This window comes from Pseudomonas sp. Irchel 3E13 (assembly GCF_900187455.1).
Taxonomy (GTDB): domain Bacteria; phylum Pseudomonadota; class Gammaproteobacteria; order Pseudomonadales; family Pseudomonadaceae; genus Aquipseudomonas.
On sequence record NZ_FYDX01000029.1, the window covers coordinates 1 to 43,117 of the forward strand.

Sequence of the window (43,117 nt, forward strand, 5' to 3'; positions counted from 1 at the left end):
CTTTCTCGGTCACTTGCTTGACCGCTTCGATCTTGAATTCTTCGGGGTAACGCTGACGACTCATGGCTCCTCCTATTTGGGCCTCATTATGAGGCTTGGAGGTGTCTACGAAACTAGGGGCGATTCACTTTGTCTGGAAAATCATAATATATAGCCTTTTGTTCTACCTAATTAGAATATTAGGAATAACAAAGACTACATATCTAATCGTATATTAATCGCTCAGTTTTTTGGATAGTTCACGATGTTGCTTGGGGGTAAGTGCGCGCCTACGACGCTTTGGCTCTAGGGGCGCGAGGGGCGTGGCAGCAGATGCTGCCTTTTGGACTTCGAGAGCAGATGGGAGGCTTAGGAGCCAAATTCGACGCGCGTCCACTCGGGCTAAAGGAGAGCGCTGATTGAACCCTATGCGCAGGCCAGCAAGAAAGCCGAGGCAGGTATCGCGGCACGCGCGGCTCAATTCATTGATTTGCCGATCACAGAAATCCGCAATACGGATGGATTAACCTGGTCGAAGCCGCGAGCGCGGCAGATGAAAAAATCCCAGGCCGAAGCGAAGGTGGCAGTTGATGCGTCTCAGGGGCAGCTCCAGGCAGCACTTAGCTGCTGGGCACCATTAGAAGGAGCTTCCAGGTCCGCGCCATACCTGTAGGAGCCGCGCTTGCCGGCGATTGGCCGCAAAGCGGCTCCGACATCATAGGCGTTCGCCATGGCTCGATTGCAGCCTGTAGGGCGGGCGTGGCTTAAGCTGGTTAAATGAACGTCCACAATGGGTCGAATGCAGCCATCCAGGACGCAACACTTTCGACGACGGTTTCACATCCGCATCCTCAGTCGCTTTTCTCTGCCGAGTCGCGATCAATCCTCGGTAACGGGGCATCAAGCACGCTTTGAGAGAAGCCATGTTTTAGGGCGTTGTACTGCCATCGAACGAAACGCTCCAGCAGGTGATTATTCTCAGCCTTCAGTCGCTGGTTCTCACTTTCGAGACGCTGGATACGCTGCTCCGCGATGGCCAGGCTTGCGGGACGCTTCGTAGGCTGGAAGCCCGATTTCTGCTGGGTCTTCTTATCGAGAAACGCACTTTTCACCCGAGCGTGCGCATTGAGCGTCTGTCGAGTTGGCCGCGTCCCGATCAAGCCATCGGCTTGATCACACAAGGCATCCCAAGTGAGCTTGCCATTCCATCCATCAATCAAACCGACCAGCAGCTCGATATCTCTATTCGTCAGATGCTTAGCCATAACTAGAAGGCCCCCAACAGTTTTCGCAGCTCACCGATGCCTGGTTCTGGGGAAATGAACCTTGAGGAGGACTGCTGGGCGGCAAGCTCTCGCTTCAGTGGGCTGTATTCATGTTCATTACTGAGCCGAATGGCGGTACCGTCCGGGAGGTCGGGCGACTCGAGTATCTGAATCAACTGCTCCAGTCGCTCCAAGGTCTTGATCTGGTGCTGACTCCAGCGATCAGCGCCATATGTTCCTGAAGCATCTGCTGCTTTGGCCTTTTGAAGTTGCACATGCGTGAGGCTCCGCTGCTGCCTGAGCCGATCGAGTTTGGTTGCGTCACCTTTTACGCACACCTGTTCAGTGCAATTCAAGCAATCCCGGTGTTTTTGGCAGGGCAGCATCGAGTAGTCATGCACGCAGAATCCATACTAAGTGACATGAGCGATCCCCTCCCCAATCACATCCAGATCTGCGTAGGTAACGGGCATGTTGGTTTGGATTTTTTGGAGCACACCACCTATACCCGAACTTCGGGCAAGCTCGACGTATTCGTCGTTGCTCATATGGTTGTACACGGGGTTCTGATGAATATTGGCCCGCCCTGACCACCTGGCGATGTCTAGCTGCCCCAACGCGCCACGCTGAGCCACGGTATTGAGAAAATGCCGCACCTGGTGTGAAGTCATCGAAATCTCGCTGCCATCTGGATTTCTGTAGCCGTGACGCTTCCAGATGCTGTGCTCTTGACCATCAATTACGTTCAGGTCAGTGGTAAACGTACTCTTACCGGCTCCCCATATCTTGACAGGGCTCGGGCTGAATTCAGCGTGGAATTCATGTTCCCTGAAGCAGCAAACGGCATCCGAATACTTGATGTTGCGTTCTCTAGTTTTCCACGGCCATTCGACAGGAAGTTTGCTATGACAGTAATCATTTAAAAATGCCAGTGTCAGCGGCTCACCCTTTGACCTCAAAATACGATAGGGTTGGTATTTCGAGAGCATCTGGTTCAACGCTCCTCTCGATAGCGTAATGCCAAGCGCCGAGCAAGCTTGCTCATCAGTCAGTGGATGATCGTCAGGCACTTTTGGACAGTTTTCGTGGCGATAAAATTTTCCGGGGTGGTCCTCATACCATTTCGCCAACATCCGTCCTGGAGCAGACAACTCAGTTAATCGGCGCACAGCCTCTGTTGCAATGTCTTTGAATATGGTCGGGATCCACTTGATATCCGATCCGTAACCTTTACCGGCATAAAACCGTAGCCCTAGCCGTTCGACACCGTTTCCATCTGTCTCATGATGCAGGCAATTAACCGGCAGGTCTTGAACCTCCGACACGCGAGATGGTGCACACATCAACAAGGCAAATACGGACGTTGTGAATCGATCACGAGCATCCACGAGATCGTTGGCAAACATCTCTGCCATAGCTTCCAGCCAGCGATCCTCTGGTAACTTTTCTGCTCGTTTCCTTTTGCCTTCTGCGTCCGTCCGGTCCATCTCTTTGGGCTTGCTGATGGGATTACGCCAGGTGATCTGATCGGGAACAATTCGACTTTCATTGAGAAAATCCACTAGCTTCAACAAGCTCACCCCTGCCTGGTAGCCGGAAGCCTTGTATTCCCTCGCCACTTCACCCGCTACGTCCATGACGAGCTGATCTACCTGCGTGATGTCCACTTTACCCTTAACCGTCAGCAAAGCTTTTTCGATGCAACGGATCGCCTTAAATTCGTTTTTGAGTTGGGTGGGGTTATGACCTTGCTGGTAGCGAACATAAGCCTTGGCAAAGGGAATAATGTCGGCATCCAGCAGCTGATCAGTCGTGTACCCCCTCGCAGGCGCCCCCATGACCGTAAAATTGCCAACCTTGGGCCAGGCATTCGCGTGCCAGTCCAAGTCTGCCCCGAATACCGTCAAGCGGTCACTGCACATCGCAATGAAGTCCTCCAGATTTTTCCGGCTGTCACGCTGATGCTTGGGGATGAAGAGCAGTAAGTCAGCCATTCGTGAACTCACCCTTGGCCTGCTTGCACCGGTTGATGACATCACTCACGGCCAGGATCAGTCGGTCATTGATCGACGCAATCTTCAGATCATCGCAGTTGTCGCGAACCTGGTCCCGCTCCGCGATCAGGCGATCCAAGACCTCTTCGTGAGGGCCATCGAGCCAAGGCTGGAAGTGGGCACAGGTGTAACACGCGATCGGTGCCAATGCGCCACAAAAACCATAGCTGCCACAGGTGCCTACATTGGCCCTGCCGTTCGAGATTCTGCTGCTCGGATCATCCCCGCGGCGTGCATCCCGCTCTGAGGTAACAAGCACTCCTCGAAATGCCTGAGCAAACGGCGCGAGCTGCAAAGCAACCGCCTTATCGATGCGCTCGACGATCTCAGGGATGTTTTTGACGTAAACGCCTACGTTCTGGGTATCGGAGTGATCCAGCGCTTCAGCAATGACCATCTCCCCTCGCCCTTCACGAGCTAGATTCGTACCGAGCGTATAACGGAAGCGATTAGGATTCAGGGCGATAAGCGCTCCAGTCCGCTCGCTGATGAGGGCAATCGTTTTGGCTACTCTCATCATCACGTAATAGACGTCTTTGGAAGGAATATGCAGCCGGTCGCTGTCTAGTAGCGCCTGAATATCGGAATCGGAATTGAGAACGTGCGATACGGGAAACAGTGGCAAATCGTTTTGTATTTTCTCAGACAGAGGCCTGCCGGCCTGTTTGGAAAAGGCGGCTTTCACAAACGCTGCTTGCTGCTGCAAAAGCAGCCAAAGATCCTCAACAATCGGAAAACGGTTGAATGCACCGCGCCAGGGTGTATTTCGCTGCTTGGCCCTAGGAAAATTGATGCCATAGTTTCCTGGCGTACTGGATTCTATGTCTTTGAGCTTGAGTGCTGCGATTTGCCCAGGGCGACGCCCCGTCATCGCCAATATCATTGATAGACAGGTCTCCTCCAACGTAAGGCGTTGACCAGTAAAACTATCGACCACTGCAGCGATAACTCCTTGGAGTTCAATATCGGTCAGCGGCCCGTCCTCGGGACACATCGACTGGACGGCGAAACCTTTCTCGTTCCCCTTAATTACCCATTTATCCAACAGGCTCAAAATTTCATCAGATATGCCGGGGTATCCAAGTCGTGACCATTGGCGGATCGCACCACGCAACACCCCCATGTACCACTCTCTTTTCTTGCTCAACGAGGATCGATAGGAGATCAATGAAGCGACCGACAAAACTTCAGAATCTTGCATCTGCTCGCAGTAATGTAAAAAACGATAAAAGATGTTCATTACGTGCCAGGCCGCAGCTGTTCTAGCGTAGAACTCTAGAACCCGTCTAAATGAATAATCCCTCTCCCCGAGATATTTTGAGATTGACCCAATCGGGATAGTCACATCCTTGCTCAGCACCCATCGAGAGCTATCAAAGTGTACGAGATAACCCTCCCTAGAATAAAAGCGGTCGAGTACCGCTGTCTGAAGAGCAATTTTATCCATCGGCCACCTCATTACTGGACTTTTTCAAGTGCTTGTTCTGAAGGGCGAGCACTGCCTCAGCAGCTTTTTGTTTGGTGTGTCGCTTGTTGTAGGTTCGAGCCGAGCCTGAAGTCTCTTCCCATCCCATCAGGTAGGAACGAATTTTTTCTTCTGCCGCGGGAGACATCTCCATAGCATCACAGTGCTGGGAAAAGGCGTAATTCCAATGGTGCCGGAGTGCATGCGCATGGACGCTCGAGTCCTCAATGATAGAAGCGACCTCCAGCATCCATTTCTGAAAAGCCGAAATTGAAAGTGGGCGACCTTGAGTAGGGCCTCCCTTGTGAGTCACAAACAGGTACCCATGCCTGTTTGCCCCGGGTACTTTGTTCCGATAGCGAAGCACGTATTCGTGAATACGGGAGATAAGTTCCTGCGCGAGTGGAAAGGTTCGTTGGCGAGTCTTAGCGGTAGGCTGATGGGCCCGTGAATCACCCTTCGAATCAGGACGCCTCACCACTCGCAGCGTGTTCTGAGCGAAATCGACGTCGTCGATCTTGAGGTTCAGCAGCTCTCCGCGGCGAAGCCCGGTCAGGCGAAGAATCATGAACATCAGAGCATTACGCACTTGGACGGCGTGCCCCTTTGCGGGGTTGTGCTCAGCTCCAGGCCTTAGAGCTTGCTCCACGGCTTCTACAACGGCTTCATCCAGATATCGCTCATCTTTGTCCGTTGTTGATCTGTTGGGCTTACTGGGACGGTGAGCCTTGATCGACGCCACCATGAGCTTGATGTCCCCACCATTCCGCTTAGCTGGGCACAGTCGCGCGGCCAGAAAGCCCAAATAGTCGGCTACCACAGTCAATCTGAAATAGTGATTACTGGTGCCAACCGACTTTGGGCGTCGAGTGATCGAAACAATTTTTTTGCCGCTGGGCTCAGGATTGAGGAAAAGCTGCAACGAGTCGCTAAGCGCCCTCACTTGCTCCTCCCCAAGTACCTCGCCTTGCGAAAATAGAGACTCCAGGCGGATGCCAACCTGAGCCTCCCAAGCGTACAACGCCTTGATTGCATGCAACGCATTCGCAATCGAGTTGGCGGCCAAGGAACGCGACCGCAGATGCCAGGTGGCGAAGAGCGTTGGATAGTAAAGTGGCATCCCTGAACTATCGACCAGCACCGCATACCGCTCACCGTCGTTCCCTGCAAACCTACGCATGGATAAATCCATCACACCTCCATAACTTACGTTTTCACATGGTGTGCACCAAATAAAAGACCATGGAGGGATTTTTCACATGCTGAAAATGAAAAAACCCTGCAAGCGCAGGGTTCTTCATGGAGAACTTTACAGATCTCGCTAAGGTGCTTCCTAGAACGGAATATCGTCATCAAAGCTGTCGAAATCCGGAGCCGGCTGCGGCGCTGGTTGCTGAGGAGCCGGACGCTGAGGAGCCTGCTGCGGACGAGGCGCTTGCTGGCGTGGAGCCTGCGGCGCCTGGTTGTAGTTGCCTTGCGGCGCACCGCCACCATCCTGGTTCTGCGGACGACCGCCCAGCAACTGCATGGTGCCTTGCATGTCGACGATGATTTCGGTGGTGTAACGCTTGATGCCGTCTTTTTCCCACTCGCGGGTTTGCAGCTTGCCTTCGATGTACACCTGAGAACCCTTGCGCAGGTACTCACCAGCAATCTCGGCGACCTTGCCGAACATCGAGACGCGGTGCCACTCGGTGCGCTCGACCTTCTGGCCGGTCTGCTTGTCGGTCCACTGCTCGCTGGTGGCCAGGCTCAGGTTAGTCACGGCGTTGCCGTTCGGCAGGTAGCGTACTTCAGGATCCTGGCCACAGGTGCCGACCAATATGACTTTGTTAACCCCACGGGCCATAACGTTCTCCTAGGCTTCGCACGCCGCGGACGCCGGATTGACCAGGCGTTCCAGGGTCGAACGATCCAAAATTTGTGTATCCAGTTTGATATAGATGGCGGCTTCATCTGCCACCACCACTGCGTCGGTCACACCCGGCACGGCCTTCAGGCGCTCGGTCAAGCCCGCTTCGCGTAGCGCTTCGGGCGACAACGGCATGCGCAGGCTTGTCACATAAGGTGGTTCGCGCATGGTAACAGCTACGGCAAGCCAGAGCCCGCACAAACCCGCGCAGCCGAGGAACACCGTGGTCAAGCCACCATGCTGGAACATCCATCCACCCAATATCCCGCCCAGCGCCGCGCCAAGGAACTGGCTGGTGGAATAGACCCCCATCGCCGTGCCCTTGCCGCCGGCAGGCGACACCTTGCTGATCAACGACGGCAACGACGCTTCCAGCAGGTTGAAGGCGGTGAAGAAGATCACGGTCCCGATCACCAGGGCCGACAGGCTGTTCCCCCACTCCCAGAAGAATAGCTCCGTCAGCAGCAAGACACTGACCGCGCCCAGAAGGACACGTTTCATCTTGCGCTTTTTCTCACCATAGATAATGAAGGGAATCATTGCGAAGAATGAAATCAGCAGAGCGGTCAGGTACACCCACCAGTGCTCTTCCTTGGGCAGCCCGCCGCGTTCAACGAACGCCAGTGGCAGGGCAACGAAGCTGGCCATGAGGATGGCATGCAGGACGAAAATACCAACGTCCAGGCGCAACAGGTCAGGGTGTCGCAAGGTCGGGCCGAGCGCTTGCTTCGCCACCCCGGACTCGCGGTGGTGCAGCGGTCCGCTGGAAGCAGGCACGACGAACGCGATCAGAGCGATACCCACCAGTGCCATCGCCGCTGTCGCCAGAAACAGCCCGGACAGACCGAAGCTGCGGGTCAACAAAGGCCCGACAACCATCGCCACGGCAAACGACAAACCGATGCTCATGCCAATCATGGCCATGGCCTTGGTGCGGTGCTGCTCACGGGTCAGGTCCGACAGTAGCGCCATTACCGCCGCCGAAATCGCCCCGGCACCTTGCAGGATCCGTCCGGCAATCACGCCCCAGATCGAGTCGGCCTGAGCCGCCAGCACACTCCCCAGCGCAAAGATCACCAACCCCAGGTAGATCACCGGACGCCGGCCGATGCGGTCGGATATGACGCCGAATGGAATCTGCAATACCGCCTGGGTCAGCCCATAGGCGCCAATAGCCAGACCAATGAGTGCCGGCGTCGCGCCCGCCAGGTCCATGCCATAGGTAGCCAGTACCGGCAGGACCATGAACATGCCCAGCATACGGAAGGCGAACACCAGGGCCAGGCCGCCTGCGGCGCGGGTTTCGCTGCCACTCATGCGTTCGCTGTGGGGATCGTGCATGGATTAACCTCGTGTGAACCGGCGGCGATTCTACCAGTCCCATCGTTTAACAGCATCTACGCGACGCTTTGCCGCGCACCGGCGGCGAGCCGTATACTGCTCCGTTTAAGCCCGCCAAGCGAGGCCGTAGTGGACAAGATCCTGATTCGTGGGGCACGTACCCACAACCTGAAGAACATCGACCTGACGCTGCCCCGCGACAAGCTGATCGTCATCACCGGCCTGTCCGGGTCCGGCAAGTCATCCCTGGCATTCGACACCCTCTATGCCGAAGGCCAGCGGCGCTACGTGGAGTCGCTGTCGGCCTATGCGCGGCAGTTCCTGTCGATGATGGAAAAGCCGGACGTCGATACCATCGAAGGCCTCTCGCCAGCGATTTCCATCGAGCAGAAGTCCACTTCGCACAACCCTCGCTCCACCGTCGGCACCATCACCGAAATCTACGACTACCTGCGCCTGCTGTATGCCCGCGTCGGTACGCCACGCTGCCCGGACCACGACATTCCGCTCGAGGCCCAGACCGTCAGCCAGATGGTCGACCTGGTCCTGGCGCAGCCGGAAGGCAGCAAGCTGATGTTGCTGGCCCCGGTGATTCGTGAGCGCAAGGGCGAGCACCTGGCGGTATTCGAGGAGCTGCGCGCTCAAGGCTTCGTCCGTGCCCGTATCAACGGCAAGCTCTGCGAGCTGGACGAGTTGCCCAAGCTCGACAAACAGAAGAAGCACAGCATCGATGTGGTAGTGGACCGCTTCAAAGTCCGCGAAGACCTGCAGCAGCGTCTGGCCGAGTCGTTCGAAACCGCGCTGAAACTGGCCGACGGCATTGCGCTCGTCGCGCCGATGGATGATGAAGGCGGCGAAGAGATGATCTTCTCCGCACGTTTCGCCTGCCCGATCTGCGGCCACGCCATCAGCGAGCTGGAGCCGAAGCTGTTCTCCTTCAACAACCCCGCCGGCGCCTGCCCGACCTGCGACGGCCTGGGGGTCAAGCAGTTCTTCGACGCCAAGCGCCTGGTCAATGGTGAGCTGACCTTGGCCGAGGGCGCGATCCGCGGCTGGGACCGACGTAACGTCTATTACTTCCAGATGCTCGGGTCGCTGGCGACACACTTCGGCTTCAGCCTGGAAGTCCCGTTCAACGAACTGCCCGCCGACCGCCAGAAAATCATTCTCAGCGGCAGCGGTAACCAGAACGTCGACTTCAAGTACCTCAACGACCGTGGCGATATCGTCAAGCGCTCGCACCCGTTCGAGGGCATCGTGCCGAACCTGGAGCGCCGCTATCGGGAAACGGAATCGGCTACGGTCCGCGAGGAGCTGGCCAAGTTCCTCAGTACCCAGCCGTGCCCGGACTGCCGCGGCACCCGTCTGCGCCGCGAGGCGCGTCACGTGTGGGTTGGCGAGAAGACCTTGCCTGCGGTGACCGGCCTGCCCATCGGCGATGCAAGCCAGTATTTCGGTGGCCTGAAGCTGACCGGACGCCGTGGCGAAATCGCCGACAAGATCCTCAAGGAAATCTGCGAGCGCCTTCAGTTCCTGGTGAACGTTGGCCTCGATTACCTGACCCTTGATCGCAGTGCCGACACACTGTCCGGCGGCGAAGCCCAGCGCATCCGTCTGGCCAGCCAGATCGGCGCCGGCCTGGTCGGGGTGATGTATATCCTCGACGAGCCATCCATTGGATTGCACCAGCGTGATAACGATCGCCTGCTGGCCACCCTCAATCACCTGCGCGACATCGGCAACACGGTGATTGTGGTAGAGCACGACGAGGACGCCATCCGCCTCGCGGACTATGTGGTCGACATCGGTCCCGGCGCCGGAGTACACGGTGGCCAGATCGTTGCCGAAGGTACGCCCGCAGAAGTGATGGCGCACCCTGACTCACTGACCGGGAAATACCTCTCCGGGCGGATCAAGATCGCGGTGCCGGCCAAGCGCACGCCACGCAACAAGAAGCTCTCGATCAAGCTCAAGGGCGCGCGCGGCAACAACCTGCAGAGCGTCGACCTGGAGATTCCAATCGGCCTGTTGACCTGCGTGACCGGTGTATCCGGTTCTGGCAAGTCGACGCTGATCAACAATACCTTGTTCCCTCTCGCAGCCACCGCCCTCAATGGTGCCACGACCCAGGAAGCCGCCGCGCACGACAGCTGCGACGGCCTGCAGCACCTGGACAAGGTGGTGGATATCGACCAGAGCCCGATCGGCCGTACGCCACGTTCCAACCCGGCGACCTATACCGGCCTGTTCACGCCGATCCGCGAATTATTCTCCGGCGTCCCGGAATCGCGCTCGAGGGGCTACGGCCCGGGCCGCTTCTCCTTCAACGTCAAGGGCGGACGCTGCGAAGCCTGCCAGGGCGACGGGCTGATCAAGGTGGAGATGCACTTCCTGCCAGACATCTACGTCCCTTGCGACGTCTGCAAGAGCAAGCGCTACAACCGCGAGACGCTGGAGATCAAGTACAAGGGCAAGAACATCCACGAGGTGCTGGAAATGACCATCGAGGAGGCCCGCGAGTTCTTCGATGCGGTGCCAGCGCTGGCTCGCAAGCTGCAAACGTTGATGGATGTGGGTCTGTCCTACATCAAGCTCGGGCAGTCGGCTACAACGCTGTCCGGCGGCGAGGCGCAACGGGTCAAACTGTCCCGTGAGCTATCCAAGCGCGATACCGGCAAAACCCTGTACATCCTCGACGAACCCACCACGGGCCTGCACTTCGCTGATATCCAGCAGTTGCTCGATGTACTGCACCGACTGCGCGACCACGGTAATACCGTGGTGGTGATCGAGCACAACCTGGATGTGATCAAGACCGCAGATTGGCTGGTCGATCTTGGTCCGGAAGGTGGTTCCAAGGGCGGTCAGATCATCGCCTGCGGCACGCCAGAAGAAGTGGCGAACATGAAGCAGTCCCACACCGGGCACTACCTCAAGCCACTGCTGGAACGGGACCGAGCCTGATCCGGCACTGAAATGAAAAAGCCCCTGTCGCTCACACGACAGGGGCTTTTCTTTGCCGGGCTCATTACATCTGCGATTGCAGGTAGTTCTCCAGCCCCAGCGACTTGATCAAGCCTTTCTGCTTTTCCAGCCAGTAGGTGTGATCTTCTTCGGTGTCAGCCAGTTGCAGACGGAGGATGTCGCGGCTGATGTAGTCCTTGTGCAGTTCGCACAGCTCAATGCCTTTGCACAGTGCAGCGCGGACTTTGTATTCCAGGCGCAGATCGGCGGCGATCATGTCTGGCACGGTAGCACCGATATCCAGATCGTCCGGACGCATGCGCGGCGTACCTTCCAGCATCAGGATGCGGCGGATCAAGGCATCAGCGTGTTGGGCTTCTTCTTCCATCTCGTGATTGATGCGTTCGTAGAGCTTGCTGAAGCCCCAGTCTTCGTACATCCGCGAGTGAATGAAGTACTGATCACGTGCCGCCAGTTCGCCCGTCAGCAACGTGTTGAGATAGTCGATTACGTCCGGGTGACCTTGCATCGTCCCGCCTCTCCCTGTGTGAAAGCCATAGTTTGAACCAGGATGACTGGGAGGTCACTGTGATTTACGCATAAATGTCGAAAAAAGCGGGCGAACAGTAGTGATTTTCATTGAAAAGCGTCCAAATGAGGGAGTTTCTCCTTATCACTTCGAGTTAAGCGCAATGTTTCTTCAAAACGGCGCAACAGCGGACTGCATATCGACTAGCCAATAGGAAAAGCGATCACTAGAAAACAAAAAACCGGGCACAAGGCCCGGTTTTTTGTTCAAGACTGTTCGTCTTACTCAGCAGCTTCTACCGAGCCACCGACAGGACGATCAACCAGCTCGACGTACGCCATAGGCGCGTTGTCGCCAGCGCGGAAACCGCACTTGAGGATACGCAGGTAGCCGCCCTGACGGGTGGCGTAGCGCTTGCCCAGATCGTTGAACAGCTTGCCGACGATTTCTTTCGAACGAGTACGGTCGAAAGCAAGGCGACGGTTAGCTACGCTGTCTTCCTTGGCCAGGGTGATCAGCGGCTCGGCAACGCGGCGCAGTTCCTTGGCTTTTGGCAGGGTAGTTTTGATCAGCTCGTGCTCGAACAGCGACACCGCCATGTTCTGGAACATGGCCTTGCGGTGAGAGCTGGTACGGCTCAGGTGACGTCCACTTTTACGATGACGCATGATTCATTCCTTACCAAACACTACGTTCGGTGATTACGACGATCAGGCAGTCGCCTTGTCGTCTTTCTTAAGACTTGCAGGCGGCCAGTTGTCGAGGCGCATGCCGAGGGACAGACCACGGGAAGCCAGAACGTCCTTGATTTCAGTCAGGGACTTCTTGCCGAGGTTCGGAGTTTTCAACAGCTCTACTTCGGTGCGCTGAATCAGATCGCCGATGTAGTAGATGTTCTCCGCCTTCAGGCAGTTGGCCGAACGCACGGTCAATTCCAGATCGTCAACTGGACGAAGCAGGATCGGATCGATCTCGTCTTCCTGCTCGACTACCACGGGTTCGCTGTCACCTTTGAGGTCGACGAACGCAGCCAACTGCTGTTGCAGGATGGTTGCAGCACGACGGATAGCCTCTTCAGGATCCAGGGTACCGTTGGTTTCCAGATCAATAACCAGCTTGTCCAGGTTGGTACGCTGCTCGACACGGGCGTTTTCCACCACGTATGCGATACGGCGAACCGGGCTGAACGAAGAGTCAAGCTGCAAGCGACCAATGCTACGGCTTTCGTCTTCATCGCTCTGACGCGAATCGGCCGGCTCATAACCACGACCACGAGCTACGGTGAGCTTCATGTTCAAAGCGCCGTTGGACGCCAGGTTAGCGATTACGTGATCGGGGTTAACGATCTCGACATCATGATCCAGCTGAATATCGGCAGCGGTAACCACCCCCGAACCCTTCTTCGACAAGGTCAGCGTAACTTCGTCACGACCATGCAGTTTGATAGCCAGGCCTTTAAGGTTCAACAGGATTTCAATGACATCTTCCTGTACACCTTCGATCGCGGAGTACTCATGGAGTACACCGTCAATCTCGGCCTCGACTACTGCACAGCCAGGCATAGAGGACAACAGGATGCGGCGCAGCGCGTTGCCCAGGGTATGGCCGAAACCACGCTCGAGAGGCTCGAGCGTGATCTTAGCGCGGGTTGGACTGACGACCTGCACATCGATGTGGCGGGGCGTCAGGAACTCATTTACCGAAATCTGCATGGATGCACCTATTTTCTAGCCCTTACTTGGAGTAGAGCTCGACAATCAGGTTTTCGTTGATGTCGGCAGACAGGTCGCTGCGAGCAGGAACGTTCTTGAAAACGCCCGACTTCTTGGCAGCGTCCACTTCTACCCACTCAACGCGGCCACGCTGAGCGCACAGTTCAAGGGCTTGAACAATGCGCAGCTGGTTCAGCGATTTCTCGCGAACTGCGACCACGTCACCCGGACGAACTTGGTAGGACGGAACGTTTACAGTCTTGCCGTTTACGCTGATCGCTTTGTGCGAAACCAGCTGACGGGATTCGGCACGAGTAGCGCCAAAGCCCATACGATAAACGACGTTATCCAGACGGCATTCGAGCAGTTGCAGCAGGTTCTCACCAGTAGCGCCTTTCTTGGAAGCCGCTTGCTTGTAGTAACCGCTGAACTGACGCTCGAGCACGCCGTAGATACGACGGACTTTTTGTTTCTCACGCAGCTGGGTGCCGTAGTCGGACTGACGGCCACGGCGCTGACCGTGGATACCTGGGGCTGCTTCGATGTTGCACTTCGATTCCAGAGCGCGAACGCCACTCTTCAGGAACAGATCGGTGCCTTCACGACGAGACAGTTTGCATTTTGGACCAATGTAACGTGCCATTTATCTGTCTCCTGATTACACGCGACGCTTCTTCGGCGGACGGCACCCGTTATGCGGGATTGGCGTCACGTCGGTGATGCTGGCGATCTTATAGCCGCAGCCGTTCAGTGCACGAACAGCGGACTCACGACCTGGACCTGGACCCTTGACGTTGACGTCGAGGTTCTTCAGGCCGTATTCCAGCGCAGCTTGACCAGCACGTTCTGCAGCTACCTGAGCGGCGAACGGGGTCGATTTGCGGGAACCACGGAAACCCGAACCGCCGGAGGTAGCCCAGGACAGAGCGTTACCTTGACGATCGGTGATGGTCACGATGGTGTTGTTGAAAGACGCGTGGATGTGGGCGATGCCATCAACCACTGTCTTTTTGACTTTTTTACGAGGACGAGCAGCAGGTTTTGCCATGTCTAAATTCCTGTCGATTCGCTGGTGCGATTACTTGCGGATCGGCTTGCGCGGACCTTTACGGGTACGGGCATTGGTCTTGGTACGCTGACCGCGTACTGGCAGACCCCGACGATGACGCAGGCCGCGGTAGCAACCCAGGTCCATCAACCGCTTGATTTTCATGTTGATGTCGCGACGCAGGTCACCTTCAGTGGTGAACTTCGCAACTTCGCTACGCAGCTGTTCAATCTGCTCGTCGCTCAGATCCTTGATCTTTGCGGCTGGGTTTACCCCAGTGTCTGCACAGATTTTCTGTGCAGTGGTGCGACCAACACCGTAGATGTAGGTCAGCGAGATAACAGTATGCTTGTTATCTGGAATGTTAACGCCTGCAATACGGGCCATTCAGTGGGACTCCAATTGACAGCTACCTACGCCCCGGAAGCCAAGAAATAGGGCGCGAGATAATATCGCTGTAGAAACAATTAATCAACCCAGCAGCACACTAGCTGCTGGGCTTGAAGCGCAGATCACACTCAGCCTTGGCGCTGTTTGTGACGTGGTTCCGCGCTGCAAATTACTCGAACGACACCTTCGCGGCGAATAATTTTGCAGTTACGGCACAGTTTTTTCACCGATGCACGAACTTTCATCACCAACTCCTCGAACCTTAGGGGTTTCAGCGCAGCAGACCGCTGCCGCCGTAGCCTTTCAGGTTGGCTTTCTTCATCAGGGATTCGTACTGGTGCGAAACGAGGTGCGATTGTACTTGGGACATAAAGTCCATCACAACCACTACCACAATCAGCAACGAGGTCCCGCCAAGGTAGAACGGAACGTTTGCTGCGACCACCAGGAACTGGGGAAGCAGGCACACGGCCGTCATATAAAGAGCACCGAACATGGTCAAACGGGTCAGAACGCCATCAATGTAGCGCGCCGACTGCTCGCCAGGACGGATACCCGGAATAAAGGCACCGGACTTCTTCAGGTTTTCCGCTACGTCTTTCGGATTGAACATCAACGCCGTATAGAAGAAGCAGAAGAAAATGATCCCTGCACTAAACAGCAGAATATTCAACGGCTGACCAGGAGCGATCGACTGCGAGATGTCCTGCAACCAGCCCATACCCTCAGACTGACCGAACCAGGCACCCAGCGAAGCCGGAAACAGCAGAATGCTGCTTGCGAAAATAGCCGGAATGACACCGGCCATGTTCACTTTAAGCGGCAAGTGGCTCGTCTGCGCAGCAAAGACCTTGCGGCCCTGCTGACGCTTCGCGTAGTGAACAGCAATACGACGCTGACCACGCTCGATGAAGACCACAAAACCGATAATCGCTACTGCCAGCAAACCGATAGCGACCAAGGCGAAGATGTTGATATCGCCTGTACGCGCAGACTCGAAAGACTGCCCGATTGCTCTCGGAAGACCGGCAACGATACCCGCGAAAATAAGCATCGAGATACCGTTGCCCACACCGCGCTCGGTAATCTGCTCGCCTAGCCACATCATGAACATTGCGCCGGCCACAAACGTGGAAACCGCAACGAAATGGAAGCCGAAACCAGCAGCAAACGCCACACCCTGACCAGCCAGACCAATGGACATGCCAATGGCCTGGACCAACGCCAGGGTAACGGTGAGGTAGCGGGTGTACTGGCTGATCTTGCGACGGCCAGCTTCACCTTCCTTCTTCAACTGCTCCAGCTGCGGGCTGACAGCGGTCATGAGCTGCATGATGATCGATGCCGAAATGTACGGCATGATCCCCAGTGCAAATACGCTCATACGCTCCAGCGCACCGCCGGAAAACATGTTGAACAAGCTAAGAATGGTCCCCTCATTCTGTCGAAACAGTTCCGCCAGCCGCTCAGGGTTAACGCCTGGAACCGGGATGTGTGCGCCTATTCGATAGACGATGATCGCCAGGAACAGAAAACGCAGACGAGCCCAGAGTTCAGACATTCCGCCTTTGCCGAGCGAAGAGAGAGCACCTTGCTTAGCCATTTATTCCTCGAACTTGCCGCCAGCTGCTTCGATAGCCGCACGTGCACCTTTGGTGACGGCGATACCCTTGATGGTGACCGCGCGAGTAACTTCGCCCGACAGCATGATTTTCACACGCTGTACGTTCTGGTTAATCACGTTGGCGTCCTTCAGGGACTGAACGGTAACAACGTCGCCTTCCACTTTGGCCAGCTCGGACAGACGCACTTCTGCGCGGTCCATGGCTTTCAGGGAAACGAAGCCGAACTTCGGCAGACGACGGTGCAGCGGCTGTTGACCGCCTTCAAAGCCAGGAGCAATGGTGCCACCGGAGCGGGAGGTTTGACCTTTGTGGCCGCGGCCACCAGTCTTACCCAAACCACTACCGATACCACGACCCGGACGATGCTTCTCGCGACGGGAACCCGGCGCTGGACTCAGATCATTGAGTTTCATCGATTAACCCTCGACGCGCAGCATGTAGTAAGCCTTGTTGATCATCCCGCGATTCTCGGGAGTATCCAGGACTTCTACAGTGTGACCGATGCGGCGCAGACCCAGACCTTTAACACACAGTTTGTGGTTAGGCAGACGGCCGGCGGTGCTTTTGATCAGCGTTACTTTAACGGTAGCCATGATCAGAGAATCTCCTCAACGCTCTTGCCACGCTTGGCAGCAATGGACTCAGGAGATTGCATAGCCTTCAGACCCTTGAAGGTGGCGTGAACCACGTTTACAGGGTTAGTCGAGCCGTAGCACTTGGCCAGGACGTTCTGAACGCCAGCAACTTCCAGGACGGCACGCATGGCGCCACCGGCGATGATACCGGTACCTTCGGAGGCAGGCTGCATGTAAACCTTCGACGCGCCATGGGCGGACTTGGTTGCGTACTGCAGAGTGGTGCCATCCAGGTCAACCTGAATCATGTTGCGGCGAGCAGCTTCCATAGCCTTCTGGATCGCAGCAGGTACTTCACGCGACTTACCACGGCCGAAACCAACGCGACCTTTGCCATCACCTACCACGGTCAGCGCGGTGAAGGTGAAGATACGGCCGCCTTTTACGGTCTTGGCAACGCGGTTAACCTGAACCAGCTTCTCGATGTAGCCTTCGTCGCGCTTTTGATCGTTATTTGCCATAACTTAGAACTCCAGCCCGCCTTCACGAGCAGCATCAGCCAGCGCTTTGACGCGGCCGTGATACTTGAAGCCGGAACGGTCAAAGGCAACTTGAGATACACCGGCGGCTTTCGCACGCTCAGCTACCAGCTTGCCAACCTTAGTGGCCGCGTCGATGTTGCCGGTGGCGCCATCACGCAGTTCTTTGTCCAAAGTCGAGGCACTGGCCAAGACTTTGCTGCCGTCGGCCGAGATGACCTGGGCGTAGATATGCTGCGAGGAGCGGAACACGCAGAGACGCACGACTTCGAGTTCGTGCATTTTCAGGCGTGCTTTGCGAGCGCGACGCAGACGAGTAACTTTTTTGTCGGTCATTTGCTATGCCCTACTTCTTCTTGGCTTCTTTACGACGGACTACTTCGTCCGCGTAACGCACACCCTTGCCTTTATAAGGCTCTGGTGGACGGAAGTCGCGGATTTCAGCGGCCACCTGACCTACCAGCTGCTTATCGATACCCTTGATCAGGATATCGGTCTGGCTTGGAGTTTCAGCGGTGATACCGGCTGGCAGTTCGTAGTCCACTGGATGCGAGAAGCCGAGCGCCAGGTTGAGCACGGTGCCTTTGGCTTGTGCTTTGTAACCAACACCGACCAGCTGGAGCTTGCGCTCGAAGCCTTGGCTTACGCCTTGGACCATGTTGTTTACCAGGGCACGGGTAGTACCGGCCATAGCGCGGGTCTGTTGATCGCCGTTGCGAGCAGCGAAACGCAGCTCACCAGCTTCTTCGATCACTTCTACAGACGAGTGAACATTCAGTTCGAGAGTGCCCTTGGCACCCTTCACCGAAAGCTGTTGGCCGGCGAATTTTACTTCGACGCCAGCTGGCAGCTTAACGGGGTTCTTAGCGACGCGAGACATGCTTATCCCCCCTTAGAACACTGTGCAGAGAACTTCGCCGCCAACACCGGCAGCGCGCGCAGCACGATCCGTCATCACACCTTTGTTGGTGGAGACGATAGACACGCCCAGACCGCCGCGTACTTTCGGCAGTTCATCGACGGACTTGTACTGACGCAGACCTGGACGACTTACGCGCTTGACTTCCTCGATGACCGGACGGCCTTCGAAGTATTTCAGCTCGATGGAGAGCGATGGCTTTACATCGCTGCTGACTTGGTAGCCAGCAATGTAACCTTCGTCTTTCAGAACTTTGGCGACCGCAACCTTCAGAGTTGACGAAGGCATGCTTACGACGGACTTTTCAGCCATCTGGGCATTACGGATGCGAGTTAGCATGTCCGCTAACGGGTCCTGCATACTCATGGGCTAGACGCTCCTGATGCAAAAAAAATTAGCCTTTCGGCTACTACTGTCGCCCGAAGCTGCACGGAAAAACCCGGGCTCAGGCGAGCCGGTCATTCTAGACATATACTAAAAACGAAACAAGCCCCAAAAGGGGCTTGTTTCGATGCCGGGTCACCGGTGGTCGGAAGATCGCTCTTCCACCACCGGGACACTGCAGGTACGTCTTACCAGCTGGCTTTGACCAGACCTGGAACGTCACCGCGCATTGCTGCTTCACGCAGCTTGTTACGGCCGAGGCCGAACTTGCGGTAAACGCCGTGTGGACGACCAGTGATGCGGCAGCGGTTACGCAGGCGCGAAGCGCTGGCGTCACGTGGCTGCTTCTGCAGAGCTACAACCGCAGCGAAACGCTCTTCTGGAGTTACTTCCAGATTTACGATGATCGCTTTGAGCTCAGCACGCTTCTTGGCGAACTTAGCAACCGTCAGCTGACGCTTCAGCTCGCGGTTTTTCATGCTCTTCTTGGCCATTTTCCTACTCCAATCAGTTGCGGAACGGGAATTTGAAAGCACGCAGCAGAGCGCGGCCTTCGTCATCCGTACGAGCAGTGGTGGTCAGGGTAATGTCCAGACCGCGCAGAGCATCGATCTTGTCGTAGTCGATTTCCGGGAAGATGATCTGCTCTTTCACGCCCATGCTGTAGTTGCCACGACCATCGAAGGACTTGGCATTCAGGCCGCGGAAGTCGCGAACCCGAGGCAGGGAGATCGCCAGCAGGCGGTCCAGGAACTCGTACATACGATCACGGCGCAGAGTGACTTTGACACCGATCGGCCAACCTTCACGGACTTTGAAGCCTGCGATGGATTTCCGAGCGAAAGTCACAACGGCTTTTTGACCGGTGATCTTTTCCAGGTCAGCAACAGCGTGCTCGATGACTTTCTTGTCGCCGATCGCTTCGCCCAGACCCATGTTCAGGGTGATCTTGGTAACGCGCGGAACTTCCATCACGTTCGCCAGCTTAAGTTCTTCCTTAAGCTTCGGAGCGATTTCCTTCCGATAAATCTCTTTCAGTCGTGCCATGGTCTTCTACCTAGCAGTGTTCAAGCATCAACCGCTTTTTGGGTCGACTTGAAGACACGAATTTTTTTGCCTTCTTCTACTTTGAAACCAACGCGGTCAGCCTTGTTGGTTTCGCCGTTGAAAATGGCGACGTTGGAAGCGTGCAGAGGCGCTTCTTTCTCGACGATACCGCCTTGTACGCCCGACATCGGGTTAGGCTTGGTATGACGCTTCACCAGGTTGATCCCACCAACGACCAGACGGTCGTCAGCGAGCACCTTCAGCACCTTACCGCGCTTACCTTTGTCTTTGCCGGCGATCACGATGATCTCGTCGTCACGACGAATCTTTTGCATGTCGGATCTCCTTACAGCACTTCTGGGGCGAGCGAGACGATCTTCATGAACTTCTCGGTACGAAGTTCACGGGTCACTGGCCCAAAGATACGGGTGCCGATCGGCTCTTGCTTGTTGTTCAACAGAACAGCAGCGTTGCCATCAAAGCGAATGATGGAGCCGTCAGCGCGACGAACACCGTGGCGAGTGCGGACTACAACAGCAGTCATCACTTGGCCTTTTTTCACTTTACCGCGCGGAATTGCTTCCTTGACGGTTACTTTGATGATGTCACCGATACCGGCGTAACGGCGGTGCGAACCGCCGAGAACCTTGATGCACATGACGCGACGAGCGCCGCTGTTATCGGCCACATCGAGCATGGATTGAGTCTGAATCATAAAATTTCTCCGACCCTTAGCCCTTAGACTTCAACAGCGCGTTCGAGAACTTCAACCAGCGCCCAGGACTTGGTCTTGGCCAGCGGACGGGTTTCACGGATGGAAACCTTGTCGCCGATATGGCATTGGTTGTTTTCGTCGTGCGCGTGCAGCTTAGTCGAACGCTTAACGTATTTACCGTAGATCGGGTGCTTTACGCGACGCTCGATCAGAACGGTGATGGTCTTGTCCATCTTGTCGCTGACGACACGGCCAGTCAGCGTACGGACGGTTTTTTCAGCTTCAGCCATGATCACTTACCTGCCTGCTGGTTGAGCACAGTTTTCACGCGAGCAATGTCACGCTTAACTTGCGAGAGCAGGTGCGACTGCCCCAACTGGCCAGTTGCTTTCTGCATACGCAGATTGAACTGGTCGCGCAGCAGGCCGAGCAGTTGCTCGTTCAGCTGCTGTGCTGATTTTTCACGAAGTTCATTCGCTTTCATCACATCACCGTCCGCTTAACAAAGGAGGTGGCGAGAGGCAGCTTTGCAGCAGCCAGGGCGAAAGCCTCACGCGCCAGCTCTTCAGAAACACCCTCGATCTCGTACAGGACTTTGCCTGGCTGAATCTGGGCAACCCAGTACTCAACGGAACCCTTACCTTTACCCATCCGCACTTCGAGAGGCTTCTTGGTAACCGGCTTGTCCGGGAATACACGGATCCAGATCTTGCCGCCACGTTTTACGTGACGAGTCAGAGCACGACGTGCCGACTCGATCTGGCGAGCGGTGAGACGACCGCGAGCAACAGCTTTCAGGGCGAATTCGCCGAAGCTGACCTTGCTACCGCGCAGTGCCAGACCACGGTTGTGGCCAGTCATCTGCTTACGGAATTTTGTACGCTTTGGTTGCAACATTTGGCGTACCCCTTACTTAGCAGCTTTTTTACGAGGCGCTGGTGCTTGTGGTTTCAGTTCTTCTTGGCGACCACCAATAACTTCGCCTTTGAAGATCCAAACCTTGACACCGATCACACCGTAAGTGGTGTGAGCTTCGTAAGTGGCATAGTCGATATCGGCACGCAGGGTGTGCAGTGGCACACGACCTTCGCGATACCATTCAGTACGTGCGATTTCAGCACCGCCGAGACGACCGCTCACTTGGATCTTGATGCCCTTGGCACCAATACGCATGGCGTTCTGTACGGCGCGCTTCATAGCACGGCGGAACATGACACGACGCTCCAGCTGCTGAGCTACGCTCTGAGCAACCAGCATACCGTCGAGCTCCGGCTTGCGGATCTCTTCGATATTGATGTGCACAGGCACACCCATTTGCTTGGTCAGGTCCTGACGCAGTTTCTCAACATCTTCACCTTTCTTCCCGATAACGATACCTGGACGAGCGGTGTGGATGGTGATGCGTGCAGTTTGGGCCGGACGATGAATATCGATACGGCTCACGGACGCGCTTTTTAGTTTGTCTTGGAGGTACTCACGGGTTTGCAGATCCTTCAACAGGTAATCTGCGTAAGTCCTACCGTCGGCGTACCAGACGGAGGTGTGCTCCTTGACGATTCCCAGGCGAATGCCAGTGGGATGTACTTTCTGACCCATCTGTATCGACTCCGTTACTTGTCCGCAACCTTGACAGTGATATGGCAAGACCGCTTGACGATGCGATCAGCGCGGCCTTTGGCACGCGGCATGATGCGCTTCAGCGAACGCCCTTCGTTGACGAAAACGGTGGAGACCTTCAGGTCATCAACGTCTGCGCCTTCGTTGTGTTCGGCGTTGGCTACGGCCGACTCGAGGACTTTCTTCATGATTTCAGCAGCTTTCTTGCTGCTGAAGGCCAACAGGTTGAGCGCTTCGCCCACCTTCTTCCCGCGGATCTGGTCGGCGACCAAGCGGGCTTTCTGGGCGGAGATTCGAGCGCCCGACAACTTAGCGGCTACTTCCATTTCCTAACCCCTTAACGCTTGGCTTTCTTGTCAGCCACGTGCCCGCGGTAGGTGCGGGTACCGGCAAACTCGCCCAGTTTATGGCCGACCATGTCTTCGTTCACGAGAACTGGGACATGTTGACGACCGTTGTGTACCGCGATGGTCAGACCGACCATTTGTGGCAGGATCATCGAACGACGCGACCAGGTTTTAACTGGTTTGCGATCGTTCTTTTCCGCCGCCACTTCGATCTTCTTCAGTAGGTGAAGATCGATAAAAGGACCTTTTTTCAGAGAACGTGGCACTGTCGTATCCCTCTATTTACTTGCGACGACGGACGATCATTTTGTCGGTACGCTTATTACCACGAGTCTTCGCACCCTTGGTCGGGAAGCCCCATGGCGATACCGGATGACGACCACCGGAGGTACGACCTTCACCACCACCATGTGGGTGGTCAACCGGGTTCATGGCAACACCACGAACGGTTGGGCGAACGCCACGCCAGCGTTTGGCACCAGCTTTACCCAGCGAACGCAGGCTGTGCTCGGAGTTCGAGACTTCGCCCAGGGTCGCACGGCACTCAGCCAGTACTTTACGCATTTCGCCAGAGCGCAGACGCAGGGTCACGTAGACACCTTCGCGAGCGATGAGCTGAGCCGAAGCACCAGCGGAACGAGCGATTTGCGCACCTTTACCCGGCTTCAGTTCGATGCCGTGAATGGTGCTACCGACTGGGATGTTACGCAGCTGCAGCGAGTTGCCCGGCTTGATAGGAGCCAGAGCACCTGCGATCAGCTGGTCACCAGCGCTCACGCCTTTAGGGGCGATGATGTAGCGACGTTCGCCGTCCGCATAGCACAGCAGAGCGATGTGAGCAGTACGGTTTGGATCGTATTCGATACGCTCGACAGTGGCGGCGATGCCGTCCTTGTCGTTGCGACGGAAGTCGACCAGACGGTAATGCTGCTTATGACCACCACCAACGTGACGAGTGGTAATACGGCCATTGTTGTTACGACCACCAGACTTCGATTTTTTCTCGAGCAGCGGTGCGTGAGGAGCGCCTTTATGCAGCTCCTTGTTGACCACCTTGACCACAAAACGGCGGCCAGGGGAAGTCGGTTTGCATTTAACGATTGCCATGATGCACCCCTTCCTTACTCAGCACTGCTGCTGAAATCGAGATCTTGGCCTGGTTGAAGGGAGATGATCGCCTTCTTCCAGTCATTACGCTTGCCCAGGCCGCGAGCGGTGCGCTTGGACTTACCCAGAACGTTCAGGGTAGTTACGCTTTCCACTTTCACGCTGAACAGGCTTTCGACGGCCTTCTTGATTTCCAGCTTGGTTGCGTCAGTAGCAACCTTGAAAACGAACTGGCCTTTCTTGTCAGCCAGAACCGTGGCCTTCTCGGAAACGTGCGGGCCAAGTAGAACTTTAAATACGCGTTCCTGGTTCATCCCAGCAGCTCCTCGAATTTCTTCACGGCCGACACAGTGATCAACACTTTGTCGTATGCGATCAGACTGACCGGATCGGAGGCCTGTACATCGCGCACGTCAACGTGCGGCAGGTTACGGGCAGCCAGGTACAGATTCTGATCAACAGCATCAGAAACGATCAGTACGTCGCTCAGACCCATGCCATTCAGCTTGTTCAGCAGGTCTTTGGTTTTCGGTGCTTCAACAGCGAAGTCTTGAACCACGACCAGACGGTCGGTACGCACCAGCTCAGCGAGGATGGAACGCATTGCTGCGCGGTACATCTTCTTGTTGAGCTTCTGCGAGTGATCCTGAGGACGAGCTGCGAAAGTGGTACCGCCGCCACGCCAGATTGGGCTACGGATAGTACCGGCACGAGCGCGACCAGTACCCTTCTGACGCCAAGGGCGCTTACCGCCACCAGATACGTCGGAACGGGTTTTCTGCTGCTTGGTGCCTTGACGGCCGCCGGCCATGTAGGCCACGACTGCTTGGTGAACCAGCGTCTCGTTGAATTCGCCACCGAAAGTCAGTTCGGAAACTTCGATCGCTTGAGCGTCATTTACATTTAGTTGCATGTCAGCTTCCCCTTAACCGCGAGCCTTGGCAGCCGGACGCACAACCAAATTGCCACCAGTGGCGCCCGGAACGGCACCCTTGACCAGCAACAGATTGCGTTCAGCGTCGACGCGCACTACTTCCAGGGACTGAACGGTCACGCGCTCGGCGCCCATGTGACCGGACATTTTTTTGCCCTTGAATACACGACCAGGAGTCTGGCACTGGCCGATAGAGCCCGGGACGCGGTGGGAAACGGAGTTACCGTGGGTGTTGTCTTGACCGCGGAAGTTCCAGCGCTTGATGGTACCGGCAAAGCCTTTACCCTTGGACTGACCGGTAACATCTACCAGTTGGCCTGCAGCGAAGAGTTCAGCGTTGATCAAGTCGCCAGCCTGGTATTCGCCGTCTTCAAGACGGAATTCCCAGACGCCACGACCAGCGGCAACGTTTGCTTTAGCGAAGTGACCTGCTTGAGCAGCAGTCACACGCGAAGCACGACGCTCACCGACAGTGACTTGCACTGCACGATAGCCATCGGTTTCTTCAGTTTTGAACTGGGTGACGCGATTCGGCTCGATCTCAATGACCGTGACCGGAATGGAGACACCTTCTTCGGTGAAAATGCGGGTCATACCGCACTTACGACCGACTACACCAATAGTCATGTTGTAAACCTCATGAGTGTACGGGGCTTTCACCCGCTATGGCCGCCCATTTCAGAGCGTTACACGACTAAGACCCAAGTCTTAGCCGAGGCTGATCTGCACTTCCACACCTGCTGCAAGATCAAGCTTCATAAGTGCATCAACGGTTTTATCCGTTGGCTGGACGATGTCCAGAACGCGCTTATGAGTACGGATCTCGTACTGGTCGCGCGCGTCTTTGTTGACGTGCGGGGAGACCAGAACGGTGAACCGCTCTTTACGGGTAGGCAGTGGAATTGGACCACGTACCTGAGCACCAGTACGTTTCGCGGTTTCCACGATTTCCTGGGTGGATTGGTCGATCAGGCGATGGTCAAAAGCCTTCAACCTGATACGGATTTGCTGATTTTGCATTGGATTTCAGACTCCAGGCTGCTATTCCCACCGGGCGCACTACGCCCGTTAAAAGGAGGCGTGATTCTATAGACGCCCCCATTAGGTGTCAACCCAATAAAAAAACCCCCGCTAAGCGGGGGTTTTTTCATCGATCGAAATTACTCGATGATTTTGGCTACGACGCCGGCGCCGACGGTACGACCGCCTTCACGGATAGCGAAGCGCAGACCATCTTCCATCGCGATGGTTTTGATCAGGGTAACAGTCATCTGAATGTTATCGCCTGGCATTACCATTTCAACGCCTTCTGGCAGCTCGCAGTTACCGGTCACGTCAGTAGTACGGAAGTAGAACTGTGGACGGTAGCCTTTGAAGAACGGAGTATGACGGCCGCCTTCTTCCTTGCTCAGAACGTAAACTTCTGCGGTGAACTTGGTGTGCGGCTTGACCGAACCTGGCTTGACCAGAACCTGGCCACGCTCAACGTCGTCACGCTTGGTGCCACGCAGCAGAACGCCGCAGTTCTCACCAGCACGACCTTCGTCCAGCAGCTTGCGGAACATCTCAACACCAGTACAGGTAGTGGTGGTGGTGTCACGCAGACCAACGATTTCCAGCGGATCCTGAACGCGGACGATGCCACGCTCGATACGACCGGTAACAACGGTACCACGACCCGAGATCGAGAATACGTCTTCGATTGGCATCAGGAACGGCTTGTCGATAGCACGCTCAGGCTCTGGGATGTAGCTATCCAGAGTCTCAACCAGCTTCTTGACAGCGGTGGTGCCCATTTCGTTGTCGTCTTTGCCTTCCAGCGCCATACGAGCCGAACCGATGATGATCGGAGTGTCGTCGCCTGGGAAGTCATAGGTGGACAGCAGGTCGCGAACTTCCATCTCGACCAGTTCCAGCAGCTCAGCGTCGTCTACCAGGTCAGCCTTGTTCAGGAAGACCACGATGTACGGAACGCCAACCTGACGGGACAGCAGGATGTGCTCACGGGTTTGTGGCATCGGACCATCGGCGGCCGAGCAAACCAGGATCGCGCCGTCCATCTGGGCAGCACCGGTGATCATGTTCTTCACATAGTCAGCGTGACCTGGGCAGTCAACGTGAGCGTAGTGACGAATTTTCGAGTTGTACTCAACGTGAGCGGTGTTGATGGTGATACCGCGCGCTTTCTCTTCTGGAGCCGAGTCGATCTTGTCGAACTCAACGACTGCCGAACCGAAAACTTCGGAGCAGACGCGAGTCAGAGCTGCAGTCAGAGTGGTCTTACCGTGGTCAACGTGGCCGATAGTGCCGACGTTAACGTGGGGAAGGGAACGATCAAATTTTTCTTTAGCCACGACAGTGAACCTCTTGCCTAAAGGGCTGGATTAGCCTTGTTTTTTAACGAGCGCTTCGACGATGTTCGCCGGAGCTTCGGAGTATTTGGAGAATTCCATGGAGTAGCTCGCGCGACCCTGAGACATGGAACGAACGTCGGTCGCATAACCGAACATTTCACCCAGCGGCACCTCAGCACGGATCACCTTGCCGGAGACCGAGTCTTCCATACCTTGGATCAGACCACGACGACGGTTCAGGTCACCCATCACGTCACCCATGTAGTCCTCTGGGGTTACTACTTCTACCTTCATGATCGGCTCAAGCACCTTACCGCCACCTTTGGTAGCCAGTTGCTTGGTCGCCATGGAGGCAGCCACCTTGAACGCCATCTCGTTGGAGTCGACGTCGTGGTAGGAACCATCGAACACGGCTGCCTTCAGGCCGATCAGCGGATAGCCGGCAACAATGCCGTTCTTCATCTGCTCTTCGATACCCTTCTGGATCGCCGGGATGTATTCCTTAGGAACCACACCACCTACAACTTCGTTGGTGAATTCCAGACCTTCGGTAATGTTGCCCTGAGCGTCTACTGATGGCTGCGAGAAGCGAATCCAGCAGTGACCGAACTGACCGCGACCACCGGACTGACGAACGAACTTGCCTTCGATCTCGACGTTGTCCTTGCTGATCTGCTCGCGGTACGAAACCTGCGGCTTACCAATGTTGGCCTCAACGTTGAATTCGCGCTTCATGCGGTCAACAAGGATGTCCAGGTGAAGCTCGCCCATACCGGAGATGATGGTTTGGCCGGTTTCTTCATCGGTCTTGACGCGGAACGACGGGTCTTCCTGAGCCAGCTTGCCCAGTGCGATACCCATCTTCTCCTGGTCCTGCTTGGTCTTCGGCTCAACAGCTACCGAGATCACAGGCTCCGGGAAGTCCATACGCTCAAGAATGATTGGCTTGTCGGCGTTGCACAGAGTGTCACCAGTGGTGACGTCCTTCATGCCGATCAGGGCAGCGATGTCGCCCGCCAGAACTTCCTTGATTTCTTCACGCTGGTTGGCGTGCATCTGCACCATACGACCAACGCGCTCTTTCTTGCCCTTGACCGAGTTGATCACGGAATCGCCAGACTGCAGCATGCCCGAGTAAACGCGCACGAAGGTCAGGGTACCCACGAACGGGTCAGTAGCAATCTTGAACGCCAGAGCCGAGAACGGCTGGCTGTCATCTGCATGACGCTCGTCGTAGTCAGCCTCGACCAGCTCTTCCTTTGGCTTCTCGATCAGGTCTGGGTGGATACCCTTGATCGCAGGAATCTCGGTCGGAGCAGGCAGGAAGTCGATAACAGCATCGAGAACCAGAGGAACGCCCTTGTTCTTGAAGGAAGAACCACAAACAGCCGGAACGATCTCGCTAGCCAGGGTGCGCGCACGCAGGCCTGCCTTGATCTCGTCGACGGTCAGCTCACCTTCTTCAAGGTACTTGTTCATCAGCTCTTCGTTGGCTTCGGCAGCAGCCTCAACCATGTTGGCACGCCATTCTTCAGCCAGGTCCAGCATATCGGCAGGAATTTCTTCCTCGCGATAGGTGGTGCCTTTGTCGTCGTCGTTCCAGTAGATAGCCTTCATCTTGATCAGATCGACCTGACCCTGGAAGTTCTCTTCCGAACCGATGGCCAACTGAACAGGAACCGGGGTGTGACCCAGACGGTTCTTGATCTGACCTACGACGCGCAGGAAGTCGGCACCGGCACGGTCCATTTTGTTCACGTAAACAACACGTGGAACACCGTATTTGTTGGCTTGACGCCATACGGTTTCGGACTGCGGCTCAACGCCGGAGGTACCGCAGAACACAACGACCGCACCGTCAAGTACGCGCAGCGAACGCTCAACTTCAATAGTGAAGTCAACGTGGCCAGGGGTATCGATGACGTTTACGCGATAGTTGTCGTACTGACCACGGGAACCCTGCCAGAAAGTGGTAACAGCAGCGGAGGTAATGGTAATACCCCGCTCCTGTTCCTGCACCATCCAGTCGGTGGTCGCGGCGCCATCATGCACCTCGCCCATTTTGTGGCTCAGGCCTGTGTAGAACAGGATCCGCTCGGTAGTGGTAGTTTTACCCGCATCAACGTGCGCGCAAATACCAATGTTACGGTAGCGGTTGATTGGTGTAGTACGAGCCATAAAGCCCTCGCGAAAATAGTGATGCCAGAATTAGAAGCGGTAGTGCGAGAACGCTTTGTTGGCTTCGGCCATACGGTGTACGTCTTCACGCTTCTTGACTGCAGCACCTTTGCCTTCAGCAGCATCCAGCAATTCGCCGGCCAGGCGCAGAGCCATGGACTTCTCGCCACGCTTACGGGCGTAGTCTACCAACCAGCGCATTGCCAGAGCGTTACGACGGGATGGACGAACTTCAACAGGAACCTGGTAAGTAGCACCGCCAACACGGCGCGACTTCACTTCGACCAGCGGAGCGATGGCGTCGAGAGCTTTCTCGAAGATTTCCAGGGGATCGCTGTTCTTGCGCTCTTTGACCTTGTCCAGCGCACCGTAAACGATACGCTCGGCAACGGCCTTTTTGCCGCTTTCCATCACGTGGTTCATGAACTTGGCGAGGATCTGGCTTCCGTATTTCGGATCGTCCAGAATCTCACGCTTGGCTGCTACACGACGTCTTGGCATTGATAAGCCCTCAAACGGTCTTCAGGTTAGCCCGGGACATCCACCCTCTCGAGGGTTTGCGCCCGACCTTACTCTTATCGACTCAAAAAAATGAATGAACTACTGCAAGCGACCAATTACTTCGGACGCTTGGTACCGTACTTCGAACGACCCTGGTTACGGCCTTTAACGCCCGAGGTATCCAGAGAGCCGCGAACGGTGTGGTAACGAACACCTGGCAAGTCTTTTACACGGCCGCCGCGAATCAGTACGACGCTGTGCTCTTGCAGGTTGTGGCCTTCACCGCCGATGTACGAGGAAACCTCGAAACCGTTGGTCAGACGCACACGGCATACTTTACGCAGTGCCGAGTTAGGTTTTTTCGGCGTAGTAGTGTACACACGGGTGCACACGCCACGACGTTGCGGGCAGTTCTGCAGCGCAGGTACGTCGGATTTCTCGACGGTACGCTTACGCGGCTGACGTACCAGCTGGTTGATAGTTGCCATCTACTAGCTCCACTGTTGTCTTGCGACGCTATTGTCTTGCAAGAAAGCATAAATTGGCAGGGCAGAGCCCTACCAAATTTAGGGGTACAAGAGTCTAAAGAGGATCTTGTACTCAGTCAAGACAAGGCCCCGGCTTACCGACTCCGGTCATCGGTGACAATTCATGTCACCGATGACTGAAGAAGATCCGCCGAGGCCCTGCCCTACTGTCAGTTACCGCTGGAATTCAGCGCTTCGGTCAGTGCGGCTTCCACCTCACTGGCACTTACGCGCAGCGGCTTGTCGGCATCACGGCGACGCTTGCGCTCGCTGTGGTATGCCAGACCAGTACCGGCCGGGATCAGACGACCCACGACCACGTTCTCTTTCAGGCCGCGCAGGTAATCGCGCTTGCCGGTTACCGCCGCCTCGGTCAGAACCCGGGTGGTCTCCTGGAAGGAGGCCGCCGAGATGAACGATTCGGTGGACAGCGAGGCCTTGGTGATACCCAGCAGCACGCGCGAGAACTTGGACACGAACTTGTCGTCGGCAGCCAGGCGCTCGTTTTCGACCAGCACGTGAGTCAGTTCCATCTGGTCACCTTTGATGAAGGTGGAGTCACCAGACTCGCTGATCTCAACTTTACGCAGCATCTGACGCAGAATGGTCTCGATGTGCTTGTCGTTGATCTTCACGCCTTGCAGACGATAAACGTCCTGAATCTCGTTGACGATGTACTTGGCCAGCGCGCTCACACCCAGCAGACGCAGGATGTCATGCGGATCGCTCGGACCGTCGGAGATAACTTCGCCGCGGTTCACTTGTTCGCCTTCGAAGACGTTCAGGTGACGCCACTTCGGAATCAGCTCTTCGTACGGATCGGTACCGTCGTTCGGAGTGATGACCAGACGGCGCTTGCCTTTGGTCTCCTTGCCGAATGCGATGGTGCCGCTGACTTCCGCAAGAATCGAAGCTTCTTTTGGACGACGCGCTTCGAACAGGTCGGCAACACGCGGCAGACCACCGGTGATGTCACGGGTCTTCGACGTTTCTTGCGGGATACGCGCGATAACGTCACCAACACCGATCTGAGAACCGTCCGCCACACCGACCAGGGCGTTCGCGGGCAGGAAGTACTGTGCCGGTACGTCGGTACCTGGCAGCAGCAGATCCTTGCCATTGGCGTCGACCATCTTGATTGCAGGACGAATTTCCTTACCTGCAGCCGGACGATCTTTGACGTCCAGAACCTCGATGTTGGTCAGGCCGGTCAGTTCGTCTGTCTGACGCTTGATCGTGATGCCTTCTTCCATGCCCACGAAGGTCACGGTACCTTTCATTTCGGTAACGATCGGGTGGGTGTGCGGGTCCCACTTGGCGACGATTGCGCCAGCGTCGACCTTGTCGCCCTCCTTGACCGAAATCACCGCACCGTAAGGCAGCTTGTAACGCTCACGCTCACGACCGAATTCGTCGGCAATGGCCAGCTCACCGGAACGCGACACCGCGACCAGGTTGCCATCAGCACGCTCAACCTGCTTCAGGTTATGCAGACGGACCATACCGCCGTTCTTCACTTGGACGCTGTCGGCAGCCGAGGTCCGGCTTGCAGCACCACCGATGTGGAACGTACGCATGGTCAGCTGGGTACCCGGCTCACCGATCGACTGTGCAGCGATAACGCCGACAGCTTCACCGATGTTCACCTGGTGACCACGGGCCAGATCACGGCCGTAGCACTTGGCGCAGATACCGTAGCGGGTTTCGCAACTGATTGGCGAGCGGACGATTACTTCGTCGATGCTGTTCAGTTCGATGAACTCAACCCACTTCTCGTCGACCAGGGTACCGGCCGGAACGATCACGTCGTCGGTGCCTGGCTTGAACACGTCGCGGGCGATAACACGGCCCAGTACGCGCTCACCCAGTGGCTCGACCACGTCGCCGCCTTCAATGTGCGGCGTCATCAGCAGACCTTGCTCGGTGCCGCAGTCGATCTCGGTCACGACCAGATCCTGGGCAACGTCTACCAGACGACGGGTCAGGTAACCGGAGTTCGCGGTTTTCAACGCGGTATCCGCCAGACCTTTACGAGCACCGTGAGTCGAGATGAAGTACTGGAGTACGCTCAGACCTTCACGGAAGTTCGCGGTGATCGGCGTCTCGATGATCGAGCCGTCCGGCTTGGCCATCAGACCACGCATACCCGCCAACTGACGGATCTGAGCAGCCGAACCCCGGGCACCGGAGTCAGCCATCATGTACATCGAGTTGAACGATTCCTGCTCGACTTCGTTACCTTCGCGGTCGATGACTTTCTCTTTCGAGAGGTTGGCCATCATCGCCTTGGAAACTTCATCGTTCGCCTTCGACCACAAGTCGATGACCTTGTTGTACTTCTCGCCCTGGGTAACCAGGCCGGAGGCGTACTGGCTCTCGATTTCCTTCACTTCATCAGTTGCGGTACCGATGATGCGGGCCTTCTCATCCGGGATAACGAAGTCGTTAACACCGATGGAGACGCCGGAAATGGTCGAGTAGGCAAAACCGGTGTACATCAGCTGGTCAGCGAAGATCACGGTCTCTTTCAGACCAACCACGCGGTAGCACTGGTTGATCAGCTTGGAGATCGCCTTTTTCTTCATAGGCTGGTTGACCACGTCGTACGACAGACCTGGCGGCACAACCTGGAACAGCAGCGCACGGCCGACAGTGGTGTCGACGATACGGGTGTTCTTGACGCTGCCACCATCACGGTCGTTCACGGTTTCGTTGATACGAACCTTGATCTTCGCGTGCAGGGCAGCTTCGCCGGCGCGGAATACGCGGTCGACTTCCTGCAGGTCAGCGAACACGCGACCTTCGCCCTTGGCGTTGATGGCTTCACGGGTCATGTAGTACAGACCCAGTACAACGTCCTGCGAAGGAACGATGATTGGCTCACCGTTGGCTGGCGACAGGATGTTGTTGGTCGACATCATCAGCGCGCGCGCTTCCAGCTGGGCTTCCAGCGTCAGCGGCACGTGCACGGCCATTTGGTCACCGTCGAAGTCGGCGTTGTACGCGGCGCAGACCAGAGGGTGCAGCTGGATAGCCTTACCTTCGATCAGAACCGGTTCAAAGGCCTGGATACCCAGACGGTGAAGGGTCGGTGCACGGTTGAGCAGTACGGGGTGTTCGCGAATCACTTCAGCGAGAACGTCCCAGACCTCAGGCAGCTCGCGCTCGACCATCTTCTTGGCAGCCTTGATGGTGGTCGCCAGACCACGCATTTCCAGCTTGCCGAAGATGAACGGTTTGAACAGCTCCAGGGCCATTTTCTTCGGCAGACCGCACTGATGCAGACGCAGGGTCGGGCCTACGGTAATTACCGAACGACCAGAGTAGTCAACGCGCTTACCGAGCAAGTTCTGACGGAAACGACCCTGTTTACCCTTAATCATGTCAGCCAGGGATTTCAGAGGACGCTTGTTCGAACCGGTGATTGCGCGACCACGACGACCGTTGTCCAGCAGGGCGTCGACCGCTTCCTGCAGCATGCGCTTTTCGTTGCGCACGATGATGTCCGGAGCGGACAGATCGAGCAGGCGCTTCAGACGGTTGTTACGGTTGATTACGCGGCGATACAGGTCGTTCAGGTCGGAAGTCGCGAAGCGACCGCCATCTAGCGGAACCAGAGGACGCAGATCTGGCGGCAGAACCGGCAGAACGGTCAGGACCATCCACTCAGGCAGGTTGCCCGAGCCTTGGAAGGCTTCCATCAGTTTCAGACGCTTGGACAGCTTCTTGATCTTGGTTTCCGAGTTGGTCTGCGGAATTTCTTCGCGCAGGCGGCCAATCTCGTGCTCCAGGTCGATAGCGTGCAGCAGCTCGCGGACAGCTTCGGCACCCATACGGGCATCGAAATCGTCACCGAACTCTTCCAGCGCTTCGAAGTACTGCTCGTCGTTCAGCAGCTGGCCTTTTTCCAGGGTGGTCATGCCCGGGTCGATAACGACATAGCTCTCGAAATAGAGAACGCGTTCGATATCACGCAGGGTCATGTCCATCAGCAGGCCGATACGGGACGGCAGGGACTTCAGGAACCAGATGTGGGCAACCGGAGAAGCCAACTCGATGTGAGCCATGCGCTCACGACGAACCTTGGCCAGCGCGACTTCAACGCCGCACTTCTCACAGATCACACCACGGTGCTTCAGGCGCTTGTACTTGCCGCACAGGCACTCGTAGTCTTTGACTGGGCCAAAGATCTTGGCGCAGAACAGGCCGTCACGCTCAGGCTTGAACGTACGGTAGTTGATGGTTTCCGGCTTTTTTACTTCACCGAACGACCACGAACGGATCATCTCAGGCGAGGCCAGTCCGATACGGATGGCGTCGAACTCTTCGACTTGACCCTGGTTTTTCAGCAAATTCAGTAGGTCTTTCAAGGCCTTTCCTCCTGGCGGAGCAGGGAGCGGGCTTTTCAGCCACGCCCCCGATTCGCGTCACGTGTTATTCGGTTTCCAGATCGATATCGATACCGAGCGAACGGATCTCTTTGATCAACACGTTGAAGGACTCGGGCATGCCCGGCTCCATACGGTGATCGCCGTCCACGATGTTTTTGTACATCTTGGTCCGGCCGTTCACGTCGTCCGACTTCACTGTGAGCATTTCTTGCAGGGTGTATGCCGCGCCGTATGCTTCCAGCGCCCACACTTCCATCTCCCCGAAACGCTGACCACCGAACTGCGCCTTACCACCCAGCGGCTGCTGGGTAACCAGGCTGTAAGAACCAGTGGAACGCGCGTGCATCTTGTCGTCCACCAAGTGGTTCAGCTTGAGCATGTACATGTAACCAACGGTCACTGGACGCTCGAACTTGTTGCCGGTACGACCGTCGAACAGCACCATCTGGCCGCTCTCTGGCATGTCAGCCAGCTTGAGCATGGCCTTGATCTCGCTCTCTTTGGCACCGTCGAAGACCGGGGTGGCCATAGGCACGCCCTTCTTCAGGTTGCCAGCGAGCTCGAGGATCTCCTGGTCGGTGAACTCTTCCAGGTTTTCCTGGCGACCGCCGATCTCGTTGTAGATCTCAGTCAGGAAGCCACGCAGTTCTGCGACCTTACGCTGCTCTTCGAGCATGCGGTTGATCTTCTCGCCCAGACCTTTGGCTGCGAGGCCCAGGTGGGTTTCGAGGATCTGACCAACGTTCATACGCGAAGGTACGCCCAGCGGGTTGAGAACCACGTCGACCGGAGTACCGTCGGCGTCGTGCGGCATGTCTTCGACCGGCATGATCACGGAGACCACACCTTTGTTACCGTGACGACCGGCCATCTTGTCGCCCGGCTGAATGCGACGACGGATTGCCAGGTAGACCTTGACGATCTTCAGCACGCCCGGAGCCAGGTCATCGCCTTGCTGCAGTTTGCGCTTCTTGTCTTCGAACTTGTCGTCCAGCAGACGGCGGCGATCAACGATGTAGGCCTGAGCTTTTTCCAGCTGTTCGTTCAGCGCATCTTCAGCCATGCGCAGTTTGAACCACTGGCCGTGCTCCAGACCGTCCAGGACTTCGTTGGTGACCACGGTGCCTTTCTTCAGGCCCGCACCACCATCGACTACCTGACCATTCAGCGCGGAACGCAGACGCTCGAAGGTCGCACCTTCAACGATACGGAACTCTTCGTTCAGGTCCTTGCGGATCTCGTCCAGCTGCATCTTCTCGATGGACAGCGCACGACTGTCGCGCTCGACGCCATCACGGGTGAAGACCTGTACGTCAATGACGGTACCCTTGGTGCCGGTCGGCACGCGCAGGGAGGTGTCTTTAACGTCGCTAGCCTTCTCACCGAAGATTGCGCGCAGCAGCTTCTCTTCCGGAGTCAGTTGAGTCTCGCCTTTTGGCGTGACTTTACCGACCAGGATGTCACCAGCGCCGACCTCGGCACCAACGTAGACGATACCGGCTTCGTCCAGCTTGTTCAGCGCAGCTTCACCGACGTTCGGGATGTCCGCGGTGATTTCCTCTGGGCCAAGCTTGGTGTCACGCGCCACACAGGTCAGTTCCTGGATGTGGATCGTGGTGAAGCGGTCTTCCTGAACAACACGCTCGGACAGGCAGATGGAGTCTTCGAAGTTGAAGCCGTTCCACGCCATGAACGCGATACGCATGTTCTGACCCAGTGCCAGTTCACCCATGTCGGTGGACGGGCCGTCGGCCATGATGTCGCTGCGCTTGACCACATCACCTTTGCTGACCAGCGGACGCTGGTTGATGCAGGTGTTCTGGTTCGAGCGGGTGTACTTGGTCAGGTTGTAGATGTCGACACCAGCTTCGCCGGTTTCAACTTCGTCATCTGCAACACGAACAACGATACGGCTGGCATCAACGGAGTCGATCACGCCGCCACGACGGGCCACGACGCAAACGCCGGAGTCGCGAGCAACGTTACGCTCCATGCCGGTACCTACCAGCGGCTTGTCGGCACGCAGGGTTGGTACAGCCTGACGCTGCATGTTCGAACCCATCAACGCACGGTTGGCGTCGTCGTGCTCGAGGAACGGAATCAGCGACGCAGCAACCGAAACTACCTGCTTCGGCGAAACGTCCATCAGGGTCACATCTTCAGGTGCCTTGACGGTGAATTCGTTCAGGTGACGAACAGCTACCAGCTCATCGATCAGTTGCTTCTTCTCGTTCATCGCGGCCGAAGCCTGTGCGATGACGTGATCAGCTTCTTCGATCGCCGACAGGAACACGATCTCGTCGGTAACCACGCCCTCTTTAACCACACGGTACGGGCTTTCCAGGAAGCCGTACTGGTTGGTGCGAGCATAGGCCGCCAGGGAGTTGATCAGACCGATGTTCGGACCTTCAGGGGTCTCGATCGGGCAAACTCGACCGTAGTGAGTCGGGTGTACGTCACGGACTTCGAAGCCTGCGCGCTCACGAGTCAAACCACCAGGGCCGAGTGCGGAGACACGACGCTTGTGGGTAATCTCGGAAAGCGGGTTGTTCTGGTCCATGAACTGCGAGAGCTGGCTGGAGCCGAAGAACTCTTTGACCGCGGCTGCAACTGGCTTGGCGTTGATCAGGTCCTGAGGCATCAGGCCTTCACTTTCGGCCATCGACAGACGCTCTTTGACCGCGCGCTCAACACGCACCAGGCCAACGCGGAACTGGTTCTCGGCCATCTCGCCTACACAGCGAACACGACGGTTACCCAGGTGGTCGATGTCGTCGACGATGCCTTTGCCGTTACGGATGTCGACGAGGGTCTTCAGAACCTCGACGATATCTTCCTTGCTCAGCACGCCCGAACCTTCGATCTCGGTTCGACCGATACGACGGTTGAACTTCATGCGGCCTACGGCAGACAGGTCGTAGCGCTCGGCACTGAAGAACAGGTTGTTGAACAGGGTTTCTGCGGCGTCCTTGGTTGGCGGCTCGCCAGGACGCATCATGCGATAGATCTCGACCAGCGCTTCCAGTTGGTTGCTGGTGGAGTCGATCTTCAGGGTATCCGAGACGAACGGACCGCAGTCGATATCGTTGGTGTACAGCGTCTGGATGAGGACAACTTGAGCCTTGGCGATCTTGATCAGCAGCTCAGTGGTCAGCTCGACGTTGCACTCGGCAAGGATTTCGCCGGTAGCCGGGTGCACGATCGCCTTAGCGGTGGTGCGGCCCAGCAAGTACTCCATCGGCACTTCCAGTTGCTTGACGCCAGATTTTTCCAACTGGTTGATGTGGCGGGCAGTGATCCGACGACCTTGCTCGACAATGATCTTGCCGTTCTCGTCCTGGATGTCCATCACCGCGATTTCACCACGCAGGCGCTGAGGCACCAGCTCCAGGCTCAGCTTCTCGCCGGACACATGGAATACGTTGGTGGTGTAGAAGGCGTCCAGCACTTCTTCAGTGCTATAGCCCAGCGCACGCAGCAGCACCGAAGCCGGCAGCTTGCGGCGACGGTCGATACGGACGAACACGCAGTCTTTCGGGTCGAACTCGAAGTCCAACCACGAACCGCGGTAAGGAATGATACGAGCGGAGTACAGCAGTTTGCCGGAGCTGTGAGTCTTGCCACGGTCGTGGTCGAAGAACACACCTGGCGAGCGGTGCAACTGGGAAACGATTACACGCTCGGTACCGTTGATAACGAAGGTACCGTTCTCAGTCATCAGGGGAATTTCACCCATGTAGACTTCTTGCTCTTTGATGTCCTTGATCGCTTTGTTCGACGATTCTTTGTCGAAAATGATCAGACGGACCTTTACCCGCAGCGGAACGGCATAGGTTACGCCACGCAGTACGCATTCTTTGACATCAAAGGCCGGTTCGCCCAGACGATAGCCAACGTACTCCAGGGCAGCATTGCCGGAGTAGCTGATGATCGGGAAAACCGATTTGAAGGCCGCATGCAGGCCCACGTCGCGGAACTGATCTTTGGTCGCTCCCGCTTGCAAGAATTCACGATACGAATCCAGCTGGATGGCCAGGAGGTAAGGCACATCCATGACGTCCGGCAACTTGCTAAAGTCCTTGCGGATACGTTTTTTCTCAGTGTATGAGTAAGCCATCAGCGTTCCCCAGCTTGGTCACCTGCTTGTTTGGCCCCCCCCGGCGGGAGTAGCCAGAAAATCGTGCAAACCCCTTGGTTTGCGCCACCATCGTCGGTGGTTGCATCTCGTTATCGGCGCCGGCCTGACCGGCAGCCAATAACGGAAAAAGGCCGGTGGCAAGAGCCACCAGCCATCAGCCGTTTGCTTAACGCTTGGGCTGGAGTCGCAAAGTCGAAATTACTTAACTTCGACTTTAGCGCCTGCTTCTTCCAGCTTCTTCTTGGCGTCTTCAGCAGCTTCTTTCGAAACGCCTTCAGCTACGACTTGAGGAGCGGTGTCAACTTTCTCTTTGGCTTCTTTCAGGCCCAGACCGGTCAGTTCACGAACGGCCTTGATCACGTTGACTTTCTTCTCGCCGGCTTCAACCAGAACAACGTTGAACTCGGTTTGCTCTTCAACAACGGCAGCAGCAGCAGCTGGGCCAGCAGCGGCAACAGCAGCGGTAACGCCGAAGGTTTCTTCCATTGCTTTGATCAGCTCAACAACTTCCAGAACGGTTTTCTGGCCGATTGCTTCGATGATTTGTTCGTTAGTCAGAGACATGACTTGAATCCTGTATTGGGGTGACAGCCTACGCAGCCATCAAATTAAACGTATGATTTTGAAAGCGCTTTCGGTGCCTTAGGCAGCAGAAGCTTCTTTCTGGTCGCGAATGGCCGCCAGAGTACGAGCCAGCTTGCTGGTAGCGCCTTGAATCACGCTCATCAGCCTTGCAATGGCTTCGTCACGGGTCGGCAGCGATGCCAACACGTCGATCTCGTTTGCTGCGAGGTACTTGCCCTCGAACGCAGCTGCCTTGATCTCGAACTTGTCCTGACCCTTGGCGAACTCTTTGAACAGACGAGCAGCAGCGCCCGGGTGTTCGTTGGAGAAAGCAATCAGGGTCGGGCCGGTGAAGACGTCGTTGAGGACACTGTATTCAGTGTCAGCAACAGCACGCTTGAGCAGGGTGTTACGCACTACACGTACGTATACGCCAGCTTCACGAGCCTCTTTACGGAGTCCGGTCATTGCGCCTACAGTCACGCCACGGGCATCAGCCACGACAGCAGACAGAGCGACTTTGGCAGCCTCGTTGACTTCAGCGACGATGGCCTTCTTGTCTTCGAGTCTAATTGCCACGGGTTTAACTCCTGCTTGTTACCGTTTCATCTGGCCGAAGCCGGATGTCGTTTTGGTGTCTGATTCGGTAAGGAACCGGGAGCACCATCTGCGTAGGCTTTTGGTTTAAGGCTTGCGCCGCCTACGGTCTTGGATAGCCCCCGCCAGGCAGGGACCCCAATTTTTTCAACGATGGGGTGATTACTCACCCCGTCGTTTCATTACGCGTCCAGCGAGCTCTGATCGATGACCAGACCTGGGCCCATAGTGGTGCTCAGGGTAACGCGCTTGACGTAGATACCTTTCGAGGAAGCTGGCTTGATACGCTTCAGATCAGCGATCAGTGCTTCAACGTTTTCCTTCAGCTTGTCAGCTTCAAAGCCGACTTTGCCAACGGAGGTGTGGATGATGCCGTTTTTGTCGGTGCGATAACGAACCTGACCAGCCTTGGCGTTTTTGACAGCGCCAGCGACGTCTGGAGTCACGGTACCAACTTTCGGGTTAGGCATCAGGCCGCGAGGACCCAGAACCTGACCCAGTTGACCTACAACACGCATTGCGTCCGGGGAAGCAATAACGACGTCATAGTTCAGGTCGCCGGCTTTCATTTCGGCAGCCAGATCGTCCATACCTACACGGTCAGCGCCTGCAGCCAAAGCGGCTTCAGCAGCAGGACCCTGGGTGAAGACAGCTACGCGGACAGTCTTGCCAGTGCCGTGAGGCAGCACGGTAGCGCTACGAACGACCTGGTCGGATTTACGCGGGTCAACACCGAGGTTGACAGCAACGTCGACGGACTCGCTGAACTTTACAGTAGAGAGTTCAGCCAGCAGCTTTGCTGCGTCTTCGAAGTTGTAGGCTTTGCCCGCTTCTACTTTAGAAGCGATCGCCTTTTGACGCTTGGTCAGCTTAGCCATTACACACCCTCCACGTTGAGGCCCATGCTGCGAGCAGAACCGGCGATGGTACGCACGGCTGCATCCAGGTCAGCAGCGGTCAGATCGGCAGACTTGGCCTTGGCGATCTCTTCCAGCTGAGCACGGGTCACAGTACCCACCTTGACGGTGTTAGGGCGCGCAGAACCGCTGGACAGGCCAGCGGCCTTTTTCAGCAGAACCGAAGCAGGGGTGCTTTTGGTTTCGAAAGTGAAGCTGCGGTCGCTGTAAACGGTGATGATTACAGGGGTCGGCAGACCTGCTTCCTGGCCCTGAGTACGGGCGTTGAAAGCCTTGCAGAACTCCATGATGTTCACGCCGTGCTGACCCAGAGCTGGACCAACGGGTGGACTTGGGTTGGCCTGGCCGGCCTTAACCTGCAGCTTGATGTAAGCCGTAATTTTCTTAGCCATGAGCTACTCCAATATCGGGTACAAGCGCCAAATGGCTCCCCGGTTTACTTGCGTTTTATCCCAGTGACGAAAAAACCCCGCAGCTCGCTGGCTGCGGGGTGTGGGATGCGTCGCTCAACTAGACCTTTTCGACCTGGCTGAACTCGAGCTCTACCGGAGTAGAGCGACCGAAAATGAGCACTGCAACCTGCAGACGGCTCTTCTCGTAGTTAACCTCTTCGACCGTACCGTTGAAATCAGCAAACGGACCGTCGACAACACGAACCACTTCACCCGGTTCGAACAGAGTCTTCGGCTTCGGCTTGTCGCTGCCGTCAGCAACGCGGCGCAGAATAGCCTCAGCTTCTTTATCTGTAATCGGGGCCGGCTTATCTGCCGTTCCACCGATGAAGCCCATGACGCGCGGGGTATCCTTGACCAAGTGCCAAGTCCCTTCGTTCATTTCCATCTGAACCAGCACGTAGCCTGGGAAGAATTTACGCTCGCTTTTGCGCTTCTGGCCATTACGCATTTCAACCACTTCTTCAGTGGGAACCAGAATCTCGCCGAAGCCTTCTTCCATACCAGCCAGCTTCACACGCTCAACCAGGGAGCGCATAACATGCTTCTCGTAGCCCGAGTAAGCATGCACAACATACCAACGCTTAGCCACAGGACACCCTTAGCCAACAATCAAGGAAATCAACCAGCCGAGCAGGGAGTCGAGCCCCCACAACAGCAGCGCCATGACCAGAACAACAGCCACTACAATAAGCGTGGTCTGCGTAGTCTCTTGGCGGGTTGGCCATACGACTTTACGAATCTCGGTGCGAGCTTCCTTAGCCAGCGCAAAGAACGACTTACCCTTCACCGTCTGCAGCGCAACGAAGGCGGCAGCAGCAGCAAGGGCGAGCAGGACGATTACGCGATACAGGACTGGAGAGGCCGAGTAATACTGATTACCCACAACGCCCACGACCACCAAAGCAACAACAGCAAGCCACTTGAGCAAATCAAAACGAGAGTCTTGGGCTTCAGACTTGGAAGTCATACGGAAAGGTCCTGTGAAAAGAAAGCCAGATGCACGAGGCGAATCTGGCAGGTCAGGAGGGAATCGAACCCCCAACCTACGGTTTTGGAGACCGTCGCTCTGCCAATTGAGCTACTGACCTAAAAGCTTAATCAGGCCGACCAATATACCGGCCTGATAGAGTTAAATCAACTACTTATTCGATTACTTTAGCTACGACGCCGGCGCCGACGGTACGACCGCCTTCACGGATAGCGAAGCGCAGACCATCTTCCATCGCGATGGTTTTGATCAGGGTAACAGTCATCTGAATGTTATCGCCTGGCATTACCATTTCAACGCCTTCTGGCAGCTCGCAGTTACCGGTCACGTCAGTGGTACGGAAGTAGAACTGTGGACGGTAGCCTTTGAAGAACGGAGTATGACGGCCGCCTTCTTCCTTGCTCAGAACGTAAACTTCTGCGGTGAACTTGGTGTGCGGCTTGACCGAACCTGGCTTGACCAGAACCTGGCCACGCTCAACGTCGTCACGCTTGGTGCCACGCAGCAGAACGCCGCAGTTCTCGCCAGCACGACCTTCGTCCAGCAGCTTGCGGAACATCTCAACACCAGTACAGGTAGTGGTGGTGGTGTCACGCAGACCAACGATTTCCAGCGGATCCTGAACGCGGACGATGCCACGCTCGATACGACCGGTAACAACGGTACCACGACCCGAGATCGAGAATACGTCTTCGATTGGCATCAGGAACGGCTTGTCGATAGCACGCTCAGGCTCTGGGATGTAGCTATCCAGAGTCTCAACCAGCTTCTTGACAGCGGTGGTGCCCATTTCGTTGTCGTCTTTGCCTTCCAGCGCCATACGAGCCGAACCGATGATGATCGGAGTGTCGTCGCCTGGGAAGTCATAGGTGGACAGCAGGTCGCGAACTTCCATCTCGACCAGTTCCAGCAGCTCAGCGTCGTCTACCAGGTCAGCCTTGTTCAGGAAGACCACGATGTACGGAACGCCAACCTGACGGGACAGCAGGATGTGCTCACGGGTTTGTGGCATCGGACCATCGGCGGCCGAGCAAACCAG

The 43,117-nt window shown here is 56.3% G+C and carries 50 protein-coding genes and 1 tRNA gene; 1 reads left to right on the forward strand and 50 read right to left on the reverse strand.

Features of this window, described 5'->3' with window-relative positions; all coding sequences use genetic code 11:
- Window positions 1-830: 830 nt before the first annotated feature.
- From CKW37_RS31420 to CKW37_RS31445, 7 genes are all read right to left on the reverse strand, one after another.
- On the reverse strand, window positions 831-1,244 hold the full coding sequence (locus tag CKW37_RS31420; RefSeq protein ID WP_095159991.1) for a hypothetical protein: 414 nt from the start codon (window positions 1,242-1,244) through the stop codon (window positions 831-833).
- Window positions 1,245-1,246: 2 nt separating this feature from the next.
- Complete coding sequence (locus tag CKW37_RS33410) at window positions 1,247-1,645, reverse strand: hypothetical protein (RefSeq protein WP_256587901.1); 399 nt, start codon at window positions 1,643-1,645, stop codon at window positions 1,247-1,249.
- 12 nt (window positions 1,646-1,657) lie between these two features.
- Window positions 1,658-3,238 (reverse strand): integrase, encoded by a 1,581-nt coding sequence (locus tag CKW37_RS31425; protein WP_256587902.1) that lies wholly within the window; start codon window positions 3,236-3,238, stop codon window positions 1,658-1,660.
- Complete coding sequence (locus tag CKW37_RS31430; RefSeq protein ID WP_095159992.1) at window positions 3,231-4,745, reverse strand: site-specific integrase; 1,515 nt, start codon at window positions 4,743-4,745, stop codon at window positions 3,231-3,233. The genes CKW37_RS31425 and CKW37_RS31430 overlap by 8 nt, the downstream gene beginning before the upstream one ends.
- Window positions 4,738-5,955 (reverse strand): site-specific integrase, encoded by a 1,218-nt coding sequence (locus CKW37_RS31435; RefSeq protein WP_177454509.1) that lies wholly within the window; start codon window positions 5,953-5,955, stop codon window positions 4,738-4,740. The genes CKW37_RS31430 and CKW37_RS31435 overlap by 8 nt, the downstream gene beginning before the upstream one ends.
- Window positions 5,956-6,096: 141 nt before the next feature.
- Window positions 6,097-6,612 carry a single-stranded DNA-binding protein gene (locus CKW37_RS31440; protein ID WP_095159993.1) on the reverse strand — a complete coding sequence of 172 codons (516 nt, stop codon included), beginning with the start codon at window positions 6,610-6,612 and terminating at the stop codon, window positions 6,097-6,099.
- Window positions 6,613-6,621: 9 nt separating this feature from the next.
- Window positions 6,622-8,016: an MFS transporter gene (locus CKW37_RS31445; RefSeq protein ID WP_095160022.1), complete on the reverse strand. Its 1,395-nt coding sequence runs from the start codon at window positions 8,014-8,016 to the stop codon at window positions 6,622-6,624.
- A gap of 129 nt (window positions 8,017-8,145) precedes the next feature.
- Here CKW37_RS31445 and uvrA point away from each other — a divergent pair, with 129 nt between their 5' ends.
- Complete coding sequence (gene uvrA / locus CKW37_RS31450; RefSeq protein ID WP_177454510.1) at window positions 8,146-10,980, forward strand: excinuclease ABC subunit UvrA; 2,835 nt, start codon at window positions 8,146-8,148, stop codon at window positions 10,978-10,980.
- Window positions 10,981-11,044: 64 nt separating this feature from the next.
- Here the strand turns inward: uvrA and bfr are convergent, their stop codons facing one another.
- The 43 genes from bfr to CKW37_RS31665 form a co-directional block, all read right to left on the reverse strand.
- Entirely contained in the window at window positions 11,045-11,509 is a 465-nt protein-coding gene (gene bfr, locus CKW37_RS31455) for a bacterioferritin (protein WP_095159994.1), read from the reverse strand.
- A gap of 281 nt (window positions 11,510-11,790) precedes the next feature.
- Complete coding sequence (rplQ, locus tag CKW37_RS31460) at window positions 11,791-12,177, reverse strand: 50S ribosomal protein L17 (protein WP_002555463.1); 387 nt, start codon at window positions 12,175-12,177, stop codon at window positions 11,791-11,793.
- 42 nt (window positions 12,178-12,219) lie between these two features.
- A complete protein-coding gene (rpoA, locus tag CKW37_RS31465; protein ID WP_003186012.1) occupies window positions 12,220-13,221 on the reverse strand; it encodes a DNA-directed RNA polymerase subunit alpha in 1,002 nt (333 codons plus the stop codon).
- 22 nt (window positions 13,222-13,243) lie between these two features.
- Window positions 13,244-13,864, reverse strand: coding sequence for a 30S ribosomal protein S4 (rpsD, locus tag CKW37_RS31470; RefSeq protein ID WP_095159995.1), 621 nt, complete (start codon window positions 13,862-13,864; stop codon window positions 13,244-13,246).
- Window positions 13,865-13,879: 15 nt separating this feature from the next.
- Window positions 13,880-14,269 (reverse strand): 30S ribosomal protein S11, encoded by a 390-nt coding sequence (gene rpsK / locus CKW37_RS31475; protein WP_002555466.1) that lies wholly within the window; start codon window positions 14,267-14,269, stop codon window positions 13,880-13,882.
- 30 nt (window positions 14,270-14,299) lie between these two features.
- The gene (gene rpsM / locus CKW37_RS31480) at window positions 14,300-14,656 is read right to left on the reverse strand and encodes a 30S ribosomal protein S13 (protein WP_095159996.1); all 357 of its coding nucleotides are present in this window, start codon (window positions 14,654-14,656) and stop codon (window positions 14,300-14,302) included.
- Between the two features lie 131 nt (window positions 14,657-14,787).
- Window positions 14,788-14,904: a 50S ribosomal protein L36 gene (rpmJ, locus tag CKW37_RS31485; RefSeq protein ID WP_002555468.1), complete on the reverse strand. Its 117-nt coding sequence runs from the start codon at window positions 14,902-14,904 to the stop codon at window positions 14,788-14,790.
- Between the two features lie 26 nt (window positions 14,905-14,930).
- Window positions 14,931-16,262 carry a preprotein translocase subunit SecY gene (gene secY / locus CKW37_RS31490; RefSeq protein ID WP_095159997.1) on the reverse strand — a complete coding sequence of 444 codons (1,332 nt, stop codon included), beginning with the start codon at window positions 16,260-16,262 and terminating at the stop codon, window positions 14,931-14,933.
- Window positions 16,263-16,697 carry a 50S ribosomal protein L15 gene (rplO, locus tag CKW37_RS31495; protein WP_095159998.1) on the reverse strand — a complete coding sequence of 145 codons (435 nt, stop codon included), beginning with the start codon at window positions 16,695-16,697 and terminating at the stop codon, window positions 16,263-16,265.
- A gap of 3 nt (window positions 16,698-16,700) precedes the next feature.
- Window positions 16,701-16,877 carry a 50S ribosomal protein L30 gene (rpmD, locus tag CKW37_RS31500; protein WP_010220317.1) on the reverse strand — a complete coding sequence of 59 codons (177 nt, stop codon included), beginning with the start codon at window positions 16,875-16,877 and terminating at the stop codon, window positions 16,701-16,703.
- 2 nt (window positions 16,878-16,879) lie between these two features.
- Window positions 16,880-17,380: a 30S ribosomal protein S5 gene (gene rpsE, locus CKW37_RS31505; RefSeq protein WP_042123536.1), complete on the reverse strand. Its 501-nt coding sequence runs from the start codon at window positions 17,378-17,380 to the stop codon at window positions 16,880-16,882.
- Between the two features lie 3 nt (window positions 17,381-17,383).
- Window positions 17,384-17,734 carry a 50S ribosomal protein L18 gene (gene rplR / locus CKW37_RS31510; RefSeq protein WP_009397496.1) on the reverse strand — a complete coding sequence of 117 codons (351 nt, stop codon included), beginning with the start codon at window positions 17,732-17,734 and terminating at the stop codon, window positions 17,384-17,386.
- Between the two features lie 10 nt (window positions 17,735-17,744).
- On the reverse strand, window positions 17,745-18,278 hold the full coding sequence (gene rplF / locus CKW37_RS31515; RefSeq protein ID WP_095159999.1) for a 50S ribosomal protein L6: 534 nt from the start codon (window positions 18,276-18,278) through the stop codon (window positions 17,745-17,747).
- A gap of 12 nt (window positions 18,279-18,290) precedes the next feature.
- Window positions 18,291-18,683, reverse strand: coding sequence for a 30S ribosomal protein S8 (gene rpsH / locus CKW37_RS31520; RefSeq protein WP_095160000.1), 393 nt, complete (start codon window positions 18,681-18,683; stop codon window positions 18,291-18,293).
- 206 nt (window positions 18,684-18,889) lie between these two features.
- Entirely contained in the window at window positions 18,890-19,195 is a 306-nt protein-coding gene (gene rpsN, locus CKW37_RS31525) for a 30S ribosomal protein S14 (protein WP_095160001.1), read from the reverse strand.
- Window positions 19,196-19,208: 13 nt separating this feature from the next.
- Window positions 19,209-19,748 (reverse strand): 50S ribosomal protein L5, encoded by a 540-nt coding sequence (gene rplE, locus CKW37_RS31530; protein ID WP_009397500.1) that lies wholly within the window; start codon window positions 19,746-19,748, stop codon window positions 19,209-19,211.
- A gap of 20 nt (window positions 19,749-19,768) precedes the next feature.
- The gene (rplX, locus tag CKW37_RS31535) at window positions 19,769-20,083 is read right to left on the reverse strand and encodes a 50S ribosomal protein L24 (protein ID WP_008374158.1); all 315 of its coding nucleotides are present in this window, start codon (window positions 20,081-20,083) and stop codon (window positions 19,769-19,771) included.
- Between the two features lie 11 nt (window positions 20,084-20,094).
- Window positions 20,095-20,463 (reverse strand): 50S ribosomal protein L14, encoded by a 369-nt coding sequence (gene rplN, locus CKW37_RS31540; RefSeq protein ID WP_002555479.1) that lies wholly within the window; start codon window positions 20,461-20,463, stop codon window positions 20,095-20,097.
- 23 nt (window positions 20,464-20,486) lie between these two features.
- Window positions 20,487-20,753, reverse strand: a complete 267-nt coding sequence (gene rpsQ / locus CKW37_RS31545; RefSeq protein ID WP_031303185.1) for a 30S ribosomal protein S17 — start codon at window positions 20,751-20,753, stop codon at window positions 20,487-20,489.
- 2 nt (window positions 20,754-20,755) lie between these two features.
- On the reverse strand, window positions 20,756-20,947 hold the full coding sequence (gene rpmC / locus CKW37_RS31550; protein WP_002555481.1) for a 50S ribosomal protein L29: 192 nt from the start codon (window positions 20,945-20,947) through the stop codon (window positions 20,756-20,758).
- Complete coding sequence (gene rplP / locus CKW37_RS31555; RefSeq protein ID WP_009397508.1) at window positions 20,947-21,360, reverse strand: 50S ribosomal protein L16; 414 nt, start codon at window positions 21,358-21,360, stop codon at window positions 20,947-20,949. The genes rpmC and rplP overlap by 1 nt, the downstream gene beginning before the upstream one ends.
- Window positions 21,361-21,372: 12 nt before the next feature.
- The gene (gene rpsC / locus CKW37_RS31560; protein WP_095160002.1) at window positions 21,373-22,059 is read right to left on the reverse strand and encodes a 30S ribosomal protein S3; all 687 of its coding nucleotides are present in this window, start codon (window positions 22,057-22,059) and stop codon (window positions 21,373-21,375) included.
- A 14-nt stretch (window positions 22,060-22,073) separates the two neighbouring features.
- Complete coding sequence (rplV, locus tag CKW37_RS31565) at window positions 22,074-22,406, reverse strand: 50S ribosomal protein L22 (protein ID WP_003103908.1); 333 nt, start codon at window positions 22,404-22,406, stop codon at window positions 22,074-22,076.
- An 11-nt stretch (window positions 22,407-22,417) separates the two neighbouring features.
- Entirely contained in the window at window positions 22,418-22,693 is a 276-nt protein-coding gene (rpsS, locus tag CKW37_RS31570; protein WP_002555486.1) for a 30S ribosomal protein S19, read from the reverse strand.
- Between the two features lie 16 nt (window positions 22,694-22,709).
- On the reverse strand, window positions 22,710-23,534 hold the full coding sequence (rplB, locus tag CKW37_RS31575) for a 50S ribosomal protein L2 (RefSeq protein ID WP_095160003.1): 825 nt from the start codon (window positions 23,532-23,534) through the stop codon (window positions 22,710-22,712).
- A gap of 14 nt (window positions 23,535-23,548) precedes the next feature.
- Window positions 23,549-23,848 carry a 50S ribosomal protein L23 gene (gene rplW, locus CKW37_RS31580; RefSeq protein WP_095160004.1) on the reverse strand — a complete coding sequence of 100 codons (300 nt, stop codon included), beginning with the start codon at window positions 23,846-23,848 and terminating at the stop codon, window positions 23,549-23,551.
- The gene (gene rplD / locus CKW37_RS31585; protein WP_095160005.1) at window positions 23,845-24,447 is read right to left on the reverse strand and encodes a 50S ribosomal protein L4; all 603 of its coding nucleotides are present in this window, start codon (window positions 24,445-24,447) and stop codon (window positions 23,845-23,847) included. Before rplD ends, rplW begins: the two co-directional genes overlap by 4 nt.
- Before the next feature lie 12 nt (window positions 24,448-24,459).
- Complete coding sequence (gene rplC / locus CKW37_RS31590) at window positions 24,460-25,095, reverse strand: 50S ribosomal protein L3 (protein WP_095160006.1); 636 nt, start codon at window positions 25,093-25,095, stop codon at window positions 24,460-24,462.
- A gap of 81 nt (window positions 25,096-25,176) precedes the next feature.
- Window positions 25,177-25,488: a 30S ribosomal protein S10 gene (rpsJ, locus tag CKW37_RS31595; RefSeq protein WP_003186070.1), complete on the reverse strand. Its 312-nt coding sequence runs from the start codon at window positions 25,486-25,488 to the stop codon at window positions 25,177-25,179.
- Window positions 25,489-25,628: 140 nt separating this feature from the next.
- Window positions 25,629-26,822 carry an elongation factor Tu gene (gene tuf, locus CKW37_RS31600; protein WP_095160007.1) on the reverse strand — a complete coding sequence of 398 codons (1,194 nt, stop codon included), beginning with the start codon at window positions 26,820-26,822 and terminating at the stop codon, window positions 25,629-25,631.
- 30 nt (window positions 26,823-26,852) lie between these two features.
- Complete coding sequence (gene fusA / locus CKW37_RS31605; RefSeq protein WP_095160008.1) at window positions 26,853-29,000, reverse strand: elongation factor G; 2,148 nt, start codon at window positions 28,998-29,000, stop codon at window positions 26,853-26,855.
- A 30-nt stretch (window positions 29,001-29,030) separates the two neighbouring features.
- The gene (rpsG, locus tag CKW37_RS31610; RefSeq protein WP_008089143.1) at window positions 29,031-29,501 is read right to left on the reverse strand and encodes a 30S ribosomal protein S7; all 471 of its coding nucleotides are present in this window, start codon (window positions 29,499-29,501) and stop codon (window positions 29,031-29,033) included.
- 116 nt (window positions 29,502-29,617) lie between these two features.
- Entirely contained in the window at window positions 29,618-29,989 is a 372-nt protein-coding gene (gene rpsL, locus CKW37_RS31615) for a 30S ribosomal protein S12 (RefSeq protein WP_003257088.1), read from the reverse strand.
- A 209-nt stretch (window positions 29,990-30,198) separates the two neighbouring features.
- Window positions 30,199-34,398, reverse strand: coding sequence for a DNA-directed RNA polymerase subunit beta' (gene rpoC / locus CKW37_RS31620; protein WP_095160009.1), 4,200 nt, complete (start codon window positions 34,396-34,398; stop codon window positions 30,199-30,201).
- Window positions 34,399-34,462: 64 nt separating this feature from the next.
- Complete coding sequence (gene rpoB, locus CKW37_RS31625; protein WP_095160010.1) at window positions 34,463-38,536, reverse strand: DNA-directed RNA polymerase subunit beta; 4,074 nt, start codon at window positions 38,534-38,536, stop codon at window positions 34,463-34,465.
- 219 nt (window positions 38,537-38,755) lie between these two features.
- A complete protein-coding gene (rplL, locus tag CKW37_RS31630) occupies window positions 38,756-39,121 on the reverse strand; it encodes a 50S ribosomal protein L7/L12 (RefSeq protein WP_054916699.1) in 366 nt (121 codons plus the stop codon).
- Between the two features lie 78 nt (window positions 39,122-39,199).
- Window positions 39,200-39,700, reverse strand: a complete 501-nt coding sequence (rplJ, locus tag CKW37_RS31635) for a 50S ribosomal protein L10 (protein WP_095160011.1) — start codon at window positions 39,698-39,700, stop codon at window positions 39,200-39,202.
- Between the two features lie 200 nt (window positions 39,701-39,900).
- Window positions 39,901-40,596 carry a 50S ribosomal protein L1 gene (gene rplA / locus CKW37_RS31640; RefSeq protein ID WP_095160012.1) on the reverse strand — a complete coding sequence of 232 codons (696 nt, stop codon included), beginning with the start codon at window positions 40,594-40,596 and terminating at the stop codon, window positions 39,901-39,903.
- On the reverse strand, window positions 40,596-41,027 hold the full coding sequence (gene rplK / locus CKW37_RS31645; RefSeq protein ID WP_095160013.1) for a 50S ribosomal protein L11: 432 nt from the start codon (window positions 41,025-41,027) through the stop codon (window positions 40,596-40,598). The genes rplA and rplK overlap by 1 nt, the downstream gene beginning before the upstream one ends.
- 118 nt (window positions 41,028-41,145) lie before the next feature.
- On the reverse strand, window positions 41,146-41,679 hold the full coding sequence (gene nusG / locus CKW37_RS31650) for a transcription termination/antitermination protein NusG (RefSeq protein WP_095160014.1): 534 nt from the start codon (window positions 41,677-41,679) through the stop codon (window positions 41,146-41,148).
- Between the two features lie 9 nt (window positions 41,680-41,688).
- On the reverse strand, window positions 41,689-42,057 hold the full coding sequence (secE, locus tag CKW37_RS31655) for a preprotein translocase subunit SecE (RefSeq protein WP_095160015.1): 369 nt from the start codon (window positions 42,055-42,057) through the stop codon (window positions 41,689-41,691).
- A gap of 45 nt (window positions 42,058-42,102) precedes the next feature.
- Window positions 42,103-42,178, reverse strand: a tRNA-Trp gene (locus CKW37_RS31660).
- Window positions 42,179-42,232: 54 nt separating this feature from the next.
- Window positions 42,233-43,117 (reverse strand): elongation factor Tu (locus CKW37_RS31665; RefSeq protein WP_095160016.1); only part of this gene is annotated, 885 nt, incomplete at its 5' end.

Excerpts from the sequence above, each read along its gene's own strand:
- CKW37_RS31420 (WP_095159991.1), bottom strand. The coding sequence starts at position 1,244 with ATGGCTAAGCATCTGACGAATAGAGATATCGAGCTGCTGGTCGGTTTG.
- CKW37_RS31425 (WP_256587902.1), bottom strand. The coding sequence starts at position 3,238 with ATGGCTGACTTACTGCTCTTCATCCCCAAGCATCAGCGTGACAGCCGG.
- CKW37_RS31430 (WP_095159992.1), bottom strand. The coding sequence starts at position 4,745 with ATGGATAAAATTGCTCTTCAGACAGCGGTACTCGACCGCTTTTATTCT.
- CKW37_RS31435 (WP_177454509.1), bottom strand. The coding sequence starts at position 5,955 with ATGGATTTATCCATGCGTAGGTTTGCAGGGAACGACGGTGAGCGGTAT.
- CKW37_RS31440 (WP_095159993.1), bottom strand. The coding sequence starts at position 6,612 with ATGGCCCGTGGGGTTAACAAAGTCATATTGGTCGGCACCTGTGGCCAG.
- CKW37_RS31445 (WP_095160022.1), bottom strand. The coding sequence starts at position 8,016 with ATGCACGATCCCCACAGCGAACGCATGAGTGGCAGCGAAACCCGCGCC.
- bfr (WP_095159994.1), bottom strand. The coding sequence starts at position 11,509 with ATGCAAGGTCACCCGGACGTAATCGACTATCTCAACACGTTGCTGACG.
- rplQ (WP_002555463.1), bottom strand. The coding sequence starts at position 12,177 with ATGCGTCATCGTAAAAGTGGACGTCACCTGAGCCGTACCAGCTCTCAC.
- rpoA (WP_003186012.1), bottom strand. The coding sequence starts at position 13,221 with ATGCAGATTTCGGTAAATGAGTTCCTGACGCCCCGCCACATCGATGTG.
- rpsD (WP_095159995.1), bottom strand. The coding sequence starts at position 13,864 with ATGGCACGTTACATTGGTCCAAAATGCAAACTGTCTCGTCGTGAAGGC.
- rpsK (WP_002555466.1), bottom strand. The coding sequence starts at position 14,269 with ATGGCAAAACCTGCTGCTCGTCCTCGTAAAAAAGTCAAAAAGACAGTG.
- rpsM (WP_095159996.1), bottom strand. The coding sequence starts at position 14,656 with ATGGCCCGTATTGCAGGCGTTAACATTCCAGATAACAAGCATACTGTT.
- rpmJ (WP_002555468.1), bottom strand. The coding sequence starts at position 14,904 with ATGAAAGTTCGTGCATCGGTGAAAAAACTGTGCCGTAACTGCAAAATT.
- secY (WP_095159997.1), bottom strand. The coding sequence starts at position 16,262 with ATGGCTAAGCAAGGTGCTCTCTCTTCGCTCGGCAAAGGCGGAATGTCT.
- rplO (WP_095159998.1), bottom strand. The coding sequence starts at position 16,697 with ATGAAACTCAATGATCTGAGTCCAGCGCCGGGTTCCCGTCGCGAGAAG.
- rpmD (WP_010220317.1), bottom strand. The coding sequence starts at position 16,877 with ATGGCTACCGTTAAAGTAACGCTGATCAAAAGCACCGCCGGCCGTCTG.
- rpsE (WP_042123536.1), bottom strand. The coding sequence starts at position 17,380 with ATGGCAAATAACGATCAAAAGCGCGACGAAGGCTACATCGAGAAGCTG.
- rplR (WP_009397496.1), bottom strand. The coding sequence starts at position 17,734 with ATGACCGACAAAAAAGTTACTCGTCTGCGTCGCGCTCGCAAAGCACGC.
- rplF (WP_095159999.1), bottom strand. The coding sequence starts at position 18,278 with ATGTCTCGCGTCGCTAAGAACCCCGTTAAGCTGCCAGCTGGCGTCGAA.
- rpsH (WP_095160000.1), bottom strand. The coding sequence starts at position 18,683 with ATGAGTATGCAGGACCCGTTAGCGGACATGCTAACTCGCATCCGTAAT.
- rpsN (WP_095160001.1), bottom strand. The coding sequence starts at position 19,195 with ATGGCCAAGAAGAGCATGAAAAACCGCGAGCTGAAGCGTCAGCTGACG.
- rplE (WP_009397500.1), bottom strand. The coding sequence starts at position 19,748 with ATGGCACGACTGAAAGAGATTTATCGGAAGGAAATCGCTCCGAAGCTT.
- rplX (WP_008374158.1), bottom strand. The coding sequence starts at position 20,083 with ATGCAAAAGATTCGTCGTGACGACGAGATCATCGTGATCGCCGGCAAA.
- rplN (WP_002555479.1), bottom strand. The coding sequence starts at position 20,463 with ATGATTCAGACTCAATCCATGCTCGATGTGGCCGATAACAGCGGCGCT.
- rpsQ (WP_031303185.1), bottom strand. The coding sequence starts at position 20,753 with ATGGCTGAAGCTGAAAAAACCGTCCGTACGCTGACTGGCCGTGTCGTC.
- rpmC (WP_002555481.1), bottom strand. The coding sequence starts at position 20,947 with ATGAAAGCGAATGAACTTCGTGAAAAATCAGCACAGCAGCTGAACGAG.
- rplP (WP_009397508.1), bottom strand. The coding sequence starts at position 21,360 with ATGTTGCAACCAAAGCGTACAAAATTCCGTAAGCAGATGACTGGCCAC.
- rpsC (WP_095160002.1), bottom strand. The coding sequence starts at position 22,059 with ATGGGTCAGAAAGTACATCCCACTGGCATTCGCCTGGGAATCGTCAAG.
- rplV (WP_003103908.1), bottom strand. The coding sequence starts at position 22,406 with ATGGAAGTAGCCGCTAAGTTGTCGGGCGCTCGAATCTCCGCCCAGAAA.
- rplB (WP_095160003.1), bottom strand. The coding sequence starts at position 23,534 with ATGGCAATCGTTAAATGCAAACCGACTTCCCCTGGCCGCCGTTTTGTG.
- rplW (WP_095160004.1), bottom strand. The coding sequence starts at position 23,848 with ATGAACCAGGAACGCGTATTTAAAGTTCTACTTGGCCCGCACGTTTCC.
- rplD (WP_095160005.1), bottom strand. The coding sequence starts at position 24,447 with ATGCAACTAAATGTAAATGACGCTCAAGCGATCGAAGTTTCCGAACTG.
- rplC (WP_095160006.1), bottom strand. The coding sequence starts at position 25,095 with ATGACTATTGGTGTAGTCGGTCGTAAGTGCGGTATGACCCGCATTTTC.
- rpsJ (WP_003186070.1), bottom strand. The coding sequence starts at position 25,488 with ATGCAAAATCAGCAAATCCGTATCAGGTTGAAGGCTTTTGACCATCGC.
- fusA (WP_095160008.1), bottom strand. The coding sequence starts at position 29,000 with ATGGCTCGTACTACACCAATCAACCGCTACCGTAACATTGGTATTTGC.
- rpsG (WP_008089143.1), bottom strand. The coding sequence starts at position 29,501 with ATGCCAAGACGTCGTGTAGCAGCCAAGCGTGAGATTCTGGACGATCCG.
- rpsL (WP_003257088.1), bottom strand. The coding sequence starts at position 29,989 with ATGGCAACTATCAACCAGCTGGTACGTCAGCCGCGTAAGCGTACCGTC.
- rpoB (WP_095160010.1), bottom strand. The coding sequence starts at position 38,536 with ATGGCTTACTCATACACTGAGAAAAAACGTATCCGCAAGGACTTTAGC.
- rplL (WP_054916699.1), bottom strand. The coding sequence starts at position 39,121 with ATGTCTCTGACTAACGAACAAATCATCGAAGCAATCGGCCAGAAAACC.
- rplA (WP_095160012.1), bottom strand. The coding sequence starts at position 40,596 with ATGGCTAAGCTGACCAAGCGTCAAAAGGCGATCGCTTCTAAAGTAGAA.
- rplK (WP_095160013.1), bottom strand. The coding sequence starts at position 41,027 with ATGGCTAAGAAAATTACGGCTTACATCAAGCTGCAGGTTAAGGCCGGC.
- secE (WP_095160015.1), bottom strand. The coding sequence starts at position 42,057 with ATGACTTCCAAGTCTGAAGCCCAAGACTCTCGTTTTGATTTGCTCAAG.